This window comes from Pseudomonas sp. GW822-FHT06B12 (assembly GCF_058799675.1).
In genome coordinates this window covers 226759-284429 of sequence record NZ_JBXALR010000005.1, presented here as the reverse complement: position 1 = coordinate 284429, position 57671 = coordinate 226759, and the positions used below count along the sequence as shown (strand labels likewise).

General features: G+C 59.4%; 50 protein-coding genes (2 of these 50 only partly in view). 22 read left to right on the top strand and 28 right to left on the bottom strand.

Annotated elements, in window-relative coordinates:
• Together AC1RKH_RS13675 and AC1RKH_RS13670 are read left to right on the top strand one after the other, a co-directional pair.
• Positions 1-219, top strand: partial view of a LysR substrate-binding domain-containing protein gene (locus AC1RKH_RS13675; RefSeq protein ID WP_123424317.1) — the end only. The gene continues 729 nt to the left of window position 1, outside the view; only the last 219 of its 948 coding nucleotides appear in the window; its start codon lies beyond the left edge, outside the window; the stop codon is at positions 217-219.
• 213 nt (positions 220-432) lie between these two features.
• The gene (locus AC1RKH_RS13670) at positions 433-840 is read left to right on the top strand and encodes an HPF/RaiA family ribosome-associated protein (protein WP_123424318.1); all 408 of its coding nucleotides are present in this window, start codon (positions 433-435) and stop codon (positions 838-840) included.
• Positions 841-964: 124 nt separating this feature from the next.
• Here AC1RKH_RS13670 and fecA read toward each other — a convergent pair whose 3' ends face one another.
• The 3 genes from fecA to AC1RKH_RS13655 form a co-directional block, all read right to left on the bottom strand.
• Positions 965-3310 carry a TonB-dependent Fe(3+) dicitrate receptor FecA gene (gene fecA / locus AC1RKH_RS13665; RefSeq protein ID WP_493062436.1) on the bottom strand — a complete coding sequence of 782 codons (2346 nt, stop codon included), beginning with the start codon at positions 3308-3310 and terminating at the stop codon, positions 965-967.
• 173 nt (positions 3311-3483) lie between these two features.
• Positions 3484-4443, bottom strand: coding sequence for a FecR domain-containing protein (locus AC1RKH_RS13660; protein WP_493062435.1), 960 nt, complete (start codon positions 4441-4443; stop codon positions 3484-3486).
• An 8-nt stretch (positions 4444-4451) separates the two neighbouring features.
• Positions 4452-4940, bottom strand: coding sequence for a sigma-70 family RNA polymerase sigma factor (locus AC1RKH_RS13655; protein WP_493062434.1), 489 nt, complete (start codon positions 4938-4940; stop codon positions 4452-4454).
• A gap of 204 nt (positions 4941-5144) precedes the next feature.
• On the opposite strand from AC1RKH_RS13655, the gene AC1RKH_RS13650 reads away from it, so the two are divergent.
• The 9 genes from AC1RKH_RS13650 to AC1RKH_RS13610 all read left to right on the top strand — a co-directional run bounded on the left by AC1RKH_RS13650 (position 5145) and on the right by AC1RKH_RS13610 (position 16411).
• Complete coding sequence (locus AC1RKH_RS13650; protein WP_493062433.1) at positions 5145-5717, top strand: RNA polymerase sigma factor; 573 nt, start codon at positions 5145-5147, stop codon at positions 5715-5717.
• Positions 5714-6703 (top strand): FecR family protein, encoded by a 990-nt coding sequence (locus AC1RKH_RS13645; protein ID WP_493062432.1) that lies wholly within the window; start codon positions 5714-5716, stop codon positions 6701-6703. Before AC1RKH_RS13650 ends, AC1RKH_RS13645 begins: the two co-directional genes overlap by 4 nt.
• 178 nt (positions 6704-6881) lie before the next feature.
• Entirely contained in the window at positions 6882-7289 is a 408-nt protein-coding gene (locus tag AC1RKH_RS13640; protein ID WP_123424321.1) for an ExbD/TolR family protein, read from the top strand.
• Positions 7290-7293: 4 nt separating this feature from the next.
• Positions 7294-8043, top strand: a complete 750-nt coding sequence (locus AC1RKH_RS13635; RefSeq protein ID WP_493062431.1) for an energy transducer TonB family protein — start codon at positions 7294-7296, stop codon at positions 8041-8043.
• A gap of 42 nt (positions 8044-8085) precedes the next feature.
• The gene (locus tag AC1RKH_RS13630) at positions 8086-10329 is read left to right on the top strand and encodes a TonB-dependent receptor family protein (RefSeq protein ID WP_493062430.1); all 2244 of its coding nucleotides are present in this window, start codon (positions 8086-8088) and stop codon (positions 10327-10329) included.
• Between the two features lie 35 nt (positions 10330-10364).
• Positions 10365-11009, top strand: a complete 645-nt coding sequence (locus AC1RKH_RS13625; RefSeq protein ID WP_493062429.1) for a MotA/TolQ/ExbB proton channel family protein — start codon at positions 10365-10367, stop codon at positions 11007-11009.
• Between the two features lie 45 nt (positions 11010-11054).
• Positions 11055-12755 (top strand): bifunctional metallophosphatase/5'-nucleotidase, encoded by a 1701-nt coding sequence (locus AC1RKH_RS13620; protein WP_493062428.1) that lies wholly within the window; start codon positions 11055-11057, stop codon positions 12753-12755.
• A gap of 162 nt (positions 12756-12917) precedes the next feature.
• Positions 12918-15359 (top strand): TonB-dependent siderophore receptor, encoded by a 2442-nt coding sequence (locus AC1RKH_RS13615; protein WP_493062427.1) that lies wholly within the window; start codon positions 12918-12920, stop codon positions 15357-15359.
• Positions 15359-16411 (top strand): hypothetical protein, encoded by a 1053-nt coding sequence (locus AC1RKH_RS13610; RefSeq protein ID WP_493062426.1) that lies wholly within the window; start codon positions 15359-15361, stop codon positions 16409-16411. The genes AC1RKH_RS13615 and AC1RKH_RS13610 overlap by 1 nt, the downstream gene beginning before the upstream one ends.
• Before the next feature lie 22 nt (positions 16412-16433).
• Here AC1RKH_RS13610 and AC1RKH_RS13605 read toward each other — a convergent pair whose 3' ends face one another.
• A complete protein-coding gene (locus AC1RKH_RS13605) occupies positions 16434-17309 on the bottom strand; it encodes a helix-turn-helix domain-containing protein (RefSeq protein ID WP_493062425.1) in 876 nt (291 codons plus the stop codon).
• Positions 17310-17448: 139 nt separating this feature from the next.
• Between AC1RKH_RS13605 and AC1RKH_RS13600 the strand changes: the two genes are divergently transcribed.
• Positions 17449-18351 (top strand): DMT family transporter, encoded by a 903-nt coding sequence (locus AC1RKH_RS13600; protein ID WP_493062424.1) that lies wholly within the window; start codon positions 17449-17451, stop codon positions 18349-18351.
• Between the two features lie 48 nt (positions 18352-18399).
• Here AC1RKH_RS13600 and AC1RKH_RS13595 read toward each other — a convergent pair whose 3' ends face one another.
• The 3 genes from AC1RKH_RS13595 to AC1RKH_RS13585 form a co-directional block, all read right to left on the bottom strand.
• Positions 18400-18909, bottom strand: coding sequence for a DUF2165 family protein (locus AC1RKH_RS13595; RefSeq protein WP_493062423.1), 510 nt, complete (start codon positions 18907-18909; stop codon positions 18400-18402).
• 246 nt (positions 18910-19155) lie between these two features.
• A complete protein-coding gene (locus tag AC1RKH_RS13590; protein ID WP_493062422.1) occupies positions 19156-20130 on the bottom strand; it encodes a 2-hydroxyacid dehydrogenase in 975 nt (324 codons plus the stop codon).
• A 130-nt stretch (positions 20131-20260) separates the two neighbouring features.
• Positions 20261-21229, bottom strand: a complete 969-nt coding sequence (locus AC1RKH_RS13585; RefSeq protein ID WP_493062421.1) for a LysR family transcriptional regulator — start codon at positions 21227-21229, stop codon at positions 20261-20263.
• A 317-nt stretch (positions 21230-21546) separates the two neighbouring features.
• Here AC1RKH_RS13585 and AC1RKH_RS13580 point away from each other — a divergent pair, with 317 nt between their 5' ends.
• From AC1RKH_RS13580 to AC1RKH_RS13565, 4 genes are all read left to right on the top strand, one after another.
• A complete protein-coding gene (locus AC1RKH_RS13580; protein WP_493062420.1) occupies positions 21547-23058 on the top strand; it encodes an efflux transporter outer membrane subunit in 1512 nt (503 codons plus the stop codon).
• 85 nt (positions 23059-23143) lie between these two features.
• A complete protein-coding gene (locus AC1RKH_RS13575) occupies positions 23144-25330 on the top strand; it encodes an FUSC family protein (protein WP_493062419.1) in 2187 nt (728 codons plus the stop codon).
• Positions 25320-25520: a DUF1656 domain-containing protein gene (locus tag AC1RKH_RS13570; RefSeq protein ID WP_019691945.1), complete on the top strand. Its 201-nt coding sequence runs from the start codon at positions 25320-25322 to the stop codon at positions 25518-25520. Before AC1RKH_RS13575 ends, AC1RKH_RS13570 begins: the two co-directional genes overlap by 11 nt.
• A 10-nt stretch (positions 25521-25530) precedes the next feature.
• Positions 25531-26394: an efflux RND transporter periplasmic adaptor subunit gene (locus AC1RKH_RS13565; RefSeq protein ID WP_493062418.1), complete on the top strand. Its 864-nt coding sequence runs from the start codon at positions 25531-25533 to the stop codon at positions 26392-26394.
• Positions 26395-26638: 244 nt separating this feature from the next.
• Here the strand turns inward: AC1RKH_RS13565 and AC1RKH_RS13560 are convergent, their stop codons facing one another.
• From AC1RKH_RS13560 to yaaA, 19 genes are all read right to left on the bottom strand, one after another.
• Positions 26639-27013: a DUF6124 family protein gene (locus AC1RKH_RS13560; protein ID WP_493062417.1), complete on the bottom strand. Its 375-nt coding sequence runs from the start codon at positions 27011-27013 to the stop codon at positions 26639-26641.
• A gap of 283 nt (positions 27014-27296) precedes the next feature.
• Positions 27297-27695 carry a DUF4440 domain-containing protein gene (locus tag AC1RKH_RS13555; RefSeq protein ID WP_493062416.1) on the bottom strand — a complete coding sequence of 133 codons (399 nt, stop codon included), beginning with the start codon at positions 27693-27695 and terminating at the stop codon, positions 27297-27299.
• A 78-nt stretch (positions 27696-27773) separates the two neighbouring features.
• Positions 27774-29057: an NHL repeat-containing protein gene (locus tag AC1RKH_RS13550; protein ID WP_493062415.1), complete on the bottom strand. Its 1284-nt coding sequence runs from the start codon at positions 29055-29057 to the stop codon at positions 27774-27776.
• 183 nt (positions 29058-29240) lie between these two features.
• Positions 29241-30509, bottom strand: a complete 1269-nt coding sequence (locus AC1RKH_RS13545; RefSeq protein WP_493062414.1) for a hypothetical protein — start codon at positions 30507-30509, stop codon at positions 29241-29243.
• A 196-nt stretch (positions 30510-30705) separates the two neighbouring features.
• Positions 30706-31530: an SDR family oxidoreductase gene (locus AC1RKH_RS13540; protein WP_493062413.1), complete on the bottom strand. Its 825-nt coding sequence runs from the start codon at positions 31528-31530 to the stop codon at positions 30706-30708.
• Positions 31531-31568: 38 nt separating this feature from the next.
• Complete coding sequence (locus tag AC1RKH_RS13535) at positions 31569-32033, bottom strand: multidrug transporter (protein WP_493062412.1); 465 nt, start codon at positions 32031-32033, stop codon at positions 31569-31571.
• A 184-nt stretch (positions 32034-32217) separates the two neighbouring features.
• Entirely contained in the window at positions 32218-33669 is a 1452-nt protein-coding gene (locus AC1RKH_RS13530) for a mannose-1-phosphate guanylyltransferase/mannose-6-phosphate isomerase (protein WP_493062411.1), read from the bottom strand.
• A 212-nt stretch (positions 33670-33881) separates the two neighbouring features.
• Positions 33882-34538, bottom strand: coding sequence for an alginate O-acetyltransferase AlgF (locus tag AC1RKH_RS13525; protein WP_493062410.1), 657 nt, complete (start codon positions 34536-34538; stop codon positions 33882-33884).
• 14 nt (positions 34539-34552) lie between these two features.
• Positions 34553-35731 (bottom strand): alginate O-acetyltransferase, encoded by a 1179-nt coding sequence (locus tag AC1RKH_RS13520; protein WP_493062409.1) that lies wholly within the window; start codon positions 35729-35731, stop codon positions 34553-34555.
• Positions 35732-35742: 11 nt separating this feature from the next.
• The gene (locus AC1RKH_RS13515; RefSeq protein ID WP_493062408.1) at positions 35743-37221 is read right to left on the bottom strand and encodes an MBOAT family O-acyltransferase; all 1479 of its coding nucleotides are present in this window, start codon (positions 37219-37221) and stop codon (positions 35743-35745) included.
• 198 nt (positions 37222-37419) lie between these two features.
• On the bottom strand, positions 37420-38544 hold the full coding sequence (locus AC1RKH_RS13510) for a mannuronate-specific alginate lyase (RefSeq protein WP_493062407.1): 1125 nt from the start codon (positions 38542-38544) through the stop codon (positions 37420-37422).
• A gap of 8 nt (positions 38545-38552) precedes the next feature.
• Positions 38553-40001, bottom strand: coding sequence for an alginate O-acetyltransferase (locus AC1RKH_RS13505; RefSeq protein ID WP_493062406.1), 1449 nt, complete (start codon positions 39999-40001; stop codon positions 38553-38555).
• 11 nt (positions 40002-40012) lie between these two features.
• Complete coding sequence (algG, locus tag AC1RKH_RS13500; RefSeq protein ID WP_493062405.1) at positions 40013-41605, bottom strand: mannuronan 5-epimerase AlgG; 1593 nt, start codon at positions 41603-41605, stop codon at positions 40013-40015.
• A gap of 26 nt (positions 41606-41631) precedes the next feature.
• Positions 41632-43116: an alginate export family protein gene (locus tag AC1RKH_RS13495; protein WP_493062404.1), complete on the bottom strand. Its 1485-nt coding sequence runs from the start codon at positions 43114-43116 to the stop codon at positions 41632-41634.
• Complete coding sequence (gene algK, locus AC1RKH_RS13490) at positions 43113-44624, bottom strand: alginate biosynthesis TPR repeat lipoprotein AlgK (RefSeq protein WP_493062403.1); 1512 nt, start codon at positions 44622-44624, stop codon at positions 43113-43115. The genes AC1RKH_RS13495 and algK overlap by 4 nt, the downstream gene beginning before the upstream one ends.
• 9 nt (positions 44625-44633) lie before the next feature.
• The gene (locus AC1RKH_RS13485) at positions 44634-45803 is read right to left on the bottom strand and encodes a PilZ domain-containing protein (RefSeq protein WP_493062402.1); all 1170 of its coding nucleotides are present in this window, start codon (positions 45801-45803) and stop codon (positions 44634-44636) included.
• Positions 45804-45839: 36 nt separating this feature from the next.
• Positions 45840-47321 carry a mannuronan synthase gene (gene alg8 / locus AC1RKH_RS13480; RefSeq protein WP_493062401.1) on the bottom strand — a complete coding sequence of 494 codons (1482 nt, stop codon included), beginning with the start codon at positions 47319-47321 and terminating at the stop codon, positions 45840-45842.
• Positions 47322-47416: 95 nt separating this feature from the next.
• Entirely contained in the window at positions 47417-48733 is a 1317-nt protein-coding gene (locus tag AC1RKH_RS13475) for a nucleotide sugar dehydrogenase (protein ID WP_123428762.1), read from the bottom strand.
• 803 nt (positions 48734-49536) lie between these two features.
• Complete coding sequence (gene yaaA / locus AC1RKH_RS13470) at positions 49537-50316, bottom strand: peroxide stress protein YaaA (protein WP_493062400.1); 780 nt, start codon at positions 50314-50316, stop codon at positions 49537-49539.
• 275 nt (positions 50317-50591) lie between these two features.
• Between yaaA and AC1RKH_RS13465 the strand changes: the two genes are divergently transcribed.
• The 6 genes from AC1RKH_RS13465 to AC1RKH_RS13440 all read left to right on the top strand — a co-directional run bounded on the left by AC1RKH_RS13465 (position 50592) and on the right by AC1RKH_RS13440 (position 55967).
• The gene (locus AC1RKH_RS13465) at positions 50592-51716 is read left to right on the top strand and encodes a polysaccharide deacetylase family protein (RefSeq protein ID WP_493062399.1); all 1125 of its coding nucleotides are present in this window, start codon (positions 50592-50594) and stop codon (positions 51714-51716) included.
• A gap of 363 nt (positions 51717-52079) precedes the next feature.
• Positions 52080-53471: a PhoH family protein gene (locus tag AC1RKH_RS13460; RefSeq protein WP_123428756.1), complete on the top strand. Its 1392-nt coding sequence runs from the start codon at positions 52080-52082 to the stop codon at positions 53469-53471.
• 237 nt (positions 53472-53708) lie between these two features.
• On the top strand, positions 53709-54182 hold the full coding sequence (gene moaC / locus AC1RKH_RS13455) for a cyclic pyranopterin monophosphate synthase MoaC (RefSeq protein WP_054593900.1): 474 nt from the start codon (positions 53709-53711) through the stop codon (positions 54180-54182).
• Positions 54179-54421 (top strand): MoaD/ThiS family protein, encoded by a 243-nt coding sequence (locus AC1RKH_RS13450; protein WP_123428752.1) that lies wholly within the window; start codon positions 54179-54181, stop codon positions 54419-54421. Before moaC ends, AC1RKH_RS13450 begins: the two co-directional genes overlap by 4 nt.
• A 1-nt stretch (position 54422) precedes the next feature.
• Entirely contained in the window at positions 54423-54872 is a 450-nt protein-coding gene (moaE, locus tag AC1RKH_RS13445; protein WP_493062398.1) for a molybdopterin synthase catalytic subunit MoaE, read from the top strand.
• Between the two features lie 318 nt (positions 54873-55190).
• Positions 55191-55967, top strand: a complete 777-nt coding sequence (locus AC1RKH_RS13440) for an ABC transporter substrate-binding protein (RefSeq protein WP_493062397.1) — start codon at positions 55191-55193, stop codon at positions 55965-55967.
• Between the two features lie 118 nt (positions 55968-56085).
• Here the strand turns inward: AC1RKH_RS13440 and AC1RKH_RS13435 are convergent, their stop codons facing one another.
• Both AC1RKH_RS13435 and AC1RKH_RS13430 read right to left on the bottom strand, forming a co-directional pair.
• Positions 56086-56712 carry a helix-turn-helix transcriptional regulator gene (locus AC1RKH_RS13435; RefSeq protein WP_493062396.1) on the bottom strand — a complete coding sequence of 209 codons (627 nt, stop codon included), beginning with the start codon at positions 56710-56712 and terminating at the stop codon, positions 56086-56088.
• 90 nt (positions 56713-56802) lie between these two features.
• A protein-coding gene (locus AC1RKH_RS13430) for an NAD(P)/FAD-dependent oxidoreductase (RefSeq protein WP_493062395.1) crosses the window boundary here: on the bottom strand, positions 56803-57671 show its 3' portion. 259 nt of this gene lie beyond the right edge of the window; 869 of the gene's 1128 nt are visible here — the last part of the coding sequence; its start codon lies off the right edge, out of view — the gene reads right to left on this strand; the stop codon is at positions 56803-56805.

Genomic DNA, 57671 nt, shown 5'->3' with positions numbered 1-57671 from the left:
GGCGTGGCCATTGCCCGGCGGACCTTGCTCAACGATGAACTGGAGCGTGGCACGCTGATCGTGCCGTTTGGCGTCGCGGTGCCCAATTACAAACGCTATGTGTTGCTGTATTCGCCGGGTGCGCTGAGCCATCCGGGCGTGCGCGCGGTGCATGACTGGCTGGTGGAAGAGGCGGAGATTTTTCGCGGAATGCACCCGTTGGGCGAGGGGCAATTGTGAGGATTTGTTGCGGCGTTGCAGGGCTACCCAACTCCCGACATTAACAGCGCTTTTGTCGGTTGTCCGGCTTTTTTTGCGTATGAATATTTATCTTTTTTTAGGGGTTGAATTGTTTCTCCGTCTGCCCAACTCTGTAACCAAGAGGTCACGGTCACCCAGGTTTCAAACACTGCACCGGACCTCTCGCGAGCTAGCTGAAATAAGGGATGAACTATGCAAATCCAAGTCAACAGCGATAACCATATTCAAAGCAGCATCCGACTGGAGGAGTGGGTACGTACTACCATTGAGAGCACGCTCGAACGTTACGAAGAAGACCTGACACGGGTCGAAGTCCACCTGCGGGACGAGAACGGCGATAAACCCGGTCCACACGACATGCGCTGCCAGCTTGAAGCGCGGCCTAAAGGCCACCAACCGGTTTCCGTTACTCATAAAGCCGCGACACTGGAACTGGCCATCGATGGGGCGGCCGCCAAGCTTGAACACGCGCTGGAACACCTGTTCGGCAAATTGCGCGGTAAACGCGCCAGCGTAACGCCGATCAGCTCAGGTGCGCATGCCGATGCGCTGCTTGAAGAAGAATTTCTCGAAAACGAACAGGCCGCGCTCAATAGCTGACGGCTGAAACACCCTTACCACCCCAATGAAAACGGGCCTGCATTTGCAGGCCCGTTTTGGTTTATGCAGGGCGCACAACCCGTAGCAGCCTTTGGCAGCTGCTACGGGTGCCAGTGCACTGTGATCAGAATGCCACCGAGGTCTGCAGGTACACCGTCCGTGGTTCGCCCAGGTATTTGCCCTTGTTGTTGTCGTCGAACGAGCGGGTGAAGTACTGGTGGTTGAAAATATTCTTCACCCCGACGGCGACGGTCAGGTCCGACAGTTGTGGACCGAAGTCATAGGCGGCGCGGCTGCTGAACAGCATGTAGCCGGGGATGGTGCCGACGTTGCCAGCGGCATTTTCCCTGGAGGTGTTGGCGTTGTCGGCGAACTGGTCACTCTGGTAACTGCTGTCCAGGTTGAGCTTCCATGGGCCTTCGGTGTAGCCGACGCCGAGCGTGCCTTTGTGGCGCGAGGAGAACGGTACGCGATTGCCCTTGTTCGGCCCGTCTTCGCGGATGGTCGCGTCGACGAAGGCGTAGGTGGCATAGACATCGAAGCCGGCCAGCGCCGGGTTCAAACCTTCCAGCGCGTAGTTGACGCTGGTTTCGATCCCCTGATGCCGCGTCTCGCCGCGTGCAATCACCGAATCGTTGGTCTGGTTGCTTTCATACTGGTTGTCGAAGTTGATCAGAAACGCGCCAATCTCGGCTCGCAGGTTGCCATTGTCGTAGCGGGTGCCGAGTTCCCAGGTCCGGGCTTTCTCCGGTTTGACTTCACCGCTGGTCACGCGATTGGGCATCTGGCTGTACTGCACGCTGCCGAATGAACCTTCGGTGTTGGCGTAGAGGTTCCAGCTGTCGGTCAGGTGATACAGCACGTTCAACGCCGGCAATGCGGTGTTGTAGTCGCCTTTGTATTTAACGTTGGTCAGGTTGTTGGTCTGTTGCGACTCGATCATCTCGTAGCGGACGCCCGGAGTAATGGTCCACTTGCCGATGTCGATCCGGTCATCGACGAAAAACGCATTGGCCTCGGTGCCGCCCCGAGTGTCACGGTCATTGCGGCTGTCGGTGCTCGGCAGTTGCTGGTTGGCGCTGATCGGCGTGCGGTAGCGTAGTTCGTGGCCGGCTTCGTTGAGGTAGCGGTAGCCGACGCCGACTTCGTGGCGGGTTTCGCCGAGGTCGAAACCTTGGGCGAACCGGGTTTCCACACCACGTACCCAATACTCGCGCGGCGAGAGCGAGAGGAAGCTGCCCTGATCCAGATAACCGCTGCGCAGGGTTTTGGTGAAGAAGCTGTTGACGGTGAATTCGCGGCGGTCTTCCTGATAGCGGTAACCGACGTTGAACATCGTCCGACGGCCCCAGAACTGATCGTGCGGGCGGGTCGACTGATACGGGTCAGCCTTGTAGTCGGCGACGTTCAAACCACCGGGCATGTCGGCCGTGCCTTCGTAATACTGGGCCATGGCGTTGAAGCTGTTGGCCTCGTCGAGCTGGTACTTGCCCTTGAGAATCAGGTCGTCGATTTCGCTGTCGCTGTGTTCGCGCCAGTCGCCGCCACGGGTGCCGGAATAGAGGATCGCCCCGCCCAAACCATTGTCGGCGGTACCGCCGGCCAGCAGATTGCCAGTGGTCTTGAAACCGTCCTGGCTGGAGGACGGACTGGTTTCAGTCTGCACGCCGCCTTTGACGGTCGGCTCATCGGGGATCGCCCGGGTCACGAAGTTGACGATCCCGCCAACGTTCTGCGGGCCGTAGCGCACTGCGCCGCCACCGCGCACCACATCCACTGCGTCCATGTTGCCCATGCTGATCGGGGCAAACGACAACTGTGGCTGGCCATAAGGGGCGAACGGCACCGGGACGCCGTCCATCAACACGGTCGAGCGCGATGCCAGCCGTGGGTTGAGGCCACGGATGCCAAAGTTCAGCGCCATGTCATGGCTGCCGGTGCCGTTGTTTTCCGGGGCGTTGACGCCGGGGACGCGGTTCAATACATCGCGGGCCTGGGTCGCTCCCTGGCGTTCGAATTCGTCACGACGGACCACATCGCGGGCGCCCGGATGTTCGAACACATTGATCTGCGCAGCATCGCCCAGCCAGTCGCCAACCACATTGGACGTGCCGAGCTCCAGTGCGGCGGGTGTTGCGTTAGCGTCCGCCGGTTGCAGGCTGAACGCGTTGTTGCCTTCGGCCCGTGCTTGCAGGCCAGTGCCTTCGAGCAGTGCCTGCAAGCCTGCTTCGGTGTTGTAGCTACCTTCCAGACCACGGCTTTGCACGCCGCTGGTGATCTGCGAACCAAACGAGATCAGCACACCCGCTTCACGACCAAACTGGTTGAGTGCGCTTTCCAACGAGGTCGGAGCGATGTGGTACGCCTTTGCTTCGCTAGCAACAGCCAGCGGCAAGGCGCCGAAGCTCAGGCTTGCGCCCAACAGAAGTTGGCGCAGCGAGCGGGCGAGGGGAGTAAGGCGGGTGGGCATGAAGACGATCCTGAGAAGAGGGAAATCAAGGTGGCTTTCCTTCTCTGTCACGCCAGATCTGAAAAACGGCTCACTGAACGTGAAAATATTTTTGGGTGGCTCTGCGTAGAGCAAAAGATCGCAGCCTGCGGCAGCTCCTACAGGTACACATTCCACCGAAGGCTGCGATCTTTTCAAACACGTGCCTGGACGGTCACCCAATACCGGGTAAAGCGTTTCACTGTTACTGGCAGGCTGATTTCCAGCAGGTCGAGGATTCGTTCGCTGTCGTCCAGTGGATAACTGCCGGAGATCAACAGATCGGCGACCTGTGCATCGCAGTTGAGTTGGCCACGGCGATAGCGGCCCAGTTCATCGAGGAAATCTGCCAGGCGCATGTGGGCTGCGACAAGCATGCCGTCGGCCCAGGCGCCGCTGTTGGCGTCCAGCGCACGCGGTGAGTCCAAACCATGGCCGTTGAAACTCAGTTGTTGGTTTTTCTCTACCAGCAACGTTGAACCGCTGGTGGACGTCAGTTCGACGCTGCCATCGAACACCGCCACCTGAGTGCGCTCGCGCAATTGCCGGACGTTCAGCCGTGCAGCGTTGGGACGCAGCATGCCTTGGGCGGTCAGCAGTTGCAGCGGCCGAGGGTCCTTGGCACTGGTCAGCAGGATTTCGCCTTCAAGCAAGCGAATCAACCGTTGCTGAGCATCGAAACGCACATCGACCGAACTGTTGGTGTTGAGCTGCAACTGGCTGCCGTCGTCGAGCTGCCATTGACGGCGTTGGCCAATCGGGCTGCGGTAGTCGGCCAGCAGCGGTGTCAGCGGATTGTGTTCACGCAAACCCCAGGTAACCGCCGAGCCGGCGCCGAGGATCAACAGCAGTTTGAGTGCCTGACGGCGGCTGTCGGATTTCGGCGCATTGAGGGTCGAATGAACCAGTGGCGACGACAAACCGCGCAGTCGCTGATTGACCCGCTGAATATGTTCCCAAGCCCGTTGATGCTCGCTGTGGGCGCTCAACCAGTGTTGCCAGGCTTGTTGCTGGCGCGGACTGAACGGGCCTTCCTGCATTTCGATCAGCCAGTACACGGCTTGTTCGGCCACCTGCGAAGAGAACTCCGCTTGGCTGTTCGGGGCTGGGTTCATGGTGATGCTCACAGGGCGAAGTAGCAGCGCAGGGCGGCTTTGTTCAAATGACGTTTGACCGTGGCGATGGAAATGCTCAGCTCGCAGGCGATCTCGCCATAGCTGAGGCCATCGACCTGGGCCAGCAGGAAGGCGCGTTTGACCGGGCGCGGCAGGCCGTCAAGCAACTGGTCGAGCTCCATCAGGGTTTGCAGGATGATCGCTTTGTCCTCTTCCGACGGCACCGCGAATTCCGGCAGTTGGGCCAACGCCTCAAGGTAAGCGCGCTCCAGGTCCTGACGACGGTAATGGTTGAACAGCACCCGTTTGGCGATGGTCGTGAGGAACGCCCGCGGCTCGATGATCTGCGGTGTTTCCCGTGCGCTCAGCACCCGGATGAAGGTGTCTTGCGCCAGGTCGGCGGCGCTGTGCGGGCAGCCGAGCCTGCGCCGCAACCAGCCCGTGAGCCAGTTGTGATGGGCGTTATAGAGAACTTCGACGGTATTGGATGGCTGCAACGCGACCACTCCGACAGCATTCAGATGCGTTAGAGAACAAGAATTGTTCGCATTGTAGTGGCGGATCACTGCATCCGGCAATCAGCGCAGGCCGACTGAGTAACGTTCTCTCATCCGAGTCTTTTGCATATGAGAATATTTATCATTAATATTGGCGCACCGTTGACCCTGCGCAGGGCATGGACCACGTTGAGTCGACCTTTGATGAGCACCACGCCACCCGAATCCCAGAACGTTGACGGCACCGACAGCCCGGGCGGTCGCGCGTATTTTTTGCAGGTGTTTTTGTCCCAGCGTCCGCAAATGGAAGCGTTGGTCAGTCGGCGAGTGGGCTGTCGGGCGACGGCTGCCGATCTGGTGCAGGACCTGTTTTTGCGTTTCTGGCGCCGACCGCTGGTGCAAGTCGAAGAACTCAGCACTTACCTGCTGCGCTGCGCCGGCAACATCGCCATCGACCATCTGCGCAGCGAAGGCGCGCGGGTCCGGCTCAACGAAGGCTGGCTGCCCGAGCAGCAGCACACCCTCAGCATCGAGCCGCAAGCCGCGCTGGAAGCCGGCAATGACCTGCGCCATGTCGAGGCGGCGTTGCGCGGTTTGCCCGAACGTACCCGGCAGATTTTTCTGCTCAACCGCATTCACGGGCGCAAGTACGCCGAAATCGCCAAGGCCATGGGGCTTTCCCAAAGTGCCGTGGAAAAACATATGATGCGCGCCCTCGAAGCCTGCAAGGCCAGTCTGCGAGAACCGATACCGCGCACGCCAGGGAAAGCACCGTGAATCACACCGCCAGCGTCACTCCGACGCCCGCTCAGGAGCAGGCCGCGCTGGTCTGGCTGAGCCTGTTGCACGATCAGCCGAGCAGCGGCGATCAAGCCACGTTCAGCCGTTGGCTGCAGGCCGATCCGGCGCATGCCGAAGCCTATGCCCGGGCGCAGGTGGTCTGGGAATTGAGCGAAGTGCCGGCCCGCACCCTGGCTGAGGAAGAGGCGTTTGCCTTGCAGGGTTACCTCAATGCGATGCGCCGCTCCAGGCGTTCCAGCGTGCGGCGCTGGTCTGGCGGCTTGGCCATGGCCGCCTGCTTGCTGTTGATGGTTTCGATAGGCGCCGGTTGGCAACCGTCGCGTTGGCTCGGTGATTTAGGGGCGGACTATGTCTCGGCGCCGGGCGAAGTGCGCAGCGTGACCCTGACCGACCACTCCCAAGTCACCCTCGATGCCGACAGCGCTATTGCCGTGGATTTCAGCCACGGAGAACGGCACGTTCGGCTGCGTCGCGGTGCGGCCTTTTTCAGCGTGACCCATACCGGCGAGCCCTTTATGGTCGATGCCGGAAAGGGCGAGGCGCGGGTACTCGGCACGCAGTTTGAAGTGCGATTGCAACCAGCAGGCGCACAGGTGACGGTGCTCTCGGGACGGGTCGGCGTGACACCGACCAAGGGCGCCGAGCAGCAGGTGCTGACAGCCGGCCAGCAAGTGGCCTACGGCGCCGGCACCGCGGCAAAACTCCACGCCGTCGACAGTGAAGCGCAACTGGCGTGGCGTCAGGGCTGGCTCAATTACTACAAGTCACCCTTGGCCGATGTGGTGAAAGACCTCGGTCGGTATTACCCGGGACGGATCATCGTGCTCAACGACGACCTGGCCGCACGACGGATCAGTGGCAGCTTTCCGAGCAAAGACCCGCAAGCGGTGCTCGATTCCCTGCAAGGGGTGTTGGGGTTCGAGCAGCACAGCCTGCTGGGACGGGTGATTATTCTGCGCTGAAGATGAGGGCGATGTTCGAGTCCTCACGATGCATTATTCAATCGTCATCTCAATGGCCCCGTTCTGTAACCTAAACGTTACAACTCCCGAGGATGATCTTCGCATTCCTGAGCAAATGGTCAGGAACAGCCGGAGGGCGCTTCATCGTTCAGATGATTGAATAACAGGGAGAGGTGCGATGCGCAGTTGGGATGTTACCCACAAGAAAAAAGCTCACATCGAGATCATTCCGATGATCGACGTGATGATGTTTCTGCTGGTGTTCTTCGTCTTGATCAGCCTGAACGTGATTCCGGCCGTGGGCATCAAGACCCAACTGCCGGTCGCCAGTCAGGCGCAACAACTCAAACCGCAGAACAAAGCCATCATTACTCTCGGCCTCGACGAGCGTCTGCAACTCGACGGTCAGGACATCAACGAAAGTACCTTGCTCGCACAACTTAAAGTGCTGAATAACAGCGCCGAGAAGTTGGTCATCATCATCAACAGTGATCAGGGCGTTGAAGTCAAACGCCTGGTGTCGGTGATGGATTTGCTCAAGGGCAATGGCTTCTCCTCCGTTTCTATCGCCACGCGCAAGACCTGACGCCATGTTCAGTCTTTATAGAGCTCGCCAATGGATCGCGGGCCTGCTGCCGGCTTGCCTGGTGGTTATCGTGATCTACACCAGCCAGTTGCAGAGTTTGCAGATCAAACCGGTGTATGACGACAGCACGGTCGAGATCGCGCTGATAGACGCGGCCGAGTTGCTGGCCGCTTTCGAACCCACGCCCGAGCCCCCACCCCCGGAGCCCGAAGCGCCGCTGATCGAGCCCGAAGTGGTGGAGCCGGTAGTCATTGAACCACCTAAACCCAAACCCGTGGTCAAACCCCGGCCGCCAGCGCCAAAACCCGTGATGGTCAAGCAGACGCCAGCGCCTGCCGCCCCCGCAACCATGGCTAAAACTGCTGCGCCGGCACCGGCTCCAGTGATTGCGGCAGCGCTACCAAAACCCGCCACAACCGTTGCAACAGCGGCCCCGGCACCGAGCAATGCGGCGCTGGAAAGTGTGTACACCACCGCGCTGCGCAAGGAGCTGGAAAAGCACAAGCAATACCCCAGCAGCCGCGAAGCGTCACTGCAACGCCCGCATGGCGATGTGGTGATCTGGCTGGAAGTCGACCGCGCCGGCAACGTGTTGAACAGTGGTATCGAAAGCAAGGCACCGAACATGTTGCTCAACCGGGCGGCGCAAACCAGTTTGCGTCGGGTTGAGAAAGTGTCGCCATTCCCCTCCGATGCGTTTTCCGGCAAAGACAAACAGCGGTTTACCGCGACGTTTAGCTACAACCTGGAATAACCCGCCATCCACTAACAGATAGATGTATGTAAGGGATTACCCGTGAAGATCAATAAACTCTATGCCCTGCTTTTAGCCTCGGGCCTGGGCGGCTTTGCGCCGTTGGTACTGGCTGATGACTCGGTAGATGTCGGCGCGGTGAATGTGACCGGCAAACAAACCCTGGGCAACGGCCATATGATCAAGGAAGAAAGTGCCAAGTCGCGTTCCACCGTGTCCAAAGAAGCCATGGACGAAATGGCGCCCACCGCCAACGCCCTGGACAAACTCAAGTACACCCCGGGGATCAACGTTTCCAGCACCGATGCCAGCGGTCTGAGCGGCACCAACTTCACCATGCGCGGGATGAACTCCGATCAGGTCGGCGTTTCTTCCGACGGGTTCCCGATCAATGATTCGGGTGACTACAACATTTACCCGAACCTGCTGGGCGATCCGGAAAACCTCGCCGAAGTCTTCGTCACTCAGGGCTCCTCCGAGGCTGATGGCCCGCACATCGGCTCGAGTGGCGGCAATATCGGTCTGGTGACGATTCGTCCGCAGAAGGATCCCGGCGTCTTCGTCAAACAGTCCCTGGGTTCAAACAACCTGCACAAGACCTTCGCGCGGATCAACACCGGTGATCTGGGCGGCTTCAAGACCTGGGTTTCGGCGTCGCATACCGAGGGCGACAAGTGGCGGGGCAAGGGTTCGCTGCTGGCTGACAAGGTGGAGTGGAACACCTTGTTCGATGACGGCAATGGCAACTCGACCAACGCCATCGTCAAATACAACCGGCAGGAAAACTACAACTACAACACCCTTAGTAAAGCGCAGTTCGAGAACCAGGGGCGACGTCTGGACTACGCCGAAAACACCGTCTACAACAAGGCCGGCCAGGTGTTGCAGTCCTTCAAGCTCAACCGCAACCCCTTCGAAAACGTAACGTCTTCGATCACCCAGCGCTTTCAACTGCGCGATGACCTGAGCCTGACGTTCAACCCGTATTACGTCTGGTCCAGCGGCGGCAGCTACAGCGGCCAGACCTCCACGGCACTCTCCAGCACCTCGGACAAGGCCGGCAACTTTGACCTCACGGGACTGGGCGCCAATACCTACTACCGACCGTCCTGGACCGAGACCTGGCGCCCCGGCATGACCAGCAAGCTGAAGTGGGACATCAACGATGAGCACAGCCTGGACGTCGGCTACTGGTACGAGCGCGCTCGACAGCGCCAGACCCAGCCGTTCATCGCGATCGATCCCGGCGGCAGTCCGGTGGATATATGGGGCGACTATGGCGCATCCAATCAATTGGTCGACCGAAACGGCAAGACCGTTCAGGGCCGCCATCAATACACCGTGACCCCGGCGCAAAAACTGTGGATTCAGGACACCTGGCTCGCCACGCCAGACCTGACCTTGACGGGTGCACTGGCTTACCAGTATGTCGAGCGTGATGGCGAAAACCTTGGCAGTCTGACCGACAAGCCGGAAAAGAAAGACGCCCGCTACCACGAGTTCCTGCCCAGCTTCAGCGCCAAGTACCAGATCGATGCGCGCAACCAGACGTTCTATAACGTCACCCGCAACATGCGCACCCCGCCCAACTTCGTGCTGTACAACAAGGGCGATTCCATCAGCCTGAAACCCGAGTTGAGCTGGAACCAGGAGCTGGGCTGGCGCTACAGCGAAGAGGCCATGGCGCTCAGCGCGAGCCTGTTCTACATCACTTTCAAGGATCGGCAACTGTCGACCACCGACCTCAATGGCGACTTTGTCGTGGCCAACGTCGGTGAAGTGACCAACAAAGGCCTGGAGCTGGAGTGGAGCGGTTTGCTGCCGCACAACTTCAACTATTACGCCTCGTACACCTACACCCGCTCCGAGCAGCAGGACGATTTCAAGAACAAGGGCGTGTTGCTGCCGACCTCCGGCAAGCAACTGGCCAACGTGCCGCAGAACATGTTCAACCTGAGCCTGGGTTATGACGACAGCCGCTTCTACGGCAACGTCGCGGGCAAGTACGTGGGCAGTTACTACGGCGATTTGACCAACGACGAGAAGATTTCCGGGCGCACCGTGGTCGACCTGAATGCCGGCGTGTACCTGCCGGTGGACAAGAAGGTGTTCAAATCCGCGACCCTGCGATTCTCGATGCTCAACGTGTTCGACAAGGAATACCTGTCCTCGGTGCGCACCGTGTCGTTCAACTCGCAACCCACCAATGGCCTGGCCCCGAGTACCGCGTACTACAACGTCGGCGAAGAACGCACGGCCGTGGTTTCGCTGGAAGCGGCTTTCTGATTTCGCTGAATTCGTTCTGACCCGAGGGATTACCGATGGACATGAATCTTCTGCACGACCTCACCTTCTACACCCTGTACGGCGCGGCTGCGATTGCCGCTTTCATCGCCGTCGAACGCGGAATTTACTTCAGCTTCAGCCTGCGTCAGGCGAAAAAACTGGAAACGGTGCTCAACCCAACCATGCACGCCGTCGAGGACCTGCCCGCCGCGTTGCGCCAACGCAACAGCCTGCCACTGGAAATGCTCGAAACGCTGTTTGCGCATAAACAAGGGCTGGCGACGCACAAGGATCTGGAAGACCTCAGCGAGTCGATCTACATTTCTACCCGCAGCAAACTGATGCACGGTTTGTGGCTGCTCGAAACTGTGGTTACCGCAGCGCCATTACTGGGTCTGCTGGGGACGATTCTGGGGATCATCGACACCTTCAAGGCATTGGCCGAGACCGGTGTTTCGGACCCGGGCGAAGTCTCCAAAGGCATTGGTACGGCGTTGTATGCCACGGCGCTGGGGATCGCCGTCGCGTTGGGCAGCATGATTTTCCACAACCACTTTCAGGACCGGGTCGAGCGTATTACCGACCATCTGAAAATCCTCCTGCTGCGTGCCGGTATGGGAACTACGCTCAAGGTGGTTGAAGTACCGCAAGCGATACACGGCCAACTGCATCCGGCCTGACCGCCACACTTCTACAGATAATGATTAGCGAACAAGGATGAACTCATGTCACGCCTCTCTCTGCCAAGGCTGCTCAGTGCAGTCGCCCTGGCTGTCGCCGCGCTGGGCGGTTGCGCCCATGTTCAGCCGCCAGCCCAACCGGTTGCCGTGAACATCGTGGCGATCAACGACCTGCACGGTTACTTGCAGGCCAACCCGTATTCGGTTCGTGACAGCACGGCCGCTGACGGTGTGCGCATGCTCAAGGCCGGGGGCATTGCGACCCTCGGCGGAATGCTGACGCAACTGCGCAAGGACGACCCACAGTTGCTGTTCATCGGTGCCGGTGACCTGGTGGGCGGCAGTCCGCCGCTGTCGGCGATGTGGGCTGACGAACCGACGCTCGAAGCGTTGCGGCACATGGACATGAAACTCAGCGCCATCGGCAATCATGAACTGGACAACGGCAAGGCGGAGTTCCTGCGTCAGCTCAATGGCGGCTGCGAATCCATTCGTCCGACCAAGGCCTGCCAGTTTCGCGCCAGCTATCCCGGCAGCGGTTTCCCCTATCTGGCGGCGAACCTAATCGACACCGATACCGGCAAAACCCTGTTGCCGCCGTACCGCATCGAAGAGGTCAAAGGCCAGAAAATCGCTTTTGTCGGCGCGGTCCTGCGCGATGTGGCGTCAGTGGTCAGCGTCAAGGGCATGCAGGGTTTGCGTACCGAGGACGAAGCTGAGTCGATCAATCGGCTGATTCCCGAGCTCAACCGCCAGGGCGTCAATGCGATTGTCGCGGTGGTGCATCAGGGCGGCTCAACCCCCGAACCCTACGACAAACAGGACTGCAGCCAGCTGAGCGGCGATATCGTCGATGTGGCCAAGCGTCTTGATCCGGCAGTCGATGTGTTGATCACCGGGCATTCCCATAAGGGTTATCTGTGCAAGGTCGGTTCTCTGCTGGTGACTCAGGGCAGTTCCTATGGGCATCTGATGACCCATCTGACGCTTGATGTGACCCCCGGTCAGCATCGGGTCACGCGCATTCAAGCGGCCAACTTGCTCGCTGATCCGGCGCAGTATCCAGCCGATCCGCAGATGCTCGCCCTGCAGCGGGAAGTCGAAGCACGCAGCAATAACGTGCTGCTCAAACCCGTCGGCGCCATTGCGGCTTCACCGATCACTCGACGTGCCAATGCGGCGGGGGAGACGCCGTTGGGTGACTTGATCGCCGATGCCCAACTGGCGGCTGGCGCTGCACATGGGGCGCAGATCGCCTTCATGAACAACGGTGGTATTCGTGGCGACCTGGCCCTGGAGCCAGGTCTCAAACGCCTGAACTATGGGCAGGTGGCGACGGTGCAGCCGTTCAACAACACCTTGATTGCCTTCGATCTGAAGGGTCGGCAACTTGAACAGTTGCTCAATCAGCAATGGAAAGCAGAAGGCGACGTGAATGTGCTGCAAGTCTCCAAAGGCTTCAGCTATCGCTGGGATTCCACGCGCCCGCTGGACAGTCGGGTGATCCCCGGCAGTGTTCGCCTCAACGGTAAGCCGGTGCAGCCCGAGCGCAATTATCGCCTGGTGCTGAACGGCTTCCTGGCCGACGGTGGCGATCGCTTCAGTCTTTTCAAACAGGGAATCAACCGTAGGGATTTGCAAGTGACGGACCTGGATAGCCTGATCGACTACCTGCACCGCATGGATCAAAAAGGCCAACCCGTTGGTTCGACGCAAAGTGCAGGGCGCATCGTGAAGGTGAAATAGCGCGCTGACCCCGGCCACGCATCACCGCCCACACATCATCGCGGGCGGGGGCAATGCAAATAATTTCAAAAAAGGTGTGAGGTAAACCCGAGTGACATCCGTGTAGTGGTGAAAGTGCGATTCATTCGCATCCGTAGCGTTTCTACACACAGGTCACGAGCAATGAAGTCCAGGGCAAAATCGGTGGCAGGCGGTTCGGTTAAACAGTGGTTTGGCGCTTCTGCGCTGGCCGTTTCGGCGTTGGCCTTGTTGCCGTTGAGCGTGGCGTGCGCTGCGCAGTCCAGTGAGCAACACAGCGCGTTGTTCAGCTTCAGCATCGGCGCCAAACCCTTGCCCCAGGCCTTGAGCGACTTCAGCCGGGTCACCGGCATCAGCGTGGTTTACACCGATGAGGCGCCGTACGGTCTCAGCGCACCGGCCATCAATGGCGAGATGAGCGCCGAGCAAGCCATGCAGCGCTTGTTGAGCAAGTCCGGTTTCACCTTTCGCCAGACCGACGCCCACACCCTGGCCCTTGAACCACAACCCACCGAAGGCGCCCTGAACCTCGGGGCGACCACCATCACCTCGGCGGTTGAGCAACCGATGAGCTATCAGCCACCGTCCACCACCTCAGTGGCACGTTCCTCGGCCTCGCTCCAGGAAATCCCCCAGACCATCAACGTGATCCCGGCCCAGGTGCTGCGTGACCAGGTGCCGCGTAATCTGGACGATGCGCTGGCCAATGTCAGCGGCATCACCCAAGGCAACACCTTGGGCAGTACTCAGGATTCGGTGATGACTCGCGGTTTCGGCGACAACCGCAACGGCTCGATCATGCGCGACGGCATGCCGCTGGTGCAGGGCCGTGGCCTGAGCGCCTCGGTGGATCGGGTCGAAGTCCTTAAGGGGCCGGCCTCGTTGCTCTACGGCATTCAGGATCCGGGCGGCGTGGTGAACTTGGTCAGCAAGAAGCCCGAATTGCAGCAATACAACGCCTTGACCGTGCGTGGTTCGAGCTATGGCAATGGTAAGAACGGCAGCGGCGGCAGCCTCGACAGCACGGGTGCGCTGGGCGATTCCGGCCTGGCTTATCGAATGGTGCTGGACCACGAAGATGAAGACTACTGGCGCAACTTCGGCACGCATCGCGAGACGTTGATCGCGCCGTCCCTGGCCTGGTTCGGCGAGAGCACCAAGCTGCTGTTCGCCTACGAGCACCGCGAATTCCTTGCCCCGTTCGACCGTGGCACGGCCATCGACCCACGCACTAATCACCCGTTGGACATTCCGCGTGGTCGCCGTCTCGATGAGCCCTTCAACAACATGGAAGGCCGTTCGGACCTGTACCATTTCGAAGCCGATCACGAGCTCAACGACAACTGGAAAGCCCACTTCGGTTACAGCTGGAACCGCGAAACCTACGACGCCAGCCAGGTTCGGATCACCGCCATCGACCCGAAAAAAGGCACGCTGACCCGCAGCATGGACGGCACGCAGGGCGCTCTGACCACCGACCGTTTCACCACCGCCAGCCTCGAAGGAAAGGTCGATGTGGCCGGTATGCAACACGATCTGGTGTTCGGCGTGGATGACGAATACCGCAAGATTTACCGTGCCGACCTGATTCGTCAGAAGAGCCTGTTCCCGTCCTTCAGTTATCTGGACCCGGTCTACGGTCGTGAGGTGGCAGGCACCACGGTCAGCGCAGCGGACAGCGATCAGACTGATTTGCTGCGCAGCGATTCGGTCTTTTTGCAGGACTCGATCCACCTGAACGACCAGTGGATTCTGGTGGCCGGTGGACGTTTCCAGGAGTACGACCAGTACGCCGGCAAGGGCCGCCCGTTCAAGGCCAACACCGACAGCAGCGGCCTGAAGTGGGTGCCGCGCGCCGGTCTGGTGTATCGCTACACCGATGAACTGTCGTTCTACGGCAGCTACACCGAGTCCTTCAAACCGAACTCGACCATTGCTCCGCTGAGTGGCAGCACGATCGTGCTCGATGGCGGCATTGCACCGGAAGAAGCCAAGTCCTGGGAACTGGGGGCCAAGCTCGACATCCCGGGCCGGGTGACCGGCAACATCGCGCTGTTCGACATCAAGAAACGCAACGTGCTGGTGGCCAACTCCGAGAACCCGCTGGTCACTACGTACAGCGCGGCCGGCGAAGTGCGTTCCCGTGGCCTGGAAATGGACCTGACCGGTCAGTTGAGCGACCGCTGGAGCATGATCGGCAGCTACGCCTACACCGACGCCGAGGTCACCGAAGACCCGGACTACAAAGGCAAACGACTGCAAAACGTGGCGAAAAACACCGGCTCGCTGTCGGCGGTCTATGACTTCGGCACCATCGTCGGTGGCGACCAGTTGCGGGTGGGCGCGGGCGCGCGTTATGTCGGCGAACGGGCCGGTAACGCGGTGAACGACTTCGACCTGCCGGGCTACACCGTAGCCGACGCTTTCGCTACCTACGACACCAAACTCGACGGGCAAAAGGTCAAGTTCCAGCTCAACGTGAAAAACCTCTTCGACCGCACTTACTACACCTCGGCCGTCAGCCGGTTCTTTGTGTCGATGGGCGATTCGCGTCAGGTGTCGTTGTCCAGCACCCTGGAGTTCTGATGAAAAACTTGAAGATTGCCATGTTGGCGTTGGCCTTCAGCGGCGCGGCGTTTGCCACGCCGGCACCGGATGCTCGGGTCTACCATCACGAGCAGCAGGTGAGCTTGCCCGGCTCGGGAGACAGCTGGGGTTTTGTCGCCCTCGACCCGACGCGGCCTTATCTGTTTCTGGCCCGCCGGGAAAACGGCCTGAGCGTGTTCGATGTCGACCAGCAACGTCTGCTGAAAACCATCGACGGCTCAACGGGCGCCAACGGCGTGGTGTTCGTGCCGACGTTGAACCGGGTGTTTGTGCTCAACACCGACGGCAGCCTGGGCGTGGTCGAGTTATCCACACTCAAAATGCTCAAGCGTATCCCGGTGGCCCAGAGCAACCTCAACAGCGCGGTGTATGAACCGCGCACGGGTCAGGTGATCATTGTCAGCGGCCGGCGTGCTGATCGTTCGACTTTGTTCGTGTTCGATCCGAAGCAAGAGCGCATCAGCGCCGCGCATGAGCTGGACGTGAAGAAAATCGACCCGTTGCTGGTCAAGGACGACGGCAGTTTCTTCCTGCCGATGCGTGATGAGGGCAAGGTCGTACGTTTCTCGGCGAGCAGTTTTGAAGTCCTCGATACCTGGCAGTTCGAAGGCTGCTCGCGCCCCAGTGCCCTGGCTCAGGATGCCGAACGCGGGCGTTTGTTCATCGCGTGCCGAGGCGAAAAACCGCAACTGGTCGTCGCCGATCTTCAGAGCGGTGCGCTGAAGGCGAGCTTGCCGATCACCCGTGACGTCAACGCCCTGGCCTATGACGCGGACAACCGGCGATTGTTGATCCCCAGCGGGGTCGATGCCAGCCTGAGCATCGTCAAGCAACTCGATGCCGATCATTACCAGGCGCAGGCCAGCGTCAGCACCTTGCCAATGGCCTACAACATGGCCTTCGATCCGTTGAGCAAAAAGGTTTATCTGCCAGCGATGGACTTCACCCTGCCTGCGCCGAGCAAGGCTGAGCCCAAGCCGGATCCGCTGTTTCACGCCAACACCTTCTCGATAACCACGATGGCCCCGTAGGATGGGCGTTGTGTGAGGGCGGTTAACGCAAAAACGCCTGACGATATTCGCCGGGCGTGCCCTTCATGGCCTGACGAAAGCGGTTGGTGAAATGACTGGCGCTGGCAAAACCGCAGGCCAGCGCAATCTCACCAAGCGGTTGCGAAGTGCTGCGCAGTAAATGCCGCGCATGAGTCAGGCGACGGGCCAACAGGTATTGATGCGGCGGCAGGCCGAAGCTCTCGCGAAACATCCGCGCAAAGTGGTACTCCGACAACGCGCACAGACCGGCCAACTGCCCGAGGCTGATCGGCTCGGCCAATTGCTGGTCGATGTACTCGACCAATTGCCGGCGTTGATGGGCGGCCAGCCCACCCTTGAGACGCAATCCCTGGCGCAGGCCGACCTGGCTGAGCAAGGTGTGGCTGAGCATTTCATGCGCCAGGCTGCTGGTCAGCAGGCGTTCGCCGGGTTCATCCCAGTTCAATTCAATCAACTGACGGAAACGCCGGGCCTGCACCGGGTCTTCGAGAAAGGTGCTTTCCTGCAATTGCAGCTCGCGAGGCTCACGGTCGAGCAAGGTGACGCAGCCGAGGGCAAATTGTTCGGGGCTGAAGTACAAGTGGGCCAGGCGGATTTCACCGTTGATCACCCAGGCCGACTGGTGCTCGGCGGGCAGGATGCAGAGTTTGTCCGGGCCGCCCTTGGTGCCGGGCTGCTCGCGGCGAAAGGTCCCGGTGCCTCCGGCGATGTAGCAGGAGAGGGTGTGATGACCCGGCGCTTCATAGTCCTGGGCGTCGTGATGGTTGCTCCACAGGGCTGCAGCCATGCCGTCACCGAGCTCGGCGCTGTGCTCAAGGCGAGCATTCGGCGAGCGGTTGAGGGCTTGAAAAACTTGCAGGGTTTCCAGTGCGGGCATGATCGGCTCTCTCCAACGCCTTGCATCCTACTCCGTCGCCTCGACGCTGCCAGCCTGTCGCCTGACAAAAGCGCAAGTTTATGCAAGTGCACGGCCTGCCTCGGGCACAGACTGAAGGTCATCTTCAGGAGTTGCCGTCATGAATCTCTCGTTATACCTGCTGACCGTGCTGATCTGGGGCACCACCTGGATCGCCTTGAAACTGCAACTGGGGGTGGTGGCGATTCCGGTGTCGATCGTTTATCGCTTCGGCCTGGCATCGCTGGTGCTGTTCGTGATGTTACTGCTCAGTCGCCGCCTGCAAGTGATGAACCGGCGCGGTCATCTGATCTGCCTGGCCCAGGGGCTGTGCCTGTTCTGCATCAATTTCATGTGCTTCCTCACCGCCAGTCAGTGGATCCCCAGTGGTCTGGTCGCCGTGGTGTTCTCCACCGCCACGCTGTGGAATGCGCTGAATGCGCGAGTGTTCTTCGGTCAGAAAGTTGCGCGCAATGTACTGATGGGCGGCGCGCTGGGGTTGATCGGGCTGGGCTTGTTGTTCTGGCCGGAACTGGTCGGCCATACCGCCAGCCCGCAAACCCTGCTTGGCCTTGCTCTGGCGCTGCTTGGTACGCTGTGCTTCTCGGCTGGCAACATGCTCTCGAGCCTGCAACAGAAAGCCGGCCTCAAGCCGCTGACCACCAACGCCTGGGGCATGGCCTATGGCGCCGCGATGCTGTCGATGTACTGCCTGTTCAAAGGCATTCCCTTCGACATTGAATGGAATACTCGTTACATCGGCTCGTTGTTGTATCTGGTGATTCCGGGTTCGGTCATCGGCTTCACCGCTTACCTGACCCTGGTCGGGCGCATGGGCCCTGAACGTGCGGCGTATTGCACCGTGCTGTTTCCGGTGGTGGCGTTGAACGTGTCGGCCTTTGCCGAAGGCTACCAATGGACGGCTCCCGCATTGGCCGGGTTGGTACTCGTGATGCTGGGTAACGTGTTGGTGTTTCGCAAACCCAAGGCGCGGGTGATGGCGGGCAGTGGCAAGTTGGCGTGATCGGGAAAGGTACATTTTATACCGTCAGGTTAATGAAGTCGGCGTTTGTCAGTGATCGGTTTTCAATACCAGAAAGATAAGCGCCGTCATCATGTAGCCGATAATGCTTCTGGTCCATGCCATGGCATTCCACTCTGCGGAAGTGTCCATGTTGAACCATTCATTAGCGATAACCTGTATGCAAAAGTAATACACGAAAATGCCGATCATCAAACCGACAATTCCGTATTTTTTTGCCTCGTGGAATTCCTTGCGTGATGCATGGAGTTTTTTGTAAAGCTGAAAGGCCCCCAATAAACAACAGGCGGTGTAGGTCGTCTCCAGGGTAATGATCATCCAGTAGATTCTATGGTGCAGCATGGGGGAGGTAATGGCGCGATAGCGCAGGGCGTCGTTGGGGCGGGTCGTGTCCATGCTGAGGATATGTCCGACGAATTCGTAGTTGGAGACGTAGTCAGTCAAATTGCTGAATACAACCAGCAGGCCAAACCCTCCGGCCATTAAAACCAGGGCCAACTTACTGCGCCTGATCAGGCAGGCCGTGGTGAAATTTATCATGGTGCGTACTCTCTATTTCCGGTTCCTGCCATTCGCAGGGGTAGGGGCATGAGTGTATAACGCAAAAAAAAGTGTAGGGCGCCGGACTGAATTGCAAGTTGTGTCGCAGGTAAGTTGTGCTGACTGATCGCAAGCGAAGTGTCAGGCCTGACTGTTTTTATTAATGGTGTTGTCGGTGTGCGCTGTTGTGTTTATCCATAAGTTTAAAACAACAGGCACGCCTTAAACGACGTACCTGTCTGTCGATCAGCCCTTCCACACCTGCGGATTGACCAGATCCCGCGGCCGTTCACCCAGCAAGGCGCTGCGCAGGTTGGCCAAGGCGCGGTTGGCCATGGCTTCGCGGGTTTCATGGGTGGCCGAGCCGATGTGCGGCAAGGTCACGGCGTTCTTCAGCTGGAACAGCGGCGACTCGGCCAACGGTTCCTTCTCGTAGACATCCAGCCCCGCCCCGCGGATCCGGTTGTTCTGCAAGGCCTCGATCAGCGCCGGTTCATCGATCACCGGGCCACGGGAAATATTCACCAGAATCGCGCTGGGCTTCATCAGCGCCAGCTCGCGATGGCTGATCAAGTGCCGGGTCTTGTCGCTGAGTGGCACCACCAGGCAGACGAAGTCGGCTTCGGCCAGCAACTGATCAAGGCTGCGAAACTGTGCGCCGAGTTCCTGTTCAAGGTTAGCCTTGCGGCTGTTGCCGCTGTACAGAATCGGCATATTGAAGCCCAGACGACCGCGTCGTGCGATCGCCGCACCGATGTTGCCCATGCCGACGATGCCCAGGGTTTTGCCATGCACGTCGCAACCAAACAGCGGTGCGCCGACGGTGGCCTGCCATTGCCCGGCCTTGGTCCAGGCGTCCAGCTCGGCGACACGCCGGGCGCTGCTCATCAGCAAGGCGAAGGCCAGGTCGGCGGTGCTTTCGGTGAGCACGTCCGGGGTGTTGGTGAGCATGATCCCGCGTTCGTTGAAGTAGGCCAGGTCATAGTTGTCGTAGCCGACCGAGACGCTGGACACCACTTCGAGTTTGCTGGCGTTTTCCAGTTGTGCGCGACCGAGCTTGCGACCGACGCCGATCAACCCGTGGGCGTGGGGCAGGGCTTCGTTGAACTGAGCATTGATGTCGCCCAGCTTGGGATTGGGCACGATTACATCGAAGTCTTGTTGCAGGGACTCGACCATTTCGGGCGAGACACGGCTGAAGGCAAGTACGGTCTTTTTCATCGCAGGAAGGCTCGTCAGGCGGAGGAGAATGCCAGGCACGCTAACATTCCTGGAGGGTTTTTTGCGAGGCGGAAAAGATCGCAGCCTGCGGCAGCTCCTACAGGGTGTACATCCGCAGGCTGCGATCTTTTTAATTGGCCAACCTGGCCCCATTCAAAGTGCCACTCAACTCATACGCCGTCAGTTCCGCCTGATGCGCCGCCAGAATCTCCGGCAGCGACCCGCGCAAGTACTCGACCCAGGTCTTGATCTTCGCATCCAGGTACTGGCGCGACGGGTAGATGGCGTACAGGTTCAGCTCTTGCGAGCGGTAGTTGGGCATGACTCGCACCAGGCTACCGTTGCGCAGACTCTCGATGGCGGCGTAGACCGGCAGCACACCAATGCCCATGCCGCTGATGATCGCGGTTTTCATCGCGTCGGCGGAGTTCACCAGAAACGGCGAGCTGTTGATGGTGACCATTTCCTGGCCTTCCGGGCCGTCGAACACCCACTTCTCCAGCGGAATCACCGGGCTGACCAGGCGCAGGCAGGCGTGATTCAGCAGGTCGCTGGGCTTCTGCGCGCAGCCGTTGGCTTTTACATAAGCGGGTGACGCGCAGACGATGCTGTAAGTGATGCCCAGCCGTTGCGAGACAAAACCCGAGTCCGGCAGTTCGCTGGCGAGCACGATGGACACGTCGTAGCCCTCGTCCAGCAAATCAGGCACGCGGTTGGCCATGGTCAGGTCGAAGGTCACGTCCGGATGGGACTTGCGATAGCGGGCGATGGCATCGATCACGAAGTGCTGACCGATCCCGGTCATGGTGTGCACCTTGAGCTGCCCGGCCGGGCGCGCATGGGCGTCGCTGGCCTCGGCTTCGGCTTCCTCGACATAGGCGAGGATCTGCTCGCAGCGCAGCAAATAACGTTTACCGGCCTCGGTCAGGGCGATGCGACGGGTGGTGCGGTTGAGCAAACGGGTTTGCAGGTGGGCTTCCAGGTTGGAGACCGCGCGCGAGACGTTGGCCGTCGTGGTATCCAGCTGCACGGCAGCGGCAGTGAAGCTGCCGGCTTCGGCGACACAGCTGAAGGCGCGCATGTTTTGCAAAGTGTCCATGGGGTGCTCTCGGGTGCGATGACAAATTGTGACACGAAGTTACGGAATTCTGTGACCCTGACCAAGGGATTATCTCGTGAACGGTAACAAAGATTCACAGGATTCCCGGCTTATCGCCGCTCAGGCCCACCCCTAGAATTGCCGCCACCGCCGGAACATCAAACCTGTGGGAGCGAGCTTGCTCGCGATGGGGCCATCACGGCCAGCATTGATGTTGCCTGACCCACCGCTATCGCGAGCAAGCTCGCTCCCACAGGGGGGCGGTGTCCGTTCCCCAATATTTCGTGCCTATCCCCCCACCTCAGGAATTTGCAGCAGTGCCGCGTCGCATCAGCAGAGAGCTGAAGACTCTCAGTGTTTGGGCTTTATCGTTAGCCATCAGCGGCTGCATCGGAACCGGAGGTATTGCCCCACAGGGCAAGGCATTCGATGCCAATACATTGGCCACCGACGAGGCGATCCAGAGTGCCACCAAGGACGCTCACTGGCCCACCGCGCAGTGGTGGCAGGCCTATGGCGACCCGCAACTCAATCACTGGGTCGACCTCGCCGTGCAAGGCAGCCCGAGCATGGCCATGGCCGCCGCGCGCGTGCGTCAGGCCAAATCCATGGCCGGCGTTGCCGAGTCGGCCGAGTCGTTGCAGGTCAATGGCCAGTCCACGCTCAAACGCCATAACTGGCCGACCGACCAATTCTACGGTCCGGGCGAGCTGGCCAACACCACCACCTGGGACAACAACGCCGCCCTCGGCTTCAGCTATGCCCTCGACCTTTGGGGCCGCGAAAGCAATGCCACCGAACGCGCCGTCGACATGGCGCACATGAGCGCCGCCGAAGCGCGCATGGCTCAGCTCGAATTGCAGAACAACGTGGTGCGGGCCTACATCCAGTTGTCGCTGCATTACGCACAACGGGACATCGTGACCGCGACCCTCAAACAGCAACAGCAAATTCTCGACCTCGCGCAAAAGCGTCTGGACGGCGGCATCGGCACCCATTTCGAAGTCAGCCAGGCACAAACCCCGCTGCCGGAAACCCATCGGCAACTGGATGCACTGGACGAAGAAATTGCCCTGAGCCGAAACCAGCTGGCCGCACTGGCTGGGAAAGGTCCGGGGGAGGGTGCACGCTTGCAGCGTCCAACCCTGTCTTTGGGCGCAGCGCTGAAACTGCCTTCGGCGCTGCCAGCGCAATTGCTCGGCCAACGCCCGGACGTGGTCGCCAGTCGCTGGCAAGTGGCCGCCCAGGCGCGCGGGATCGACGTGGCGCACGCCGGCTTCTACCCCAACGTCGATCTGGTCGGTAACCTCGGTTACATGGCCACCGGCGGTGGAGCGCTGGAGTTCCTCTCCGGCAAGAAACTCAACTACAACGTCGGGCCGGCGATCTCCTTGCCGATCTTCGACGGTGGGCGTTTGCGCTCGGAACTGGGTGAAGCCTCGGCCGGCTATGACATCGCCGTGGCCAAGTACAACCAGACGCTGGTCAATGCGCTCAAAAGCATCTCCGACCAGTTGATCCGCCGCGAGTCCATGGACAAGCAGCAAGCCTTTGCTGCCGAGTCGGTGGCCACCGCGCAGAAAACCTACGACATCGCGATGATCGCCTATCAGCGCGGGCTCACCGATTACCTCAACGTGCTGAATGCCCAGAGCCTGTTGTTCAAGCAGCAGCAAGTGCAACAACAGGTTCAGGCCGCGCGTTTGAGTGCCCATGCCGAACTGGTCACCGCCCTTGGCGGCGGGCTCGGCGCGGGTAACGACGTGCCGAAAGAAGGCCAGACTCGGGCACCGAAAACTCCGGCCCTTCTTGAGAGCATCGTGAATTGAACACAAAACCTGTGGGAGCGAGCTTGCTCGCTCCCACAGGGATCGTGTTCTCGCCGCACAATTTTCGACCACTGAGCAGGATTTCATGACTCTTTTGCCTGCACTGCTGCGCTGGCTGTATTCCCTTGAATGGCGCCGGGGTTTTTTCGATTGGGCACGCAGTGACGGCGTGACCTGGGTCTACATCTTCAAGGTGCTGATCGCTGCGTTCCTGACCCTTTGGCTGGCCATGCGCCTGGAACTGCCGCAACCGCGCACGGCGATGATCACCGTGTTCATCGTCATGCAGCCGCAGAGCGGTCAGGTGTTCGCCAAGAGTTTCTATCGCTTCCTTGGCACCTTGGCTGGCTCGGCGGTGATGGTCGCGCTGATTGCCTTGTTCGCACAGAACACCGAACTGTTCCTCGGTTCGCTGGCGATCTGGGTCGGCATCTGCACGGCCGGCGCCGCGCGTTATCGCAACTTCCGCGCTTACGGTTTTGTGCTCGCCGGTTACACCGCAGCGATGGTCGGCCTGCCGGCGCTGGCGCACCCGGACGGCGCGTTCATGGCGGCGGTCTGGCGGGTGCTGGAAATTTCCCTGGGGATTCTCTGCTCGACCCTGGTCAGCGCCGCGATCCTCCCGCAAACCGCCAGTGCCGCGATGCGCAACGCCTTGTATCAGCGCTTCGGGGTGTTCGCATTGTTTGTGACCGATGGCTTGCGGGGGCGCAGCCAACGCGAGGCTTTCGAAGCCGGCAATGTGCGGTTTATCGCCGAAGCCGTGGGCCTGGAAGGTTTGCGCAGTGTCACCGTGTTCGAAGACCCGCACATGCGTCGACGCAACGGTCGGCTCAGTCGGCTGAACAGCGAGTTCATGGGCATCACCACCCGTTTCAACGCCTTGCACCAATTGCTCGAACGCTTGCGCAGCAGCGGCGCTGATCATGTGGTGGCGGCAATCAAGCCGGGCTTGCAGGACCTGGCCGAGTTGCTCGATGGCTTCTCGGGGCGTGCGCTGACGCATGCCGATGCGGCGCGTCTGGCGGCGCAATTGGCGGCCTACAAAGAGGGCTTGCCGGCGCGGGTACGCAACTTGCGGGCGAGCTTTCAGCAGAGCGAACCGAGCGACGCCGAGCAGCTGGATTTCCACACTGCCTACGAGCTGCTCTACCGCTTCGTCGACGAAGTACACAGTTATGCACAGACCCACGCCTCATTGGCCGAGCACCGTCACGAACGCGAGCAATGGGACGAACCCTACACCCCGAAAACCAACTGGCTGGCCTCGGCCGCGGCGGGCATTCGGGCGTCGTTCATTCTGATTGTGCTGGGCAGTTACTGGGTCGCCACCGCGTGGCCGAGCGGCGCGACCATGACCTTGATCGCTGCCGCCACCGTCGGTCTCTCGGCGGCCACGCCAAACCCCAAACGCATGGCGTTCCAGATGGCCTGCGGGACGTTGCTCGGGGCGCTGATCGGCTTCGTCGAGATGTTTTTCATCTTCCCGTGGATCGACGGCTTCCCACTGTTGTGCGTGATGCTGGCGCCGGTGATCGTGCTTGGTTCATTCCTCACCTCACGGCCGCAGTACGCTGGTGTCGGCCTGGGTTTGCTGATCTTTTTCAGCACCGGTTCAGTGCCAGACAACCTGACCGTCTACAACCCTTACACCTTCATCAACGACTACATCGCCATGGTCATGGGCATGTTGGTGTGCGCGGCGGCGGGGGCAATCATTCTGCCGCCCAACAGTCGCTGGTTGTGGCGGCGACTGGAGCAGGACTTGCGCGGGCAAGTAGTGTTCGCCATCAGCGGCAAACTCAAGGGGCTGGCATCGAATTTTGAAAGCAGCACCCGCGATCTGGTGCACCAGGCGTATGGCTTGGCCGTCGGGCAACCGCAGGTGCAACGCAATCTGCTGCGCTGGATGTTCGTGGTGCTGGAAGTCGGCCACGCGATCATCGAGTTGCGCAAGGAACAGGCGATTCTCCCGGTGCACCCGGCCTATGCCGAATCTCAACCATGGCGACAGGCGATCCGGGTGATGGGACGTTCGTTGGTGCGGCTGTTTCTGCAACCGAGCCAGAGCAATCTGGAACGCAGTCTGATTGCCGTCGATCACGCCATCAGCCGCGTCCAGGCCACCGACGAACCCTTCGCTCCGCACTTCGACACCTCGGCCTTGCGTCGGGTGAAGAGCTACCTGCATTTCATCCGCACTTCGCTGCTCGACCCGCAATCGCCGCTGGCGGCTCTCACTGCCGCTCAAGGACCTGACCATGCCTCGTGAAATCGCCTTCCACGGCGTGTACATGCCGACCATGACCCTGATGTTTTTCATCGCTGCGGCAGTGGCCTGGGCACTCGACCGGTTTCTGTCCGGGTTTGATCTGTACCGCTTCTTCTGGCACCCGGCGCTGTTGCGTCTAAGCCTCTTCACCTGTTTGTTCGGCGCCCTCGCGCTGACTGTTTATCCTTGAGACCGATTCGATGAAAAAGCTCTTCAGTCTGCTCGCGACCTTGTTGGTACTGGCCCTCGCGCTGTGGATCGGCCGGACCCTCTGGGTGCATTACATGGACACTCCGTGGACTCGCGATGGCCGGGTGCGCGCCGACATCATCAACGTCGCGGCCGACGTCACCGGAGAAGTGATCGACGTGCCGGTGCGTGACAACCAGTTGGTGAAAAAGGGCGACCTGCTGATGCAGATCGACCCGGAGCACTACCAGATCGCGGTGAAACAGGCGCAGTCGCTGGTCGCTTCGCGCAAGGCCACCTGGGAGATGCGCAAGGTCAACGCGCATCGCCGAGCTGATCTCGACAACCTGGTGATCTCCAAGGAAAACCGCGACGACGCCAGCAACATCGCCGACTCGGCGCTGGCCGATTACCAACAGGCCCAGGCGCAGCTGGAAGCGGCAGAGTTGAACCTCAAACGCACCAAAGTGCTGGCAGCGGTGGACGGTTATGTCACCAACCTCAACGTCCATCGCGGTGACTATGCGCGCATCGGCGAAGCGAAAATGGCCGTGGTCGACATGAACTCGTTCTGGGTCTACGGCTTCTTCGAAGAAACCAAACTGCCGCATGTGAGGGTTGGCGATAAGGCCGACATGCAATTGATGAGCGGCGAAGTGCTCAAGGGCCATGTCGAAAGTATTTCGCGTGGCATCTACGACCGCGACAACCCGGAAAGCCGCGAGCTGATCGCCGACGTGAATCCGACCTTCAACTGGGTGCGTTTGGCCCAACGAGTGCCGGTGCGGATTCACATTGATGAAGTGCCGGATGGGGTGCTGCTGGCGGCGGGGATTACTTGTACGGTGGTGGTGAAGCAGGCGGGCGGGGAGTAACTGCTAGACCGAGTCGCCTGCTTCGCGAGCAAGCCCGCTCCCACAGTTGACCTCTTTCGTACACATATCGTGTATTCGCTGAAGATCTAGTGTGGGAGCGAGCTTGCTCGCGATGACGGTTTTACATTCGGCATCAATGTTTACTGTTACACCGCTATCGCGAGCAAGCTCGCTCCCACAGGTTGCGTGCCCTAATTGACTGGTATCAAGGCTTGCCCGTTATGAACGATTAACGCCTTGGCTCCTACTCCGGCGAATCCGGTGGATCGAGGTGGTCCAGTGCCCGATTCACCGCCAACTCAGCCAGCGAGATCATCTGCTGAATCCCCAGCGCGGTATTGCGCTTGGGCCCTTCAAGCTCAAACGCCAGATCGCTGGCCATGACATTCACCGAGGCGAGCGTCTCGCAGGCATGGGCCAGCAGGGTTTCAGAGGCGACGTCGGGGGCGATGACGAAAATGCAGCCGGGACGTCGGTCGGCTAACAAGGCCTTGGTCTCTGGCAACACCAGGTAATGGTCGAGCGCACGGTGCGCGGCGGCGTGGAGTTCTTTTGAATCGAGGGAGGCGTAGGGGGAGGTGCTGTCGGTTTCAGTGGGATTGGGGGTGGCTTTAGACATGGTGATGCTCCAATAGGTTGAGTCACTCCTATGAGATATCCGGGCTACCACACCCGATCGCTGATTGGCAGCGACCCGAAAAGGTTATCCGTCCTCCATCACCCAGCGCAACCGTCAAAACGTGTCGGAACCGTCCTCGGAAGCGTGGGGCATTGTCCTTCAAAAACCTACGCGACATAAACGTCCTTTCTCTCAAGATCAAAGGATCGCAGCCTTCGGCAGCTCCTACACAAGCCGGTGTTCGCCCGGCCCCCGTAGGAGCTGCCGCAGGCTGCGATCTTGTTCAGGCTTGGCAATACGTCTCATGCAAATGCCGCCACAGCAACGCGCCTGATGGCAGCTTTTCAATCACCGCCGTCGCGCGCCGATCGTTCAGCACGCCGCTCGCATCGGATTGCAGTTCGCGGTAGCTGACGGTAGCGCCACCTGCATGTTGGTCAATTCCACGCAGTTCGCTCAGGCCGATTCGCAAGCCTGGGCGGGCGCCACCGAGTTTATCGAACAGCTCGCTCAAACCCGGATAATCCAGGGCATTGCCGCCGGGCACGATCATCGAAAACTGCGGCGAGAAACGCGCCAGCAACTGCGTCAGCACGCCTTTATCGCCGGTGCCGGAAAACCATTGCTCAATGTCGACGAGGGTCTGGGTCACTTCGTTGAAGTATTCGCGATAGTCCGTCATGTGGGTTTTTTCCTTAGGCGAGAATCGGTAACAGCCCATGTGGCTGCTCGATCCGAATCGATAAATAAATCCGTCTCTCTATCGGTGGTAGCGATACAGATGCCCCAGGTTCCCAAAGATGCCTATGCCGTTCAAGCAGTAGAGAATCTTGCCCGTTTGATAGGGCGTCAGCAGGAAGGGCGCTGACTGGCTGGCGTTAGGCTCTTCAATGTAGCCGCCACTACCGAAGTCTGGATCAAGGCTCCCATCCAGTCGGTACGCGGCGATATAACCGCCTTCTACCCCGCCCGCGACCATGATGGTAGAGGTGCTGTCGACATACACGCTCTCCCAACTGTTGACTGCGTCAGGTCGCAAGTTTTTATCAAGGACATCTCCGTGATTGAATGCATCGTCAGGTTGACCAAAGTCATCGAAGCCAAACAATAGCCCTGAAGACAGGCCCTGCCTGGATTCACCAATGGCGCCAGCCGCCAAAAATCGGTTGGGTGCGCGTTCGGTCAGCGCATTGAATTGCGTGTCGGCGATCCTGCGGCTGATCAGCAGCATCGAGGGCGTTTGTCTATCCCCGAATAGCAGGTTAGGTGAGCCGTTTTCATTGAGCATTGCCAGCAGCCCATGCATCTGGGGCCTTCCCGGTAGCCGAGCGGAACCGGCCACCAGAATGCGTCCGTTGTTCAAAATGCAGCAGTCGTTCAACGATGTCGGTTGAGTCCGGTCCGCCAGCTTTATATCAACCCGACCTTTGGTGCCGAAGCTGTTTACGGGATTGCCTTTGGCGTCATATTTGAACAGGACCGCTGTCTTGACCCGATTCCCTCCAATCTCATAGTTGGTCCCGACAATCAGGCTGCCATCTGGCAGGGCCTGGATGAAGCAGGGATCTCCCGGATAATAGTCGTCGGTTGAGTGATCGACGATCACCTGCCCATCAACACCGAAATCTTCGATCCGTTTACCTTGCGGGTCGACGCACAGGATCGCCACGTGCGTGGAGTGTGTCTCCGGGGATATTGTCCAGCCGGCCATATAGATTCGCCCGTCGCGGGTCGACGCCAATTTGCCCCCGCCAGCATTGAATCCAGGCGCGAACTGCCCGGTGATCAGACCGCTTTTGCCGAACAGAGGGTCCAGTTCGCCTGTTTCGGTCAGACGAGCCATGACGAACATAGGAATCAGATCATCCGTTCCCTCCACTGTCGAAGTCACCATAAGCTTGCCATCGGCCAGAAGAATGGCCCCGGCGAGAGGCCGTGGGTAGGACAGTCCTCCGTTTCCAAGTACACCAAAGGTAACTAATCCGTTCTTGTAGGGACCCCAGGCTTCGTCGCGGCTTCCCCCTTTATAGCGATAGGCGCTCATGGCTTTTTCTCTTGGTAGTGATTTCCGAGTATCGGTACTCGAAGCGATCAGTAGCCACACTGTGAGGACTTTGGCTGTAGGCCGTCTACTGTCATCTCTGACAGTAGACATGTTGTTTTTTTCGTGATCAATCCCAGGCATGGCGAGGTGTGTGGTCAGAGTGCTTTGGCAGGGCAGGCGGAGTCAGCCCTGATAGCCGTAAATATGACCGAGCGCCCCGCCCAACCCCAGCGTATTGCCCGCCAGCAGAATTCGTCCGCTGGCCTGCATCTGAAGCAGCGCCGGGGTGGTCACCAGCGGCGTATCTTCCTGAATACTGCCGTATGGGCCGAAGCTGCGATCAATCAAACCATTGGCCTGATAGCGTGCGGTGTAGAGGCGCCGGGAACCACCGGCGGTGACGATTTTGCCATCGGCCTGTTGTTGGCCGCAGACCCATTCGTTGCCGTGCTCAGGGTCGAACAATGTCAACACCGGTCGGCCATCATTGAACGCCGGGTGCGGATCGCCGGCAGACCCGAGACCCAGTAGCAGCCCCCAGTTTCTGTGAGCCGTGCTGGCCTGGCCAATGCCGATGACCTGGTCGTCGCCCGTATCGATCAGATCATGAATAATCACCGTCCCATTCGATATTGTCAGGGTTGAGAAACCGGGCGTTTTTTTGTCGCCGAAGTCATTGTCAAGTTCGCCCGTGCAAGAATAGCGGGCGATATAACCCAGTGTTTCAGACGTTGATTGTGCACCGCCAGCGACCAGGAAAGTGTTGTCGGCTCGGACCAGTAGTGCATTCACGAACGTAGTGCTGATGGACGGGTGTTTGATCTCCAGTCGTCCTGTTTTGTTGAAACTTTCATCCAGCTCGCCATGGGTATTAATGCGCATTACCACACCGGTAGAAATACCACCGTAGAGATAAGTTGCGCTAATAAGGATTTTTCCGCCTTCGAGTATTTTCAGGTTGCCAGAGTCACTCACCAGGTCGCCGAAAGCGTTGTTGTCGATCAAGACGTAACCTTGGCGACCGAAGCTTTGGTCAATCACGCCGTCCTCGTCGAAACGAGCAATCACCAGACGTTTTGGGCTGTAAACATCGACCTCTCGCGACCAGCCCAGCATCAGGATGTGCCCGTCCGCCTGCACGGCAAGCTTGCCGCCCGCAGAGTCGAAGCCATCAGCGAAGTTGCCGTACACCAGACCGTTGTCGGCGAAGGAGGTATCGACGCTGCCATCAGGGTTGAAGCGTGCCAGGCCATAAAGCCCTTTCAAGTTACGGGCCAGCCATGCGCCGACCAGAATCTTGTCGTCTGCCAGTACGTTGATTCCCTTGACATGGCGGTCGAGGTCAAGTTCGTGTTGAAGTTTGAACAGGGTAATAACACCGTCGTCGCCGAAGTTTGGATCGCGTTCGCCGGGTAGTTCAAAGGTGAATTGATTGTGTGTAATAACGTCCATATTATTGCCTTTATCCAATTTGATTTTTATTAGAGGTTAACTTGTTTTTGGCTCATGTTTTAATGGGCTGATGAACACGTTATAGATGTGCTCGTTACTTGGCTAGGGAGGGTGTTTAAATGAGTGTTTGTGTTTGTTTCTACTGTCCTGTGGCGGCGTTGATTACACAAGCGAACACCGCAGGACGGGGAAGAACCTAGAGTTCAGTTCTCAGACCAAACTTCTTTTTCAGGATGACATCGAGCAATCCACCAGGCAGCAGGGTTGCCAGCAGCGGCAACGCCCGGCTGCCATTGCCCAGCCGCAGCAAACGCGGCGGTTTGCTTTTCTGCACGGCCTTGAGCAGATCGCCGGCAAACTGGCTCGCCGGGGTCGGATTGTCTTGAGAAGCCTTGGCCCGAGCGCGAATACCTTCGCGCAATGGCCACCAGGGTGATTTTTCGCTGATCAGCAGTTCGGCTTCAACGCCTGCGTTCCTGGCGAAACTGGAGGCGATGGCGCCGGGCTGGACTTCCATCACCCGAATGCCGAACGGCGCCAGTTCCATGCGCAGCGCGTCGCTCAAGGCATGTACCGCGGCTTTCGAGGCGCAGTAGGCGCCGGCGAACGGCGTGACTAAAACCCCGGAGACGCTACCGATGTTCACCACCAGACCTTTGCTGCGGCGCAGTACTGGAAACAACGCACGGGTGACGCCGACGATGGCGAACACGTTGGTTTCAAACTGGCGCTGCATCGCCGCGACACCGCCGTCGAGCAACGGCCCCATGGCACCGTAACCGGCATTGTTGATCAGTACGTCGAGGCCGCCGTGTTGCTGGTTGATCCGCTCGCTCAATTGCTCGAGTGCCGGTTCATCGTTGACGTCCAGTTGCACCGCGGTGAACCCGGCCGCCGCGAGTATCGCCACGTCCTCAGCCTTGCGCGCGGTGGCCAGGACCTCGAAACCGGCGCCTTTGAAGGCGTCAGCCAGAGCGCGGCCGATCCCGCTGGAACAACCAGTGATTAACGCGATGGGCATGGCGCGGTCCTTGTGCAATAAGCGGGGGAAGTGAAGGCTCAGTCAGAGAAACTACCCTGCAAACGCTCGGCGCGAAACTCCAGGGTTTGCGGGCGATAGCCAGGACGCAGCGGCGGCATCGGCAAGCAGTCTTCCCAATCGGCGCCGGCCTGCAATTCGCCGGGGCCACGGTAGCGCGGTGCGGCGTATTGATTGTCGGCCAGATTGACCGTATCGCCCGGCGCGTAGGCAGCGATCCGCCAGCGCAACTCGGTCAGCGGCACATCGTTGCCGTTGTTCAGCTTCAGCAGCAGCGGGCGATCGGCCGGGCAGTGTTCCGGTGCGTAGGTGATGCGCAACTCCAGCCGCGCCAGTTGCTTGACCTCGCGGTTATCCAGCCACATGACCCACGTCGCGACCAACCCCAGCCCGATTGCAGCCGCCAATGAGACCGGCAAGGCTTTGGCGGGGTAGCGCAGCAAGAGGATCAGCCAGGTAATGACCAGCAGGACGCCAATGAACATGAAGCGAAACCTCGGGCAGGGGAGAGTCATCCTACCTAAGCGTAGATGTGATTGACCATGGCTGAGAGCCGCCACAGCTCTAATCGGCTCCTGCAAAGACCTGGGAATTAAAAAGCCCCCACCCAACCCACTGCGGATAGGGAACGCAGCGAGCTGGACGGGGGCTTCTTGTTTTAGCGATCAATCACTGCGCAATGCTCTTCACTGACACCCCCCGCTCAATCGGCGTAGACCGACCATAAATATCCTCAAACCGCTCAATATCGTCCTCACCCAAATAACTACCCGATTGCACTTCGATGATTTCCAGCGGGATCTTGCCCGGGTTGCGCAGGCGATGAACCGAGGCGATCGGGATGTAGGTCGACTGGTTTTCACAGAGCAGGAACACGTTTTCGTCACAGGTGACTTCGGCAGTGCCGCTGACCACGATCCAGTGTTCGGCGCGGTGGTGGTGCATCTGCAACGACAGGCATGCGCCTGGTTTGACCGAGATGTGCTTGACCTGGAAGCGCCCGCCCATGTCCACCGAGTCGTAGGAACCCCACGGACGATAGACCTCGCAGTGGTTCTGGGTTTCGCTGCGGCCCTGTTCGTTGAGGGTGTTGACCATCTGCTTGACGCCTTGGACCTTGTCCTTGTGGGCGATCATCATGGCGTCCTTGGTTTCGACCACCACGATGTTCTCAAGGCCAATCACCGACACCAGTTTGCCGTTGCCGTGGATCATGCAGTTGCGGCTGTCCTGGATCACCACATCGCCTTTAGTGACGTTGCCGTTGGCGTCTTTTTCATGCACGTCCCACAGCGACGACCAGCAACCGACATCGCTCCAGCCAGCGGACAGTGGCACCACGCAGGCGCGTCGGGTTTTTTCCATCACTGCGTAGTCGATGGAATTGTCCGGGCAGCAGGCGAAGGTAGCTTCGTCGAGGGTGATGGTGTCGGCGTCCTGTTCGCTGCGTTCCAGGGTCAGCAGGCAGGTGTCGTAAATGTCCGGATCATGCTTTTTCAGCTCTTCGAGGAAGCGGCTGGCGCGGAACAGGAACATGCCGCTGTTCCAGAAGTAACCGCCGGCCTCGACGAACTCGGTGGCGCGTTTCACGTCGGGTTTTTCGACGAAGTGCGAAACCCGGCTGACGCCTTCGGGCAGCAAGGCATCGTCGGTGGATTTGATGTAGCCGTAACCGGTTTCCGGTTTGGTCGCCGGCACGCCGAACAGCACCATTTCACCGCGCTCGGCGGCCACGGTGGCCAGGGCCAGGGCGCGTTGCAGGGCTTTCTGGTCTTCCAGTACGTGGTCGGCCGGCAGCACCAGCATCAGTTCGTCGCGACCTTCGTTGACCAGCATCATCGCGGTCATGGCCACCGCCGGCGCGGTGTTACGGCCGAAGGGTTCCATGAGGATGCGCTGGGCTTCCAGCTTACGGGTGCTCAGTTGCTCGTTGACGATGAAGCGGTGGTCCTTGTTGCAGACCACGATCGGGCTGTCCATGCCGTCGAACACCAGGCGTTCGAGGGTTTGCTGGAACAGTGTTTGTTCGCCGGTCAGGGCGAGGAATTGCTTGGGGAACTGCTTGCGCGAAAGCGGCCAAAGACGTGAGCCGCTACCACCTGACAAGATCACTGGAATCATGGTGTTACTCCTTCAAAATCGATTGGGTTAGAGCTACTGCGTTTTGTCGTTTCACTCTTGTTTTTATTCCGCATCCGAATCGACGCCTCGGTTCATTGTGGGAGCGAGCTTGCTCGCGATGACTGAATGCCAGTCGACATTGATGTTGGATGTCAGACCGCAATCGCGAGCAGGCTCGCTCCCACAGGGAATGCGTCAATCTGGAAAGTTAATTAGCGCGTTGAGACCGGGCGCTTGACCCAGACTGGCGACAGGCTGCTGCCGTTGCCGGTGACGTAGAGCACTGCTGCTTCACCGCGCTCCAGGGCGACCGGTTTCACGTCGCTGACTTTCTTTTCGCCATCGAACAACGCCAGGCTGACTTTCACCGGGTTGATTTCACGCTCGCCACGGCTCTTGGCCGCGACGGCCTGGACCACTTCGGTCTTGCCGTCGGCGGTCTTCAGGGTCAGAGCCTTGTCGCTGAGGTTCTGCACGCGGACCAGGGATTTCTGCTTGTTCTTGAACGGCGGTTCTTCGATCAACTGCGGCTGGCCGCTGGCGTTGTTGACCAGGGTGTAATAGTGGTCGGCGGCGAGTTTCAGCGGCACGCTCTGGCTGCCGACCTTGGCGCTGTAGTCGCCACCGGGCATGAAGCTGAAGTCACTGCTGGCCAGTGGCGCGACATCGCTGATAGCGGTGCTGCCGACGCTGGCGCTGACTTCGGCGTTGCTGGCGTTGTAGATCCGCACGAAGGTCGAACCTTTCGGGGCGACTGGGCCGTAGAGCGCCGCGTCGCCACCGGCGAACGCCTGCATCGATAGCAGGCTGACGCCGGCAACCAGTGCAAAAGTCTTGGCGAGACGACGAGGATTAGTAGTGAAAGTCATGGTGTACCTCTCTTTCAGTTTTGCGCCCGGTCGGGCGTCTCGGATTTAGGGGTATTGATTACAACGTTCTGTTGGCGCGCACCGGCTTGTTTGAGCTCTGCGACCCACTGTGGGTCGGCGTCGCCGATTTCGTTGTTCACAGGCAGATAACGTTCAGGAAACTCCCAGATCAGCACCTGTGGCGGGCTGTTCTTGAAGGCATCGCTTTTCAGGTAGCCGAGCATCGGCAGGATCGGGCCATGGCCGTCTTCGGCGTAATTGACCACGTCGCTGTGCAGCGCTTGCTTGAGCGCGCCGACGAAGTTCCAGTTCGGGTTGGCGCTGTAGCTGGTGCCGATCAGCGCCACCGGCACTTCGTTGTCGGCGAACAGGGCGTCGTCACCGGCAGGCTGGTTCTCAGCCGCGTGGGTGTTGCGCTTGCGCAAGGGCTCCGGTGCCGGCATCAGGTTTTCGAACAGCGGGTCCAGCGGCAGGAACAGTCTCAGGTCGCCCTTGTGGCTGACTTCTTCCGCTGCCTCAGTGACAAAGCGCTGCGGCTGGCCGCTGAGCGGGGTTTTGTCGGCGATGGTCTTGGCCAGTTGCTCGGCAGCGATTTGTGCGCCTTCAGGCGTCCAGTGCGTGTCGGTGCGCAGGAACACTTGCTGTCCGTTCTGTTTGGCTTTTTGCAGCGGGCCGAGCAGGTCGGGCGCGAGGATTTTGTCGGCGGCGACACGGGCGTGGAAATCCTTGTAGAGGTCGGCGTGGATGCGCGCCGGCTTCACTTCACCCAGGTGTTCCGGGTACAGACGAGTCTTGGCCGGGACTATCGCCATCACCAGCTGCACACCCTTGGCTTTCAAGATTTGGCGCACGCCTTCGACCAGCGCGTAGTTGCCTTGCAGGTTCAGCTCTTCGTTGACCACCGGATTGAATTCTTCATCGCTGTACAACCATTGATCGCGACCAAGCACCACGCCCGGACGACCTTCGTTGAACAGCTTGAAATCCAGCGCGGCCCAGAGATTGGTGCCCAGGCGTTTGATCGGGAAATGCTCGTCGTAGTGGGTTTCCACGGCCTTGCTCCAGCGACCGTTGAGCACCGTCGCGTCGGCATTGGTGTTGAAGCCAAAGAAGCTGCGCACTGACCACAGGCCCAGGACCAACAGGGTCACCAGGAACAGGGCGATGTAGAACATGCGTAATGAGCGGGTCATGGTCAGATCCCTCAGAACTGGAAGTAAAGGAACGGCGAGAAGCTTTGCGCCGAGAGTTTCAGGATCGAAGCGATGAACAGCAGCAGCACCAGTGCGCGCATGGCATAACGCGGCCAGTCCGCGACCCAACTGGCCGCCAACACCTGGGCGTCGCCGCCGGCAGGGTTGTTCACCGTGGCGTCGATCCGAACCGCAGGCCGATTGCGGTAAAAGTCCCGCAGGCCGAAGAACGCCAGCGTGGCGTAGGCCACCACCAGGGTCGCGACTTGCAGACCGGTGAGGCTGGCGCGGTTGAGTTCCGACAGCGACCACTCGCTGAAGCTGAACATCGCGCCGTACATGCGGCCGGCAACGTGCAGATTTTCTGCGCGGAAAATCACCCAGCCCATCACCACCAGCAGAAAGGTCAGCGCCCAGCGGATAGGGTTGAAACTGCGTGGCGAGGTGTTCAGGCCGATGGCTTTTTCAATCGCCAGCCACATGCCGTGCCAGGCGCCCCAGACGATGTAGGTAATGTTGGCGCCGTGCCACAGGCCACCGAGCAGCATGGTCAGGAACAGGTTGCGGTAGGTGATCAGCGTGCCTTTGCGGTTACCGCCCAAGGTGATGTAGAGGTAGTCACGCAGCCAGGTCGAAAGGCTGATATGCCAGCGGCGCCAGAACTCGGTGATCGACTGGCTGATGTACGGCTGCTTGAAGTTTTCCATGAAGCGGAAACCCATCATCAAGCCCAGGCCGATGGCCATGTCGCTGTAGCCGGAGAAGTCGAAATACAGCTGCGCGGTATACGCCAGCGCGCCGAGCCAGGCATCGCCCGTGGTCGGGTTTTGCAGGGCGAAACAATGGTCGGCGACCACTGCCAGGGTGTCGGCGATGAACACCTTCTTGATGAAACCCTGCATGAACCGCGTCGCGCCCTCGGAGAATTTGTCGAGGGTGTGGGTGCGGTTGTTGAACTGATCGGCGAGGTCGCGAAAGCGCAGCACGGGGCCGGCAATCAGGTGCGGGAAGATCGCCACGAACGCCGCGAAGTCGATCAGGTTACGGGTCGCCGGGGTGTCGCCACGGTAGACGTCGATGATGTAGCTGATGGACTCGAAGATGTAGAACGAGATACCGATCGGCAACAGCACATGGGTCAGGATGAACGGCGACAGGCCCATGGAGGACATGATCGCGTTGAGGCTGTCGACGCCGAAGTTGGCGTACTTGAAGTAGCCGAGGATGCACAAGTCCACCGCCACGCCGAGCAGCAGCCAGCGCTGGGCCGGTTGGGTCCGCACGCCGGCGGCGCCGACTTTCAGGCCGATCCAGTAGTTCCACAACGTGACGCCGGCGAACAGCGCCAGGAAGTCCACGCGCCACCAGGCATAAAACACATAGCTGGCGATCAGCAGCAGCAGGTTGCGATAGCGTTGCCCGCTCAAGTAGTACAAGCCGAGAAAGATCGGCAAGAACAAAAACAGGAACACATTGGATGAAAACACCATCCTGATCTCTCCTTGTTTAACCAACAGTCAAGGGCCAACGGCCCCCCCAAACCCCCCGTGAAAAACCGAAGAGTGACGATCGTTCCCACGCTCTGCGTGGGAATGCCTCACTGGACGCTCTGCGTCCGCTTCGGCATGTGACGCGGAGCGTCACGGGCTGCATTCCCACGCAGGAGCGTGGGAACGATCAGCGACAACTCAGTTGCCTTTGTTGCCCTTTTCATGCGACGGGTCATAGACCTTGGTCAGGTCGCCTCCGAGCCGAAAGCTCTTGAACGGCTGCATCGCATGCTTGCGTTCCAGCACATCCGGCGGGCAGGTGTAGAGCGTGCAGAAGGGTTCGAGCCAGGCGAATTTCGAGTCGACTTTCAGGTCGGTCATGTCCTGTTCCTTGCCGTTCTTCTGCTCGAACGTTTGCGGGTCTTTCACCCCGGCGAGCACCCGGTCGCCGAGGCGTTTCAGCGCGCCGTTGTTTTCCTGGCGCAGGTCCACACCGTTGACCTGAGCGAAACTGGCGATCATCGCCAGCGGTGGCAGGGCATAGTTGTGATAGGCCAGCGCCCGTTGCTGACGCTTGAGTTCGTTGGGCAAGAAGCCCTGAGCGTCGACCTGATTGGCGCCGAGCTTGTATTCCTTCACGGCCCAGTCGAACAGGTCGCGGCGGTTGGTTGCGACCGACGTCGCCATCACCGACCAGGCGGCCCAGTACGAATGGTTGTTGGTTTGCTCGAGCGGCAGGTTGTCCCAGTCGCTGACCACCTGATCGGCCATCTTGCTGAACCAGGCCTCGATCACTTGTGCTTCCTGCTGATACGTCGCCAGCGGATGGGAGTCGGAGAACTTCAGGCGGATATAGGCCGAGGCCATACTGCCCAGCGCCCATTTGCGCATTGACTTGCCGGTGTGGTTGAAGTCCCTGGACATCAGTGCGTCGGCCTTGGCCCAGGCGGTGAGCCAGTTGAGCGTGCACTCCAGTTGTTCCGGACGACCGTCGCGCATGAACTGCATCACCCGTTTGCTGGTACCGCGTTCGAGTGTGGTGATGTCAGACGTGGTGTCGCGAAAGGCTTTTTCCGACGCGACGTTCAGGGTCGACCGCGCCTTGTCGGAGCCTTCGTATTTACTGCGAAATTGCAGGGCGCCGGTGTACGGCGTCGGCATTGCATCGCAGCCTTCGCTGCCGTCACCAGTCTTGAACTTATCCACAGGTGCAAAATAACCCTGCGGCGGGCGCAGCGGCGCGGCGGCCTGGGTCGCCCCGGCGAACATCGCCAGGCTCAAGAGCGTGGGTGCAAGCAGGGTTTTCAGTTTCGAATTTCGCATGACAGACCTCATTGCCCGACCTGAGCGGTACGTTGCTCAGCGCCCGGGAATACGTTGCGTTTGCAGATTTTCGCTTCGACTTTTTGTGGCGCAGCACCCGCTTCCGGGCCCTGGATTTCGACGGCCAGCAGGTTCTGCGTGGCCCAGTCTTCATCGGTGCGCAATTCAAAGGCGAAACGCCCGTCGGTATCGGAGGTGTGTGGTTTGTCGATCTTGATGTCTTCGTGGCGACCGTTCATGTACCAGAGGGTGGCTTGCAGGGTTTTCACCGACGGATCGGCGAAACGGATGTCGACCTGATGACCGCTGTTGCGCAGGTCGATGTTCTTGCTGTTGACCATCAACTCGTTTTTGCCCGGCTTCAGCGTGATGCTGCCGGACATCTGCGGATCTTTGCCTTCGCAGCCGTTATCGAGCAGCGCCATCATCTGGCGGTAGATGGTTTGTTGGTCGAGGCGATAGAGCGGCGAGAATTCCCAGATGAGGATTTTCGGCGGCTTCTTCTGGAAGTCTTCACTGCCCAGGTACTGCAGCATCGAACCTTCCAGGCCGCCGCCGGGGAAGGCGACGTTGAGAATGTCGGCGCCGATGGCCTCTTCGAGGAACCCGGCGAAGTTGTAGTTCTTGCCACTGTGGCTGGTGCCGACCAGGGTAATTTCCGGGTTGCCGGAATCGCCGAACAGGTCGCCGTCTGCCGCTTCACCTTTGGGTTCAGTGGTGAACTGGTCCATGTACTGGATCGCGTAACTGGTGCCGCAGAGTTGCCCGGCCATGTTGTGCAGGGTGCCGGTCTTGCCCATGCGCCCGGACCTTTTGGTCTCGAATTCGCGCTTGGGAATACCGGCGAAGGCCGGGAGTTGCCTGACCTTTTCGGCGACGATTTTTGCCGTGCGCTGGGCACCGTAAGGCGTCCAGTGCTGGTCGCCACGGAAGTAGAAATCGTGGGCGGGCAGGGTGTCTGGCAGCGCTTCGTTGGTCAGCGGCGACAGGTCCGGAACTACGTAACCCATTTCGGCAAAACGCCCGAGCATGCTCTGGTAATTTTTCAGCGCCTTGTCGTAGTCGAACGCGGCTTTCTCTTGCGGGTTGAGCTTGTTGCGGTTCACCAGACCACGGGTCGGCTGATACACCACCACCAGTTCGACACCTTTGCTCTTGAAGGCGTCGTGCAGTTGCTTGAGGCGCCGATAGCCCTCGGGCGTGGTGTTGAACTCGGTGCGCAGGTCTTCCTGGGTGCGGAACAACCAGTCGCCTTGCGCTTGCACCAGGGTGGTGAAGTTTTGCTGATAACGCGTAGTGTAATTCTTCGCGTCGAGGGCTTGCGGGCACAGGTTGCAGCACGGCTCGGCGCTAAAATTCGGCGCCTTGGCGTCGTCTGCACTCGCTCCGCCGCTGGCGGCAGACATCGCGGCAGCCAGGCCGGCGAGGCTGAACAGTTTGATCAAATGGGGCTTCATGAAAGTCATCCTCAGTCGCGCATTTCGGTCTGGCGTTCGACGGGGTCGATCAGCACGGCTTTCTGTTGGCGCACCAGCAGGTCGAGGATTTCATCCTGGCGTTCGCCAAGGATTCCCGAGAAGCTGATGCCACTGGATTTGGTCGGGGCGAGCATCGACACCCGGTACAACTCGACGCTCAATGGCGAGTCGATGGACAACGGTCCGCTGCCATTGGCCGCCAGTTCGCCACCGACGACGATCAGCGACACTTCAGCATCGAAGGGGTCGAGCTTGATGTCGCGGTCGGTGTCGCTCAGGTCCTTGATGTGCCCGTAGACCCCGGTCAGGCCGTTGTTCATGGCGACGTTTTCGTAGAGGCGAATGTTCACGCTGTTACGAATACGGATGCCGTGGCGCTGGTTGCTGATCACCTTGTTGCCCCACAACAGGTTGTCGGCACTCTCGTAGAGGGTGATGCCGTCGGTGTGGTTGCGGTAAATCTCGTTGTAGGCGATCAGGTTGTTGACGCTGTTACGGTCGATCACCAGCCCCGAGAGGTGGTTGTCGTAACTGCGGTTGTTGAAGATGAAGCTGTCGTTCACTTCGCGGGAAATGATGATGCCGTGTTTCTTCTTCGTTCCATGGACGGTGTTGTCGGCGATGATCAGTCCGTGGGAACGGTCGTGGGGGTCGATGCCGTAGACGATGTTGTCGCGGTAGGTATTGCCCTTGACCACAAAGTCGCGGGTTTCATAGCAGTAGAAGCCGTACCACATGTCCGAGAACTCGGAACCGATGATCCAGCCGGTCGGTTCCGGACGCTTGAGCACCTTGGCCATGTTCGGCGTGTACTGGGAAATACTCACCCCGTAGGACTTACTGTTGGAGTAACCGAAACTGGCCAGCTTACTGTTGACGATGTAGGTCTGCGTGCCGCCCCAGGCCAGCAGGAACGGGCGGAAATCCTTGGGCGAGCGAAAGGTCGCCGGGCCGTTGTCCTTCTCGCGCCAGCCAGTGATTTTGCTGTCACGCACAAACAACTGACCGTCGTTGATCAGGAACGAACCGGCCTCTTCGGACAGGCGCAATTCCTGGGTCTGTTTGTCGATTTCGAGGATGCCTTTTTGCCCGACCACGATTGGCAGCCTGGCGAGGAATACGCCGGGTGAAGTCTCGCTGAAGTATTGCTTGGGCAGCTTCTGGATCAGGTCCTTGAGGTTGACGTAACCGTCGTCGATGAAGATCGCCTGAGGAATGCCGTGTTGACGCACCACCCATTCAGCCATCTTGTTATCGCCGCCGATGAAGTCCTTCAAGGCGTCTTCCTGCATCATCCGGCGCACGCTGACTTTGCCGGCCTTGCTGCGCACGATCTTCGCCGCGACGGCTTGCACGGTGTAGCCGGACAGGTCGGGCAGTTTTGGTGCCGCCAGTTCCAGTGATGCGGTCGGCGCGCTGCTGACGGTGTAGGTCTTGGCCTGTTGCAGTCCTTTGGCCACGGTCACCGGCTGCCCTTTCGGGACCGGTGCTGCCGGCTCAACGTTGGCGAACACCGCTGAGCTTGTCAGCAGCATCGCGCCGACCAGCAGGCTGAGCGAGCCTTTGAACGCTGGGTTGTTCATCTGGGGCACTCCCTTGGCGGCTCGCATCAGAAGCGCCAGATCACGTCGATGAACGCACGGTGCATGTACGAGTCGACCTGTTTGCCGTAGGCATCGCCCGGCTTGAACACACCGCCACGAAAGCGCACCAGCGCCGAAGGTTCGTCGATCGACTGACTCAGGCCGGCCGGCAACAGGCCTTGCTTGAAGTACTTGGTGACCACCAGATCCATTTCCTGGCCTAGGTCGGTCTTGCCGTCTACCAGTGGCAACGAGGTGCTGGACAACAGCGCGCCGGTGACGTCGTCGAAGTTGTTTTCCACCGCGTTTATGCCGTTGCTACCGACCGGCTTGTTGCCGTCGACGCGCCAGAACTTGTGGTAGACCAGGCTGGCGTCGTAATCGTCTTGCAGCATCCAGGAACCGAACAGGCTGGCGCTTTGCATGTTGTTCATTTCGCCACGGAAGGCCTCGCCGAAACGGTGAACCCGCGAGCGCGTACCGGTGTAGTTCGAGCGGTTGCTTTGCAAACCGTTTTGCTCGTAGTCAGCGCTGGCACGGGCGTAGGCCGCACCGACTTGCCATTGCGGATCGAGGCGCAGACGCACGCCCAGGTCCGTAGCCCAGCCGCTGACGTCGCCATTTTTCGAGGCGTCGATCGGGCGGCTGCCGTCGGCGTTCAACGGGTTGACGGTGTCACGGTTACCGCTCATGCCGGTGACGCTGGCCCAGTAATTGACGGTGTTGGTGTTGCGCCAGTTGTAGGCGTCGCTGTTGGCTTCCACGCCGAGCCAGCTCAGGTCGCCGTTCTGTTTCTTGGCGAGTGAGTCGGGCGTTTCGCCGGGTGACGGGTAATCGAGCTTGCCGTCATCATGGGTGTGATGAGCACGCACGCCGACCCACTGACCGGGCGTCCATTGGGTCGCGATATCGCCGAAGACGTGCAGACGATCCTTGTCCTTGGGCGCTAGTTCGGTGAGGTCGGTGCGGTACTCGCTGAAGCGTTCGGCGACGCCGACGTTGGCCCGCAGCAGGGTGGTGTCGAAGGTCCAGTTCAACGCTTCGATGTTGGTGTCGCGCCATTGACCGTCGTCGTTGCGCAGGCGTTGGCGACCGAGCTTCAGTTGCTCGCCGGGGTAGGGTGTGAGGCCGCTGTAACCGATCCAGAACTCACGCATCGCCAGGTAGTTTTTCTTGCTTTGGCGGCCGTTGTTGCCGCTGCTCTGAGCGCCTTGCGTATCGGACTGCAAGGTGTCGGTTTCGATGATGTCGGTCGCGGTCACGGCCTGACCCATGGCGTAGGCACTCCAGCTGCCGCTTTCACCGTAAACCCATGGGCGCAGGTCCAGGCCCACACCATTGACGTCGCCGCCGGGCTTGGTGCCAAGGTCGCTGTCGTCTTCGGACTGGCCAGTGACTTTCACTTCCAGGCCGTAGTTCTTGGTGTCGGTCATCGCGGCCAATGTCGGGCAGGACCACAACAGGGCGAAGGTCAGGCCGATTCCGGCTTGAACGAATGGATTGAGCTTCATAGGGATTCCTCGCCGTCTTTTTCTTGCAGGGCCTCAACTTGCAGCGTGCTGTGGCTCACGGTGCCGCGTACGGCCTGTTCCTGTTTCAACAGGCGTTGGGCCTCGGCCAGCTGCGCAGGCGGCAATTGGGTTTCGAGTGTTTGCGCCAGCTCAGTGGCTTGCGGGGTGTTTTGTGTCTTGGCCAACTGGCTGAAGACATAGGCGTTGAGCGGGTTGGGCTGGGTGCCCTTGCCTTGGGAAAACAACTGGGCGATGGCGAAGTCGGCGCTGTTCTGGCCGTTGCGCGCAGCGGTCAGCAAGTGGTCCAGGGCTTTTTGCGAATAGACCTTGCCCAGATAGCCACGACGGTAGATCTGGCCGAGGTAGTAATCGGCGGCGACTTCCTTGCCCACGGCTTTCTGGAAGTGTTGTTCGGCGACCTTGGCGTCGGCCGGCACCCACTTGCCTTCGTAGTAGAGCTTGCCCAGCAACAGTTCGGCGCGCGGCTGATCGGCGGCGCGGCCGTTGTTCAGGTATTCCATCATCTTGTCGACGTCACCCAACTCGGGGAAGTCGTAGAGCAACTGCGCCAGGCTGACCCAGGACGCCGGGTAGCCGGGGGCGATTTGCTCGAGCATGGCTTGCGCGGTTTTTTCGTCCGGTTTGCCAAGGCTGGCGTCGCCGAGTACGCGGGCCACGCTGTCCATGCGTTGGGCGGACACTTTGCCGACGCTGTAGCCGGCGTGCAGTTGCTTGAGCAGTTGGGCCTGCTGTTCCGGCTGGGCACGTTTCTGATAGACCGTGGCCAACTCGACATAGCAGATGTCGGTGGTGTTCAGCGAGGCTTTGCAGATGCGTTCGACGTCATCCAGATGCTGGTCGTAAGTGCCTTGCGTGCGATACAGCAGCACCTGGGCCAGACCGGCTTCCGGGTAACCGGCGGCGCGCCACTGGCTGATCTGCTGCTGGGCGTTGATGTTCGGGAAGCTGTGGGGATATTGCAGGTACAGCATGGCCAACGGGATCAGCGTGCCGCCCTCGTGATTGGCAAAGGCTTTCTTCAACAGGTCTTCAGCCTCGTGTTGCTCGGCTTCGGTCGAGCCCGGTTTGGCCACCAGCAAACGACCCAGGCGTGCTTGTGCTCGTGGCGAGGTATCGGCGGCGGCACGGTAAGTGGCTTCGGCGGCTTTGATCTGCGCCGGGTCGCGGCTTACCACCTGAATATCGGCCAGACCGACCTGCGCTTCGCTGTATCCCAGGTCGGCCAGTTGTTTGTAGTTCTGCTGCGCGAGCGTGGTGTCGCCACGCTTCAGGGCTTCATTGGCCAGACGCTGGTCGGGCAGGCCTGCGCAACCGGCCAGGCTCACCGCCAACGCCAACGAGCAGAGCGCCAAACCCCTGTGGGAGCGAGCTTGCTCGCGATGCGGCTGACGCGGTTCGTCTGAGGCCCCGCAGTGATCCCATCGCGAGCAGGCTCGCTCCCACAGGTTTTGCGGTGCTTTGAGGATAGGTGGAGTGGTCACAGGCATGTCCTCCGCTTAAAGTCCGGCGGCCATGGCTTTGTCGATCAGCCAGTTCACGGATGGGCCGCGGTCGCTGCTGACTTCCACCGGGCGACCGGCGAAGCGGCTGTCCAGCGGTGCGTCAGGCTTGATCTGCACGCGGATGTCGGACGACAGGTCTTCGCTTTTCAGGCTGGTGCTGCTGACGATGGTGCCGGTGCGCTTGGTGTCTTCGCCGGCGATCTGGAAGCTTACTTTCGTACCCGGACGAACATCACCGAACTGGCGATAGGAGAAGCGCGCTTCGACGTTGGCCTGGCTACCCTGCGGCACCAGTTTGAAGATCACGTCGCCTTTGCTGGCGTACTGACCGTCGGCGACCATTTGTTGAGCCACAGTGCATTCGCAGGGCGAGGTGAGGGTGCCGGTCATCTGCTTGCCGAACAGTTCTTCAACCTTGGCCGGCTGTAACTGATTTTCGTCCAGATGCCCTTTGAGCACGTCGAGCATGCTGGTGCTGAACGTCGCCAGTGGCGCGCCCTTGGCGGCAACACCATCGGTTTTGATCAGGCTTTGTACGGTGCCATCGCGGGGCATGGTGACGTTCATGCCTGAAACGCTGACCAGACCGGCCTGGGCGTGGCTGACGAAGTACATGCCGTACACCGATTTGAAAACGAAACCGAACGCGGCGAGGCCGACGATGAAAATCCCCAGGCTGAAGGTCACTGCCCGCAAGCGCCCGAAAGCGCTCATGCCATGGCCACCGTCCTTGACCTTGCGTGCCTTGGTGAAGTTGTCCCGTTGCAGGGTCGCCAACACATCGCCCATGGTCACGATGTCACCGGACAGGTGCGAAGTGATCAGGTGGCGCAGGGTCGAGATGTCCTGCGGTTCGAGGTTCTGGAACTGGCAACCGGTGCGGCCGGTCTGGCGGTCGAACGAGCGAATCTGCATCTCGACGTCCATGGCCAGGCCGAGGTTGTCGATCAGGAATTGCAGCCGGCCCTTGTGCACGTCGCCGACCTTGAGCGGTATCTGCCCGGCATTGAAGCTCAGGCCGCCGGCGGACAGGTCGATGAGCCGAGCTTCCACTGGCGTACGGTCGGGTCCGAAGAAGCGCAGCTTGGCCGGAATTTTCACCCGGGCGTGTTGGCGTTGGGCTTCGGATTCATGCACTACGTTGATGTTCGCGGCGGTATTCATAGGGGGGTATTTCCTCGTTAATTCAGGCAAGGCAGGTCAGACCATCAACAGCAGCGCGGCGACGAAAATGCTGCCGGCGGAGAAGGTCATGGTCCGAGACGACCAGGTGTTGAACCAACGTTGAAAGCTGGCCAGATCACGGGTCAATTTGGTGTCCTGACGGGTCCAGGACTGTTGGTCGAGGCGGAAGAACACGTAGATCTTCACCAGCGCGCCAACGATCTGGTTGTAATAAAGAATCGCCGGGTAGGCCGGGCCGATCTTGTGTCCCGAGCAGGAGAGCAGCAGGGTCAGGATCAGGCGGGTAATGCCGATCCACAGCAGATACACCAGGATGAACGCGGTGCCGTATTTGAAGCTGGCGATCAGCGCCACGGTCAGGCCGAGCAGCGAGGTCCACATCGACACGCGCTGGTCGAACAGCACCACCGAGGTGAACAGACCCAGGCGTTTCATGCCCAGGCCCAGCGCCCGGGAGTTCTGCCGCAGGTTGTTGCCGTACCAGCGGAACATCAGTTTGCGGCTGGCCTTGATGAAGCTCTTTTCCGGTGGGTGTTCAACGGTGTTGATCGCAGCGTCCGGCACGTAGAAGGTGTCGTAACCCAGGCGCATCAGGCTGAACCAGCTGGACTTGTCGTCGCCAGTGAGAAACTTGAAACGGCCCAGGCGCCAGTGTTGCAGCGAGTCGCTTTCGACGTCGGCGATGAAGTCCGGGTTGGTGACTACGGAGGCGCGAAACACCGACATGCGTCCGGTCATGGTCAGCACGCGCTTGGACAGGGCCATCGAGCACATGTTGATGTGGCGCTGGGCGAAGCGCAGCTTGTGCCATTCGCTCATGATGTAACCGCCGCGCACTTCGCAAAATTCGTTGGTGGTCAGGCCGCCGACGTTGCCGAACAGCTGGAACCACGGCACGGTTTTACGCACTACGCCTTTGGCGAGCACGGTGTCGCCATCGATCACCGCCACGACTGCACGGTCGTCTGGCAGGTGGCGAGAGATGGCGCGAAAACCGAAAGCCAGGCCATCGCGTTTGCCGGTGCCGGGGATGCGCACGAAGTCGAGCTTGACCCGGTCCGGCGGGTTCATTTTGGCCCAGAGGCTTTTCACCAGCAGCTCATCGGACATTTCCACGATCGAGCAGACCAAGGTGGCCGGGAGTTCGCACTCGATGGCCTCGCGAATCACCGAGCTGTAGACCTGGGCGGTGGTCAGCGCGTCGATACGAAAACTGGTGACCATCAAAAAGACGTGGGACGGGTCCGCCGCCTTGCCGAGCTTGCGCACTTTGCGCCGCAGGTGCGGGTAGACCACGTAGAGAAACAGCATGCCGCGCAAAAAGTGCGTGGCACCCATCGAATAGCGCCAGATACCGACGACGCCAATCAGGAAAATGAAGTCCTTGGACTGCGGGTCGAAGGTGGTGACAGGCAACGCCATGGCGATGCCCATCAACACACTGAGGTAAAACAGCCAACCGGCGGCCTGAAGTAGGCCGTGCTTTAGCCTGTGCATAATCGGAATCCTAAAGTCAGTTATGAGCTTCAAGCTTCAAGCTGCAAGTGAAGAGCTTTTAACTTGCCGCTTGAAGCTTGCCGCTTATGGCTGCTTTACCAGCAGATACCTTCGGTCCGGCCACTGACGCTGGTGGCTTTGGACATGAACCCGACCAGGTCGACCACTTGCTTGCCGTGCGGCGCGGTCTCGGCCAGGGCGCGGAACTTCTCGTCACGGTTGCCGAGGATGATCACGTCGGAGTTGTTGATCACCGAGTCGAAGTCCGAGTTGAGCAAGGACGAGACGTGAGGAATCTTCGACTCGATGTAATCCTTGTTCGCACCGTGGACGCGGGCGTATTCGACGTTGCTGTCGTAGATGCTCAGGTCGTAACCCTTGCCGATCAGCATTTCCGCCAACTCCACCAGCGGGCTTTCGCGCAGGTCATCGGTTCCAGCCTTGAAGCTCAGGCCAAGCAGGGCGACTTTGCGTTTGTCGTGGCTTTCAACGATGTCGAAGGCGTTCTGTACCTGGGATTCGTTACTGCGCATCAGCGAGTTGAGCAGCGGTGCTTCGATGTCCAGGGAGCTGGCGCGATAGGTCAGGGCGCGCACGTCTTTTGGCAGGCATGAGCCGCCAAACGCGAAGCCCGGGCGCATGTAGTACTGGGACAGGTTGAGGGTTTTGTCCTGGCAGACCACTTCCATCACTTCGCGACCATCGACGCCGACCGCTTTGGCGATGTTGCCGATCTCGTTGGCGAAGGTCACTTTGGTCGCATGCCAGACGTTGCAGGTGTACTTGATCATCTCGGCGACTTCGATGTCCTTGCGGATGATCGGTGCGTCGAGTTCTTCGTACAGCGATTGCAGAACGTCACCGCTGGCTTTGTCGAACTCGCCGATGACGGTCATCGGTGGCAGGTCGTAGTCCTTGATCGCGGTGCTTTCACGCAGGAACTCAGGGTTAACGGCAACGCCGAAGTCGACGCCGGCCTTTTTGCCCGAGCAGTCTTCGAGAATCGGGATCACCACGTTCTTCACGGTGCCCGGCAACACCGTGCTGCGTACCACGATGGTGTGACGGGTGGTTTTGTCACGCAGGACAAAGCCGATCTCACGGCACACCGATTCGATGTAATTGAGTTCCAGATCGCCGTTTTTCTTGCTCGGCGTACCGACGCAGATCATCGACAGGTCGGTGTCACGAATGGCTTCTGCGAAGTTGGTAGTGCCGCGCAGACGACCGGTCTGAATGCCCTGGGTCAGCAGTTCGCCCAGACCCGGTTCAACGATCGGTGATTTACCTGCATTGATCAGGTCGATCTTGTCTTTGGAAATGTCCACGCCAACCACTTCATGGCCCCGTGCAGACAGGCAACCGGCACAGACTGCGCCGACGTAACCCAAACCAAATATACTGATGCGCATCGCATTTACCTCTGTATTTATCACGCCATTAAAGGGGTGAAGTTAATAGTGTTCAGCGGTCGAAGTGCACTCGGAAGTGTGGATGGCAGGCGCCACAATACCGTGTGCAGGCATACTCAATTCCGAGTGTCTAAATAAGTGCACTCAAGGTGTGCGAAACTTGGCCTGAGGGTGAAGGCGTGCCCTGAACTGCAGCCGGCATTTCTTTTGAATACCGTGGTGCAAAATGTTGGTGGTACTTGAAAATTGGCATAAAGCCAGCAATATCAAGCACTCAGGTGCTCAGGTGAGCACGTTTACAGGGGGGCAGCCTTGGCCTTGTAGGGGATAGTAATGGTGCGTTATCTCCTGTTAATCCAAATAAGTGGCCTGAAAGCAAAGTTGAATATGACAACTTGGCGATAGGGGCGGCACTCTGCGTAAGTTATCTCGTACACGCTCAAAGATAATCGTTACCGGTGGTATGAGCGGTGTAGGTTCAGATAGTTCATGGCCGCCGATCCCGATTTTTTAAATTTATTGAAATAGTGCGAAAGATGGCACTGCTCTCATATTGATAGCACTTGCCGTTTCGGCCTTTATTAATGGGGAGTTAATTACCGTGAATGGTTTTTTGCCACTACGCTTGAAAAAAATGCGTGCCACTACTGAAAAATTTCACGCTTGTCGAGTGAAAGAAATTTCATAAATTGGAGTGGCGTGTTTTTGGCGTCATAAAAATGACGAATCGGGCAAGGGAAAGGCAGGGACGATCACGTTTCGGCGCACGTACATAGATCAATGTCGTGCGCCATCGTGATGCTTTATTCGGGGGCGTGGTCGCGCAGGAAAACCAGGTTATCGGGTTTCGACTGTTCAGCGCTGTAGCGGTAACCCTGCACGTCAAATTGCTTGAGCGCGGCCGGGTCGTTGATGCGTTCCTGGATCACGAAACGGCTCATCATCCCGCGGGCTTTCTTCGCGTAGAAACTGATGATCTTGTACTGGCCGTTCTTCAGGTCCTTGAACTCGGTGTTGATGATCCGGGCGTTCAAGGCGCTACGTTTGACCGCCGAGAAGTACTCGTTGGAGGCCAGGTTGAGCAGCACGTCATCGCCTTGGTCGGCCAGGGCTTCGTTCAGCCATTCGCTGATTTGCGTGCCCCAGAAGGCGTACAGGTCCTTGCCACGGGCATTGGCCAGTTTGGTGCCCATCTCCAGCCGATACGGCTGCATCAGGTCCAGCGGGCGCAGCAGGCCGTAGAGGCCCGAGAGCATGCGCAAGTGCTGTTGGGCGTAATCGAAATCGGCTTCGCTGAAGGTCTGGGCATTCATGCCGGTGTACACGTCACCCTTGAACGCCAGCAGCGCCTGCTTGGCGTTGGCCGGCGTGAATGCCGGGGTCCAGCTGCCAAAGCGTGCGGCGTTGAGGCCACCGATCTTGTCGGAAACGTGCATCAACTCGCTGATCTGTGCCGGGCTCAGCTCGCGCAGTTGCAGGATCAGCTCCTGGGAATGGTCCAGGTACTGCGGTTGAGTGAAACGCTGGGTGGCCGGCGGTGTTTCGTAATCGAGGGTCTTGGCGGGGGAAATCACCATCAGCATGAAGTCGTCTCCTTTAATCGTGCGGGGATTCTAGGGGGTTGGACGGTTTGACTCCACCTATCAAGGCCATAGGTGATCGGTGGTTATCTGCAAAACCTGTGTGTGAGCTTTTTGTGGGAGCGAGCTTGCTCGCGATGCAGGCAACTCGGTTTATCGACAAAACCGAGGTGATGCCATCGCGAGCAAGCTCGCTCCCACAGTAGGTCGGTGCCACTGCGGGAATCCGGTCTGGATCAGCTATAGTGCCGCGCGGGTTTTGTTATGGAGACATCCCTTTGCGTATCGCTTTACTTTTTTCGGCCTGGTTGTTCAGCGTGAGTGCCTATGCCGCGCCCAACGATCTCGCCACCCTGGATCGCAGCACCTGGCCTGAACAACTGGGCAGCCCGACCCTGTTCGATGTCGCGTCACGCGCAGAAATCCTCACCTTCGCCCGAGCCTTGCTCGTCAGTGAGGCGCTGGACGAAGGCGCTTTGAAGCAGCGCCTGGGCTTGCGCATGATCAACCTCGATTCGATCAACAAACTGCGCGCGCACATGTGGTTGCGCCTGCTCGCCAACTATAACTTCGCCCAGCAGAGCTGTGACCAGGATGCCTCCTTCTGTTTTCTGGTCGAAGACATGGACACCCTGCGAGAGCAGGCCGGCAAGTTCCAGCTCGGCGAAGACTCGTATTACACCCGCTGGGCCGAGCCGAGCCGGCGTTTTCACGAGCGCTATCTGGACGAACAATTGCGCAAGGCTGCGTTGTTTCCGCAGACCAGCAGCGAAGTCGAACTGTTCGGCGACTATGAGCGCAACGGCGATGAGCTGAATGATCGGCTGTTTGTGCTGAGCTTCGACAGTGCCGCCAACATCGCGCCGGACCACACCGCCTGGCTGACCGAGTACCTGCGCAAGTCGAACCTGAGCGGGACCTTCTTTGTGCTGGGCAGTGACATCCAGAACCGCCTGGCACAACATTCGGTGGCCGAGCTGCAAGCGTTGTACTCAAAGCAGTGCATCGGCGTGCAGGGCTGGGAATTTCGTTCCCACAGCCATTGGCAGGATTGGCAGTACTCGGTCACGCGCAGTGTCGAACTGGTGAAGAACAAACTGCCGGAGAACTTCGTGCCGCTGTTCCGCCCGCCCAACGGTCAGCGTCGCGCCGATGCGCAGGGTTTCTTCAAGACTCAAGGGTTGCAGGTCGCGCTGTGGGATATCGACCCGGCGGACGGCAGTCGCCAGCTCACGGCTGAGCAGAGCGCGCAGCGGGTGCTGACATTGATGCTGTTGTGGCGTCACGGGGTGATCAATTTTAACGTTAAACAAGACGCGGTGAAAACGGCAATGCCCTGGTTGTTGACGCAAACCGCGCAAAGCGGGATCGGCTGGGAGGATTGTCAGTCCGCTTTTCGTTGAAACGCGCCCTTCCCCAAAAAAAGCCGGAAACATTTGGGCAGAGGTGATTTTGAGAGGGATTTCGATGCAGGCGGACTTCCGACTTTAACGGTGCCGGGTCGGCGCGCCAAGGGCTTTTCGTCACTCTGAAAAATAAACTTCAAAAAAGCGTCAAAGTGCTTTTTTCTGTCACAGGTTTTGGAGTATTACGAAGACAGACCGCCGAAACCTGCAACACAGGTGGCGTCTTCCAAGACCCCCCTTGTGTGCAGTTCACTTGAGTCGTGCAGTTCATTTGAGTACGGCAGGTGAATTCGGTGGCCACTTCGAGGCGCAACACTGTCATGGTATTGCGTCGACTGGCTCCCACACAGGTGACCGAGTATGGATGATCACGGACGTAGCCCCTCCAACCAGCCAATCCTTTATGTACTCGATACCAACGTATTGATCCACGATCCAAACGCGCTCCTGAACTTCGAAGAACACCACGTTGCCATCCCGATGACCGTCCTTGAAGAGCTGGACAAGCTCAAGAGCGGCCCTCACAGTGTTGCGGCCGAATGCCGTCAGGCCATTCGCCTGATCGACAAGACCCTGGGCGACGCCTCTCCCGAAGACGTTGAACTGGGTGTACCTATCCAGCGCGGAAAAAGCGGGCCCAAGGGTTTGCTGTCGATTCTGATGAGCAAGCGCACCGAGCCGAACATCATTCTGCCCGAGCACCTGAACGACAACATCATCATCAACCAGTTGATCGACCTGCACGCGCGTGACAAGGATCTGCGAGTGGTGCTGGTGACCAAAGACATCAACATGCGCCTCAAGGCCCGGGCTTGCGGGATTGCGGCCGAGGACTACAGCACCGACCAGTTGGTTGATGACGTGTCGTTGCTGCCCAATGGTTATCACAACATGACCGGCTCGTTCTGGGACCGTGTCAGTAAGGTCGAAACCCGTCAGGACCATGGCCGCACCTGGCACCAGGTGCAACTGATCGACAACCTGCCGGCCGTGCATATCAACGAATTCATCATCGACGAGCAGGGCTTTGTCGGCTGGATCAAGGAAATCCAGGTCGACAAGCTGCTGATTCTCGACCTGCATCAGGAACCCCTCTTGCACCAGGAAGCCTGGGGCCTGAAACCACGCGACATCTATCAGAGCCTGGCGCTGTACGCCTTGCTCGACCCGGACATCCACCTGGTCAATCTGTCGGGTGCTGCGGGCTCGGGTAAAACCATTCTGGCACTGGCGGCGGCGATCGAGCAGACCATGGTCAGCAAGCGCTACCGGCGCATTATCGCGACCCGTAGCGTGCAGGGGCTGGACCAGGAAATCGGTTTCCTGCCGGGCACCGAAGCAGAAAAAATGGAGCCTTGGCTGGGCGCCATTACCGATAACCTCGAAGCCTTGCACATGGATGACGAAAGCACCCATGGCAGCGTCGACTACATCCTCAGCAAAGTGCCGTTGCAGTTCAAATCCCTCAACTACATCCGGGGCCGCAGCTTCCAGCAGAGCCTGATCCTGATCGACGAATGCCAGAACCTCACCCCGCACCAGATGAAAACCATCATCACCCGTGCCGGCGCCGGTTCCAAAGTGGTGTGCCTGGGCAACCTGGCGCAGATCGACACCCCTTACCTGTCCGCGACCAGTTCCGGGCTGACTTACCTGACTGAACGCTTCAAGGATTTCCCCAACGGTGTGCACATCACCCTGCAAGGGGTGCCGCGTTCGATTCTGGCCGAATACGCCGAATCTCATTTGTAACCTGTCCCACCAGAACCGGGTGCCTTTCAGGGCACCCGGTTTTTTATGTCCGACGAATAATCCTGTGGGAGCGAGCTTGCTCGCGATAGCGGCGTGTCGGTCAATATCATTGCTGAATGTCAGGCTGCAATCGCGAGCAAGCTCGCTCCCACATTGATTTATGGTGGTCTTGCAATCAAACTCGCGAAAAATTGACCCACGGGTTTACAATCGCTGCTCCTGATCAGGAGTAAGGCTGTGCTGACTCATCTCGATTCCCAAGGTCGCGCCAATATGGTCGACGTCACCGAAAAAGCCGTGACGTTCCGTGAGGCCACGGCCGAAGCGCTTGTGCGTATGCTCCCTGAAACCCTGCAGATGATCGTCAGCGGTGGTCACCCCAAAGGTGATGTATTCGCTGTGGCGCGCATTGCCGGCATTCAGGCGGCGAAGAAAACTTCCGATTTGATCCCGCTGTGCCATCCGTTGATGCTCACCAGCGTCAAGGTCGAGCTCAGTGCCGAAGGCCTCGATGCGGTGCGCATCGTCGCCCGTTGCAAGCTGTCCGGGCAAACCGGGGTGGAAATGGAAGCACTGACCGCTGCCAGTGTCGCCGCATTGACGATCTACGACATGTGCAAGGCCGTGGACCGTGGCATGGTCATCGAAACCGTACGCCTGCTGGAGAAGCTTGGCGGCAAGAGCGGGCATTATCAGGTGGCTGATCAATGAAGCTGACGGTGAAATTCTTTGCCCGTTACCGCGAGGCGCTGGGCGTTGATTCGTTGAGTGTCGAAGGCGATTTCGCCACGGTCGACGATGTGCGTTTGTTGTTGGCGCAACGCGAGGGTGCCGAGGTGCTGAGCGAGCAGAACCTGATGTGCGCGCGTAATGAAGACTTGTGCCAGCTCGACGAGCCACTCGTCGATGGTGATGAAGTGGCGTTTTTCCCCACCGTTACTGGAGGCTGAGATGGCGATTCGTGTGCAGTCCACGGCGTTCGATCCGGGTGCTGAAGTCAATGCAATGCATTCGGCGAACGTCGGCATTGGCGCAGTGGTGAGTTTTGTCGGTTATGTTCGCGACTTCAACGATGGACTCGATGTGGCCGGGATGTTTCTTGAGCACTACCCGGGCATGACTGAAAAAGCCCTCGGCAAAATCGCCATTGAGGCCGAACAGCGCTGGCCGCTGCTCAAGCTGGAAGTGCTGCACCGCATCGGCGCTCTGGAGCCGGGCGAGCCCATCGTCTTTGTCGGTGCCGCGAGTGCCCACCGCCAGGCGGCATTCGACGCCTGCGCCTTTGTCATGGACTACCTGAAAACCCGTGCACCGTTCTGGAAAAAGGAAAACACCAGCGACGGCCCGCGTTGGGTGGAAGGGCGTGACAGTGATCACGCGGCGGCGGATCGCTGGAAGTAGTCAGTAGCCTGCTGTTTCTTTGTTGGCTGTCAGTCCGCTATCGCGAGCAGGCTCGCTCCCACAGTTGATCTCCATCAGACACAAATTTTGTGTACGACGAAGATTCACTGTGGGAGCGAGCCTGCTCGCGATAGGGCCATCAACAACACCGAATTTCCTCCAGATTCACCTCCCGACCAGAGGCTGAAAGAACTGCGCGCGCCTGATTGACGGGAAATACATAAAAGTCCAGTATGGAATTATAAGTACAAAAAAGACGTTTCCCGTTTCACTTTCTTCTGTCTTGCCAAACCAACAACAACCCGCGAGAAAACGAACATGAAGAAGCTCCCCCTGATCGGTGGCCTGGCCCTGAGCCTGTTGGCGTGCAGCAGTCTGTTTGCCGCCGAGAAAACCCTGCGTATAGGTATCGAAGCGGCGTATCCGCCGTTTGCCTCCAAGACCGCGGATGGAAAAATCACCGGTTTCGACTATGACATCGGTAACGCGCTGTGCGCGCAGATGAAGGTCAAGTGCGAGTGGGTCGAGGGCGAGTTCGATGGTCTGATTCCCTCCCTCAAGGTGAAGAAAATCGACGCAGCGTTGTCGTCCATGACCATCAACGAAGATCGTAAAAAGTCGGTGGACTTCACCCATAAGTACTACTTCACTTCATCGCGGCTGGTGATGAAGGACGGCGCGGTAGTTGATGACCAGTACGCAAGCCTCAAGGGCAAGACCATTGGTGTGCAACGGGCAACCACCACGGACCGTTACGCCACGGAGGTCTTCGAGCCCAAGGGCATCAAGGTGGCACGTTACGGCAACAATGAAGAGATCTACATGGACCTGGCAGCCGGGCGTCTGGATGGCATTTTCGCCGATACCATTCCGCTGAGTGACTTCCTGTCGATACCTCGCGGCAAGGGCTACGCCTTTGTCGGGCCGGAGCTCAAGGATCCGAAATACGTGGGCGAAGGTGCAGGGATTGCGGTGCGCAAGGGCAACACTGAATTGGTCACCGAGCTGAACAATGCTATTGACGGTATTCGCGCCAATGGCGAATACCAGAAGATTGAAGCCAAGTACTTCAAGTCGGATATCTACGGCGATTGATTGATAGCCATCGCGAGCAAGCTCGCTCCCACATTAGTCCTGCGAACACAGGTCCATTGTGGGAGCGAGCTTGCTCGCGATGAGGCCCTACCAGCCAACACACCTCTCAGGTCAGGTTTCAGCCTTTCAGCTCTTTCAAATGCTTGTACACCGTCGCCCGTCCCATGTTCAGCACATTGGCCACATAGTTGGAGGCGCTTTTACCCTTGAAGGCGCCTTCGGCGTGCAACGCCAGCACCAGCTCGCGTTTGTGCTCGCGGGTCAGCATATTCAGACCCAGTTGCCGCTCTCGCAGCCAGTTATGCAGAAAGGTGTTGATGCGCTCTTGCCAGTCGTCGCGAAACAGCGCATCGGGTTGCGGGATCAGCTTGCTCGGTGAGAGGAACAGATCCAGCGCCGCCTTGGCGTTTTCAAACAGCGAAATATTCAGGTTGATGCACAGCACGGCAATCGGATGGCCATCGCTGTCGCGCAGTACGCTGCTGAGACTGCGGATCTTTTGCCCATCCCAGTTGAGCTTTTCGTACGGGCCGATGTTCCGCTCGCTGACTTCTTCGCTGAGCATGTCCTCCAGCGCGGCATCGTCACCGACTTCGCGCTTGGAAATGTTGTTGGCGATGTAGTCGATTTTCTGCGTGCGCAGGTCGTGCAGCACCACCTCGGCGTGGGGGAAAAACAGCGTGGCAATGGCGTCGGCGATCGCCCGGAAGTTATCCAGTGCAGGATCTTGAAGAGGTGGGGTCATCGGTGTTGCTCCAGGCAATCAGCGCCCCATAGAGAAAGGGGCGCTGGGAGTTTGCCGTAATCGAGGTCAGACGTCACCTTGGCGGCAGGTTCAGCCGAGGCGGGAAGGGGAGAGCATTGCGGCGCTGAGGCCAAAGCGGCTGAGTCGTTCCGGCAAGGCGTCACCGCGAACCAGCGCGGCACTGGCCTGACCCATGGCGGGTGAGGTTTGAATGCCGTAACCCCCCTGCGCGGCCACCCAGAACAGCCCCGGCACCTGCGGGTCGAATCCGCTGATCAGATCGCCGTCGCTGACAAAACTGCGTAAGCCGGCCCAGGTACGGGTCGGTCGGCGGATGGTCAGGGTGGTGGCTTCTTCGATCTGGTAGATACCCATGGCAATGTCCAGCTCTTCTGGCTGCACGTCATGCGGCTCGACGGGGTCGGCATTGGCCGGCGAACCGAGGAACATTCCGGCATCGGGCTTCATGTAGAACGATTCGTCGAGGCTGACCAGCATCGGCCAGTCGTGGATATCCACCCCTTCGGGACCTGCGAAGATGAAGGCTGCGCGACGCTTGGGGACCAGCCCCAGAGGCTTGGCGCCGGCCATCTCGCCGAGTTGGTCGGCCCAGGCGCCGGCGGCATTGATGATGATCGGTGCGCTGAAGGTCTGCTGGGCGGTTTTCACTTGCCAGAGATTGTCGGCATCGCGCTTCAGGCTCAGGACTTCGCTGTCGGTGTGCACTTCGCCCTGGTTGCGGCGGATCCCGCGCAGGTAGCCTTGATGCAGGGCGTCAGTGTCGATGTCCGTGGCGGTGGGGTCATAGATCGCGCCATGAACTTTCTCGCGGCGCAGAATTGGAATTCGTGCACAGGCTTCGTCGGCGCTGAGCCGTTGCATCTGTGGCACGGTCGCCTTGGCGCTCAGGTATTGGTTGTTCAGCTCGTCCGGATCACCGGTGAAGTCGACCGTCATCT

What these genes read in the sequence shown, in the direction of transcription:
- AC1RKH_RS13610 (WP_493062426.1), top strand. Translation starts at nt 15,359, where the DNA reads ATGAAAAACTTGAAGATTGCCATGTTGGCGTTGGCCTTCAGCGGCGCG.
- AC1RKH_RS13545 (WP_493062414.1), bottom strand. Translation starts at nt 30,509, where the DNA reads ATGGACGTTATTACACACAATCAATTCACCTTTGAACTACCCGGCGAA.
- AC1RKH_RS13525 (WP_493062410.1), bottom strand. Translation starts at nt 34,538, where the DNA reads ATGACTTTCACTACTAATCCTCGTCGTCTCGCCAAGACTTTTGCACTG.
- algK (WP_493062403.1), bottom strand. Translation starts at nt 44,624, where the DNA reads ATGCCTGTGACCACTCCACCTATCCTCAAAGCACCGCAAAACCTGTGG.
- AC1RKH_RS13615 (WP_493062427.1), top strand. Translation starts at nt 12,918, where the DNA reads ATGAAGTCCAGGGCAAAATCGGTGGCAGGCGGTTCGGTTAAACAGTGG.
- AC1RKH_RS13450 (WP_123428752.1), top strand. Translation starts at nt 54,179, where the DNA reads ATGAAGCTGACGGTGAAATTCTTTGCCCGTTACCGCGAGGCGCTGGGC.
- AC1RKH_RS13635 (WP_493062431.1), top strand. Translation starts at nt 7,294, where the DNA reads ATGTTCAGTCTTTATAGAGCTCGCCAATGGATCGCGGGCCTGCTGCCG.
- AC1RKH_RS13530 (WP_493062411.1), bottom strand. Translation starts at nt 33,669, where the DNA reads ATGATTCCAGTGATCTTGTCAGGTGGTAGCGGCTCACGTCTTTGGCCG.
- AC1RKH_RS13535 (WP_493062412.1), bottom strand. Translation starts at nt 32,033, where the DNA reads ATGTTCATTGGCGTCCTGCTGGTCATTACCTGGCTGATCCTCTTGCTG.
- AC1RKH_RS13435 (WP_493062396.1), bottom strand. Translation starts at nt 56,712, where the DNA reads ATGACCCCACCTCTTCAAGATCCTGCACTGGATAACTTCCGGGCGATC.
- AC1RKH_RS13510 (WP_493062407.1), bottom strand. Translation starts at nt 38,544, where the DNA reads ATGCGAAATTCGAAACTGAAAACCCTGCTTGCACCCACGCTCTTGAGC.
- AC1RKH_RS13670 (WP_123424318.1), top strand. Translation starts at nt 433, where the DNA reads ATGCAAATCCAAGTCAACAGCGATAACCATATTCAAAGCAGCATCCGA.
- AC1RKH_RS13620 (WP_493062428.1), top strand. Translation starts at nt 11,055, where the DNA reads ATGTCACGCCTCTCTCTGCCAAGGCTGCTCAGTGCAGTCGCCCTGGCT.
- AC1RKH_RS13495 (WP_493062404.1), bottom strand. Translation starts at nt 43,116, where the DNA reads ATGAAGCTCAATCCATTCGTTCAAGCCGGAATCGGCCTGACCTTCGCC.
- AC1RKH_RS13505 (WP_493062406.1), bottom strand. Translation starts at nt 40,001, where the DNA reads ATGAAGCCCCATTTGATCAAACTGTTCAGCCTCGCCGGCCTGGCTGCC.
- AC1RKH_RS13595 (WP_493062423.1), bottom strand. Translation starts at nt 18,909, where the DNA reads ATGATAAATTTCACCACGGCCTGCCTGATCAGGCGCAGTAAGTTGGCC.
- AC1RKH_RS13440 (WP_493062397.1), top strand. Translation starts at nt 55,191, where the DNA reads ATGAAGAAGCTCCCCCTGATCGGTGGCCTGGCCCTGAGCCTGTTGGCG.
- AC1RKH_RS13660 (WP_493062435.1), bottom strand. Translation starts at nt 4,443, where the DNA reads ATGAACCCAGCCCCGAACAGCCAAGCGGAGTTCTCTTCGCAGGTGGCC.
- AC1RKH_RS13460 (WP_123428756.1), top strand. Translation starts at nt 52,080, where the DNA reads ATGGATGATCACGGACGTAGCCCCTCCAACCAGCCAATCCTTTATGTA.
- AC1RKH_RS13515 (WP_493062408.1), bottom strand. Translation starts at nt 37,221, where the DNA reads ATGGTGTTTTCATCCAATGTGTTCCTGTTTTTGTTCTTGCCGATCTTT.
- AC1RKH_RS13560 (WP_493062417.1), bottom strand. Translation starts at nt 27,013, where the DNA reads ATGTCTAAAGCCACCCCCAATCCCACTGAAACCGACAGCACCTCCCCC.
- AC1RKH_RS13520 (WP_493062409.1), bottom strand. Translation starts at nt 35,731, where the DNA reads ATGACCCGCTCATTACGCATGTTCTACATCGCCCTGTTCCTGGTGACC.
- AC1RKH_RS13640 (WP_123424321.1), top strand. Translation starts at nt 6,882, where the DNA reads ATGCGCAGTTGGGATGTTACCCACAAGAAAAAAGCTCACATCGAGATC.
- algG (WP_493062405.1), bottom strand. Translation starts at nt 41,605, where the DNA reads ATGAACAACCCAGCGTTCAAAGGCTCGCTCAGCCTGCTGGTCGGCGCG.
- AC1RKH_RS13590 (WP_493062422.1), bottom strand. Translation starts at nt 20,130, where the DNA reads ATGAAAAAGACCGTACTTGCCTTCAGCCGTGTCTCGCCCGAAATGGTC.
- yaaA (WP_493062400.1), bottom strand. Translation starts at nt 50,316, where the DNA reads ATGCTGATGGTGATTTCCCCCGCCAAGACCCTCGATTACGAAACACCG.
- AC1RKH_RS13565 (WP_493062418.1), top strand. Translation starts at nt 25,531, where the DNA reads ATGAAAAAGCTCTTCAGTCTGCTCGCGACCTTGTTGGTACTGGCCCTC.
- AC1RKH_RS13600 (WP_493062424.1), top strand. Translation starts at nt 17,449, where the DNA reads ATGAATCTCTCGTTATACCTGCTGACCGTGCTGATCTGGGGCACCACC.
- AC1RKH_RS13540 (WP_493062413.1), bottom strand. Translation starts at nt 31,530, where the DNA reads ATGCCCATCGCGTTAATCACTGGTTGTTCCAGCGGGATCGGCCGCGCT.
- AC1RKH_RS13555 (WP_493062416.1), bottom strand. Translation starts at nt 27,695, where the DNA reads ATGACGGACTATCGCGAATACTTCAACGAAGTGACCCAGACCCTCGTC.
- AC1RKH_RS13585 (WP_493062421.1), bottom strand. Translation starts at nt 21,229, where the DNA reads ATGGACACTTTGCAAAACATGCGCGCCTTCAGCTGTGTCGCCGAAGCC.
- AC1RKH_RS13605 (WP_493062425.1), bottom strand. Translation starts at nt 17,309, where the DNA reads ATGCCCGCACTGGAAACCCTGCAAGTTTTTCAAGCCCTCAACCGCTCG.
- moaE (WP_493062398.1), top strand. Translation starts at nt 54,423, where the DNA reads ATGGCGATTCGTGTGCAGTCCACGGCGTTCGATCCGGGTGCTGAAGTC.
- AC1RKH_RS13550 (WP_493062415.1), bottom strand. Translation starts at nt 29,057, where the DNA reads ATGAGCGCCTATCGCTATAAAGGGGGAAGCCGCGACGAAGCCTGGGGT.
- AC1RKH_RS13570 (WP_019691945.1), top strand. Translation starts at nt 25,320, where the DNA reads ATGCCTCGTGAAATCGCCTTCCACGGCGTGTACATGCCGACCATGACC.
- AC1RKH_RS13575 (WP_493062419.1), top strand. Translation starts at nt 23,144, where the DNA reads ATGACTCTTTTGCCTGCACTGCTGCGCTGGCTGTATTCCCTTGAATGG.
- AC1RKH_RS13485 (WP_493062402.1), bottom strand. Translation starts at nt 45,803, where the DNA reads ATGAATACCGCCGCGAACATCAACGTAGTGCATGAATCCGAAGCCCAA.
- fecA (WP_493062436.1), bottom strand. Translation starts at nt 3,310, where the DNA reads ATGCCCACCCGCCTTACTCCCCTCGCCCGCTCGCTGCGCCAACTTCTG.
- AC1RKH_RS13475 (WP_123428762.1), bottom strand. Translation starts at nt 48,733, where the DNA reads ATGCGCATCAGTATATTTGGTTTGGGTTACGTCGGCGCAGTCTGTGCC.
- AC1RKH_RS13650 (WP_493062433.1), top strand. Translation starts at nt 5,145, where the DNA reads ATGAGCACCACGCCACCCGAATCCCAGAACGTTGACGGCACCGACAGC.
- AC1RKH_RS13625 (WP_493062429.1), top strand. Translation starts at nt 10,365, where the DNA reads ATGGACATGAATCTTCTGCACGACCTCACCTTCTACACCCTGTACGGC.
- alg8 (WP_493062401.1), bottom strand. Translation starts at nt 47,321, where the DNA reads ATGCACAGGCTAAAGCACGGCCTACTTCAGGCCGCCGGTTGGCTGTTT.